53 protein-coding genes and 1 tRNA gene (1 of these 54 only partly in view) are annotated in these 57042 nt (G+C 64.2%); 33 read left to right on the top strand and 21 right to left on the bottom strand.

All coding sequences use genetic code 11. The features are described 5' to 3' along the window. Positions 1 to 1865, bottom strand: partial view of an isoleucine--tRNA ligase gene (gene ileS, locus BEK68_RS15225; RefSeq protein WP_012436255.1) — the 5' portion only. It extends 1015 nt beyond the left edge of the window; only the first 1865 of its 2880 coding nucleotides appear in the window; its start codon is at positions 1863 to 1865; the stop codon falls past the left edge of the window. A 109-nt stretch (positions 1866 to 1974) separates the two neighbouring features. Further along, complete coding sequence (locus BEK68_RS15220) at positions 1975 to 2973, bottom strand: bifunctional riboflavin kinase/FAD synthetase (RefSeq protein ID WP_012436254.1); 999 nt, start codon at positions 2971 to 2973, stop codon at positions 1975 to 1977. 220 nt (positions 2974 to 3193) lie between these two features. On the opposite strand from BEK68_RS15220, the gene BEK68_RS15215 reads away from it, so the two are divergent. Continuing rightward, positions 3194 to 5026 (top strand): ATP-binding response regulator, encoded by a 1833-nt coding sequence (locus BEK68_RS15215; RefSeq protein ID WP_012762697.1) that lies wholly within the window; start codon positions 3194 to 3196, stop codon positions 5024 to 5026. Positions 5027 to 5092: 66 nt separating this feature from the next. Here BEK68_RS15215 and BEK68_RS15210 read toward each other — a convergent pair whose 3' ends face one another. After that, complete coding sequence (locus tag BEK68_RS15210; protein WP_004631976.1) at positions 5093 to 5758, bottom strand: response regulator transcription factor; 666 nt, start codon at positions 5756 to 5758, stop codon at positions 5093 to 5095. A gap of 402 nt (positions 5759 to 6160) precedes the next feature. Here BEK68_RS15210 and purN point away from each other — a divergent pair, with 402 nt between their 5' ends. The 7 genes from purN (at position 6161) to nadC (ending at position 13952) form a co-directional block, all read left to right on the top strand. Next, positions 6161 to 6811, top strand: a complete 651-nt coding sequence (gene purN, locus BEK68_RS15205; RefSeq protein WP_012436252.1) for a phosphoribosylglycinamide formyltransferase — start codon at positions 6161 to 6163, stop codon at positions 6809 to 6811. Then, entirely contained in the window at positions 6808 to 8205 is a 1398-nt protein-coding gene (locus BEK68_RS15200; RefSeq protein ID WP_012436251.1) for an RsmB/NOP family class I SAM-dependent RNA methyltransferase, read from the top strand. Before purN ends, BEK68_RS15200 begins: the two co-directional genes overlap by 4 nt. Next, positions 8202 to 8786, top strand: coding sequence for a phospholipase D family protein (locus tag BEK68_RS15195; RefSeq protein WP_004631983.1), 585 nt, complete (start codon positions 8202 to 8204; stop codon positions 8784 to 8786). Before BEK68_RS15200 ends, BEK68_RS15195 begins: the two co-directional genes overlap by 4 nt. After that, on the top strand, positions 8783 to 10156 hold the full coding sequence (locus tag BEK68_RS15190) for a mechanosensitive ion channel family protein (protein WP_012436250.1): 1374 nt from the start codon (positions 8783 to 8785) through the stop codon (positions 10154 to 10156). Before BEK68_RS15195 ends, BEK68_RS15190 begins: the two co-directional genes overlap by 4 nt. Positions 10157 to 10529: 373 nt before the next feature. Further along, complete coding sequence (locus tag BEK68_RS15185; RefSeq protein WP_004631987.1) at positions 10530 to 11720, top strand: DesA family fatty acid desaturase; 1191 nt, start codon at positions 10530 to 10532, stop codon at positions 11718 to 11720. A gap of 187 nt (positions 11721 to 11907) precedes the next feature. Further along, on the top strand, positions 11908 to 13056 hold the full coding sequence (nadA, locus tag BEK68_RS15180) for a quinolinate synthase NadA (RefSeq protein ID WP_012436249.1): 1149 nt from the start codon (positions 11908 to 11910) through the stop codon (positions 13054 to 13056). Continuing rightward, entirely contained in the window at positions 13053 to 13952 is a 900-nt protein-coding gene (gene nadC, locus BEK68_RS15175) for a carboxylating nicotinate-nucleotide diphosphorylase (RefSeq protein ID WP_004631991.1), read from the top strand. The genes nadA and nadC overlap by 4 nt, the downstream gene beginning before the upstream one ends. A gap of 9 nt (positions 13953 to 13961) precedes the next feature. Here nadC and nadB read toward each other — a convergent pair whose 3' ends face one another. From nadB to radC, 4 genes are all read right to left on the bottom strand, one after another. Then, positions 13962 to 15563: an L-aspartate oxidase gene (gene nadB / locus BEK68_RS15170; protein ID WP_012436248.1), complete on the bottom strand. Its 1602-nt coding sequence runs from the start codon at positions 15561 to 15563 to the stop codon at positions 13962 to 13964. A 178-nt stretch (positions 15564 to 15741) separates the two neighbouring features. Then, complete coding sequence (gene rpmG, locus BEK68_RS15165; protein ID WP_003262397.1) at positions 15742 to 15912, bottom strand: 50S ribosomal protein L33; 171 nt, start codon at positions 15910 to 15912, stop codon at positions 15742 to 15744. Positions 15913 to 15925: 13 nt separating this feature from the next. Continuing rightward, positions 15926 to 16159 carry a 50S ribosomal protein L28 gene (rpmB, locus tag BEK68_RS15160; protein ID WP_004631999.1) on the bottom strand — a complete coding sequence of 78 codons (234 nt, stop codon included), beginning with the start codon at positions 16157 to 16159 and terminating at the stop codon, positions 15926 to 15928. A gap of 180 nt (positions 16160 to 16339) precedes the next feature. Beyond that, positions 16340 to 17014, bottom strand: coding sequence for a RadC family protein (gene radC / locus BEK68_RS15155; RefSeq protein ID WP_004632001.1), 675 nt, complete (start codon positions 17012 to 17014; stop codon positions 16340 to 16342). Positions 17015 to 17133: 119 nt separating this feature from the next. On the opposite strand from radC, the gene BEK68_RS15150 reads away from it, so the two are divergent. The 7 genes from BEK68_RS15150 to BEK68_RS15120 all read left to right on the top strand — a co-directional run bounded on the left by BEK68_RS15150 (position 17134) and on the right by BEK68_RS15120 (position 24076). Continuing rightward, positions 17134 to 17622 (top strand): FKBP-type peptidyl-prolyl cis-trans isomerase, encoded by a 489-nt coding sequence (locus BEK68_RS15150; protein WP_004632003.1) that lies wholly within the window; start codon positions 17134 to 17136, stop codon positions 17620 to 17622. Between the two features lies 1 nt (position 17623). Then, a complete protein-coding gene (gene ispH / locus BEK68_RS15145) occupies positions 17624 to 18607 on the top strand; it encodes a 4-hydroxy-3-methylbut-2-enyl diphosphate reductase (protein WP_012436247.1) in 984 nt (327 codons plus the stop codon). Between the two features lie 453 nt (positions 18608 to 19060). Next, entirely contained in the window at positions 19061 to 20266 is a 1206-nt protein-coding gene (locus BEK68_RS15140; protein ID WP_004632007.1) for a branched-chain amino acid ABC transporter substrate-binding protein, read from the top strand. A gap of 210 nt (positions 20267 to 20476) precedes the next feature. Next, positions 20477 to 21412, top strand: a complete 936-nt coding sequence (locus tag BEK68_RS15135) for a branched-chain amino acid ABC transporter permease (RefSeq protein WP_012436246.1) — start codon at positions 20477 to 20479, stop codon at positions 21410 to 21412. A 13-nt stretch (positions 21413 to 21425) separates the two neighbouring features. Beyond that, positions 21426 to 22553 (top strand): ABC transporter permease subunit, encoded by a 1128-nt coding sequence (locus BEK68_RS15130; RefSeq protein WP_004632011.1) that lies wholly within the window; start codon positions 21426 to 21428, stop codon positions 22551 to 22553. Between the two features lie 13 nt (positions 22554 to 22566). Beyond that, a complete protein-coding gene (locus BEK68_RS15125) occupies positions 22567 to 23343 on the top strand; it encodes an ABC transporter ATP-binding protein (protein ID WP_009241299.1) in 777 nt (258 codons plus the stop codon). 16 nt (positions 23344 to 23359) lie between these two features. Further along, positions 23360 to 24076, top strand: coding sequence for an ABC transporter ATP-binding protein (locus BEK68_RS15120; RefSeq protein ID WP_009241298.1), 717 nt, complete (start codon positions 23360 to 23362; stop codon positions 24074 to 24076). Positions 24077 to 24143: 67 nt separating this feature from the next. Here BEK68_RS15120 and BEK68_RS15115 read toward each other — a convergent pair whose 3' ends face one another. The 3 genes from BEK68_RS15115 to BEK68_RS15105 form a co-directional block, all read right to left on the bottom strand. Continuing rightward, positions 24144 to 24620 (bottom strand): GNAT family N-acetyltransferase, encoded by a 477-nt coding sequence (locus BEK68_RS15115; RefSeq protein WP_012436245.1) that lies wholly within the window; start codon positions 24618 to 24620, stop codon positions 24144 to 24146. A gap of 81 nt (positions 24621 to 24701) precedes the next feature. Further along, positions 24702 to 25889, bottom strand: a complete 1188-nt coding sequence (locus tag BEK68_RS15110) for an acetylornithine transaminase (RefSeq protein ID WP_012436244.1) — start codon at positions 25887 to 25889, stop codon at positions 24702 to 24704. A gap of 271 nt (positions 25890 to 26160) precedes the next feature. Then, positions 26161 to 27210: a CDP-6-deoxy-delta-3,4-glucoseen reductase gene (locus BEK68_RS15105; RefSeq protein ID WP_004632022.1), complete on the bottom strand. Its 1050-nt coding sequence runs from the start codon at positions 27208 to 27210 to the stop codon at positions 26161 to 26163. Between the two features lie 82 nt (positions 27211 to 27292). On the opposite strand from BEK68_RS15105, the gene BEK68_RS15100 reads away from it, so the two are divergent. Both BEK68_RS15100 and BEK68_RS15095 read left to right on the top strand, forming a co-directional pair. Then, positions 27293 to 28294 (top strand): NAD-dependent epimerase/dehydratase family protein, encoded by a 1002-nt coding sequence (locus BEK68_RS15100; protein WP_024542261.1) that lies wholly within the window; start codon positions 27293 to 27295, stop codon positions 28292 to 28294. Between the two features lies 1 nt (position 28295). Beyond that, the gene (locus BEK68_RS15095) at positions 28296 to 29963 is read left to right on the top strand and encodes a GGDEF domain-containing protein (RefSeq protein WP_009241293.1); all 1668 of its coding nucleotides are present in this window, start codon (positions 28296 to 28298) and stop codon (positions 29961 to 29963) included. A gap of 2 nt (positions 29964 to 29965) precedes the next feature. Here the strand turns inward: BEK68_RS15095 and BEK68_RS15090 are convergent, their stop codons facing one another. Both BEK68_RS15090 and BEK68_RS15085 read right to left on the bottom strand, forming a co-directional pair. Next, positions 29966 to 31783, bottom strand: coding sequence for a chloride channel protein (locus BEK68_RS15090; protein WP_009241292.1), 1818 nt, complete (start codon positions 31781 to 31783; stop codon positions 29966 to 29968). A 4-nt stretch (positions 31784 to 31787) separates the two neighbouring features. Next, the gene (locus tag BEK68_RS15085; protein ID WP_004632030.1) at positions 31788 to 32225 is read right to left on the bottom strand and encodes a MarR family winged helix-turn-helix transcriptional regulator; all 438 of its coding nucleotides are present in this window, start codon (positions 32223 to 32225) and stop codon (positions 31788 to 31790) included. 349 nt (positions 32226 to 32574) lie between these two features. Between BEK68_RS15085 and BEK68_RS15080 the strand changes: the two genes are divergently transcribed. Beyond that, the gene (locus BEK68_RS15080) at positions 32575 to 33777 is read left to right on the top strand and encodes an MFS transporter (RefSeq protein ID WP_009241291.1); all 1203 of its coding nucleotides are present in this window, start codon (positions 32575 to 32577) and stop codon (positions 33775 to 33777) included. 23 nt (positions 33778 to 33800) lie between these two features. Beyond that, on the top strand, positions 33801 to 34607 hold the full coding sequence (gene dkgB, locus BEK68_RS15075; protein ID WP_009241290.1) for a 2,5-didehydrogluconate reductase DkgB: 807 nt from the start codon (positions 33801 to 33803) through the stop codon (positions 34605 to 34607). Positions 34608 to 34689: 82 nt separating this feature from the next. Here the strand turns inward: dkgB and ilvD (BEK68_RS15070) are convergent, their stop codons facing one another. The 5 genes from ilvD (BEK68_RS15070) to BEK68_RS15050 all read right to left on the bottom strand — a co-directional run bounded on the left by ilvD (BEK68_RS15070) (position 34690) and on the right by BEK68_RS15050 (position 39981). Next, complete coding sequence (ilvD, locus tag BEK68_RS15070) at positions 34690 to 36549, bottom strand: dihydroxy-acid dehydratase (protein WP_004632036.1); 1860 nt, start codon at positions 36547 to 36549, stop codon at positions 34690 to 34692. A gap of 203 nt (positions 36550 to 36752) precedes the next feature. Further along, positions 36753 to 36837: transfer RNA gene (locus tag BEK68_RS15065), tRNA-Leu, on the bottom strand. A 65-nt stretch (positions 36838 to 36902) separates the two neighbouring features. Continuing rightward, the gene (locus tag BEK68_RS15060; protein ID WP_009241289.1) at positions 36903 to 37787 is read right to left on the bottom strand and encodes an NAD(P)-dependent oxidoreductase; all 885 of its coding nucleotides are present in this window, start codon (positions 37785 to 37787) and stop codon (positions 36903 to 36905) included. 41 nt (positions 37788 to 37828) lie between these two features. Then, positions 37829 to 38998, bottom strand: a complete 1170-nt coding sequence (locus BEK68_RS15055) for an ABC transporter substrate-binding protein (RefSeq protein WP_009241288.1) — start codon at positions 38996 to 38998, stop codon at positions 37829 to 37831. A 41-nt stretch (positions 38999 to 39039) separates the two neighbouring features. After that, positions 39040 to 39981, bottom strand: coding sequence for a CysB family HTH-type transcriptional regulator (locus BEK68_RS15050; protein ID WP_004632041.1), 942 nt, complete (start codon positions 39979 to 39981; stop codon positions 39040 to 39042). Between the two features lie 153 nt (positions 39982 to 40134). Here BEK68_RS15050 and BEK68_RS15045 point away from each other — a divergent pair, with 153 nt between their 5' ends. The 8 genes from BEK68_RS15045 (at position 40135) to BEK68_RS15010 (ending at position 47759) form a co-directional block, all read left to right on the top strand. Next, a complete protein-coding gene (locus BEK68_RS15045) occupies positions 40135 to 40908 on the top strand; it encodes a sulfite exporter TauE/SafE family protein (RefSeq protein WP_004632043.1) in 774 nt (257 codons plus the stop codon). 125 nt (positions 40909 to 41033) lie between these two features. Continuing rightward, positions 41034 to 42695: a nitrite/sulfite reductase gene (locus BEK68_RS15040; protein WP_009241287.1), complete on the top strand. Its 1662-nt coding sequence runs from the start codon at positions 41034 to 41036 to the stop codon at positions 42693 to 42695. 18 nt (positions 42696 to 42713) lie between these two features. Beyond that, positions 42714 to 43262 (top strand): DUF934 domain-containing protein, encoded by a 549-nt coding sequence (locus tag BEK68_RS15035; RefSeq protein ID WP_009241286.1) that lies wholly within the window; start codon positions 42714 to 42716, stop codon positions 43260 to 43262. Continuing rightward, on the top strand, positions 43259 to 44062 hold the full coding sequence (locus BEK68_RS15030) for a phosphoadenylyl-sulfate reductase (RefSeq protein ID WP_004632050.1): 804 nt from the start codon (positions 43259 to 43261) through the stop codon (positions 44060 to 44062). Before BEK68_RS15035 ends, BEK68_RS15030 begins: the two co-directional genes overlap by 4 nt. A gap of 10 nt (positions 44063 to 44072) precedes the next feature. Next, entirely contained in the window at positions 44073 to 45023 is a 951-nt protein-coding gene (gene cysD, locus BEK68_RS15025) for a sulfate adenylyltransferase subunit CysD (protein WP_009241285.1), read from the top strand. Positions 45024 to 45025: 2 nt separating this feature from the next. Next, on the top strand, positions 45026 to 46357 hold the full coding sequence (locus BEK68_RS15020; RefSeq protein ID WP_009241284.1) for a sulfate adenylyltransferase subunit 1: 1332 nt from the start codon (positions 45026 to 45028) through the stop codon (positions 46355 to 46357). 56 nt (positions 46358 to 46413) lie between these two features. Next, the gene (cobA, locus tag BEK68_RS15015) at positions 46414 to 47223 is read left to right on the top strand and encodes a uroporphyrinogen-III C-methyltransferase (RefSeq protein WP_004632057.1); all 810 of its coding nucleotides are present in this window, start codon (positions 46414 to 46416) and stop codon (positions 47221 to 47223) included. Positions 47224 to 47357: 134 nt separating this feature from the next. Further along, on the top strand, positions 47358 to 47759 hold the full coding sequence (locus tag BEK68_RS15010; protein WP_004632059.1) for a 5-carboxymethyl-2-hydroxymuconate Delta-isomerase: 402 nt from the start codon (positions 47358 to 47360) through the stop codon (positions 47757 to 47759). A gap of 10 nt (positions 47760 to 47769) precedes the next feature. On the opposite strand, the gene BEK68_RS15005 is transcribed toward BEK68_RS15010, so the two are convergent. From BEK68_RS15005 to lptF, 3 genes are read right to left on the bottom strand one after another with little or no spacing between them, the layout of a single operon-like run. After that, a complete protein-coding gene (locus BEK68_RS15005; protein WP_004632061.1) occupies positions 47770 to 48141 on the bottom strand; it encodes a sirohydrochlorin chelatase in 372 nt (123 codons plus the stop codon). Continuing rightward, positions 48141 to 49334, bottom strand: a complete 1194-nt coding sequence (lptG, locus tag BEK68_RS15000; protein WP_009241283.1) for an LPS export ABC transporter permease LptG — start codon at positions 49332 to 49334, stop codon at positions 48141 to 48143. Before lptG ends, BEK68_RS15005 begins: the two co-directional genes overlap by 1 nt. Then, positions 49334 to 50452: an LPS export ABC transporter permease LptF gene (gene lptF, locus BEK68_RS14995; RefSeq protein WP_004632066.1), complete on the bottom strand. Its 1119-nt coding sequence runs from the start codon at positions 50450 to 50452 to the stop codon at positions 49334 to 49336. Before lptF ends, lptG begins: the two co-directional genes overlap by 1 nt. Before the next feature lie 138 nt (positions 50453 to 50590). On the opposite strand from lptF, the gene BEK68_RS14990 reads away from it, so the two are divergent. The 3 genes from BEK68_RS14990 to BEK68_RS14980 are packed head-to-tail and all read left to right on the top strand — an operon-like array spanning position 50591 to position 52972. Next, entirely contained in the window at positions 50591 to 52099 is a 1509-nt protein-coding gene (locus BEK68_RS14990) for a leucyl aminopeptidase (RefSeq protein WP_009241282.1), read from the top strand. Positions 52100 to 52121: 22 nt separating this feature from the next. After that, on the top strand, positions 52122 to 52550 hold the full coding sequence (locus BEK68_RS14985) for a DNA polymerase III subunit chi (RefSeq protein ID WP_009241281.1): 429 nt from the start codon (positions 52122 to 52124) through the stop codon (positions 52548 to 52550). After that, positions 52547 to 52972, top strand: a complete 426-nt coding sequence (locus BEK68_RS14980; RefSeq protein ID WP_009241280.1) for a DUF2486 family protein — start codon at positions 52547 to 52549, stop codon at positions 52970 to 52972. The genes BEK68_RS14985 and BEK68_RS14980 overlap by 4 nt, the downstream gene beginning before the upstream one ends. Positions 52973 to 53027: 55 nt before the next feature. Here the strand turns inward: BEK68_RS14980 and ilvD (BEK68_RS14975) are convergent, their stop codons facing one another. Beyond that, the gene (gene ilvD, locus BEK68_RS14975) at positions 53028 to 54701 is read right to left on the bottom strand and encodes a dihydroxy-acid dehydratase (protein WP_009241279.1); all 1674 of its coding nucleotides are present in this window, start codon (positions 54699 to 54701) and stop codon (positions 53028 to 53030) included. 128 nt (positions 54702 to 54829) lie between these two features. On the opposite strand from ilvD (BEK68_RS14975), the gene BEK68_RS14970 reads away from it, so the two are divergent. The 3 genes from BEK68_RS14970 to BEK68_RS14960 all read left to right on the top strand — a co-directional run. Further along, entirely contained in the window at positions 54830 to 55774 is a 945-nt protein-coding gene (locus BEK68_RS14970) for a LysR family transcriptional regulator (RefSeq protein ID WP_009241278.1), read from the top strand. 14 nt (positions 55775 to 55788) lie between these two features. Then, positions 55789 to 56691: a prolipoprotein diacylglyceryl transferase gene (lgt, locus tag BEK68_RS14965; protein ID WP_009241277.1), complete on the top strand. Its 903-nt coding sequence runs from the start codon at positions 55789 to 55791 to the stop codon at positions 56689 to 56691. Between the two features lie 111 nt (positions 56692 to 56802). After that, positions 56803 to 57042, top strand: a 240-nt coding sequence (locus tag BEK68_RS14960) for a helix-turn-helix domain-containing protein (RefSeq protein ID WP_249262926.1), incomplete at its 3' end; no start/stop codon positions are given.

Here is a 57042-nt window from a genome sequence, read left to right as displayed (position 1 = left end):
GTGAGCAGGCCCTTGTATGGCGGCTTGCCGTACAGCATCGAGGCCGTCAGCAGCGACGAATGGAACCAGCCACGGTGCTGGTCGGAACCTTCCAGGTACAGATCGGCCAGGCGACCGTCCGGCAGGTCGGCCGAAGCGTCGTACAGGTCCGCCGCGTGCGAGCCGCGGATGACGTGCCAGTGCGTGGTGCCCGAGTCGAACCACACGTCGAGCGTGTCGCGATTCTTCTCGTACATGTCAGCCTCGTCGCCGAGCAGCTCGCGCGGGTCGAGCGTCTGCCAGGCTTCGATGCCGCTTTTTTCGATGCGCTGGGCGACCTGTTCCAGCAGCTCAGGCGTGCGCGGGTGCAGTGCGCCGGTTTCCTTGTGCACGAAGAAGGCCATCGGCACGCCCCATTGGCGCTGGCGCGACAGCGTCCAGTCCGGGCGGTTGGCGATCATGTTGTGCAGGCGCTGTTTGCCCCACGACGGGTAGAACGCCGTGGCATCGATGCCTGCCAGCGCCGTTTCGCGCAGCGTGGCGTTGCCGTCGTTGGGCTGCACGTCCATCCCTGCAAACCACTGCGACGTGGCGCGATAGATGATCGGCGTCTTGTGGCGCCAGCAGTGCATGTAGCTGTGCGCGTACTTGTGCGCGTCGAACAGGTTGCCGGATTCGCGCAGCACTTCGACGATCTTCGGATTGGCGTCCCAGATCATCTGCCCGCCGAACAGCGGCAGCGTCGATGCGTACACGCCGTTACCCATCACCGGGTTGATGATTTCCGAGTCGGGCATGTTGTGTGCCTTGCACGACTGGAAGTCTTCCACGCCGTAGGCGGGCGCGGAGTGGACGATGCCGGTACCGGTGTCGATGGTCACGTAGTCGCCCAGGTAGACGGGCGAGGTGCGATCGTAGCCCGCGTCCATCTTGGCGAGCGGATGATGGAAACGCACGCCATTGAGCGCTGCGCCTTCGCACGTGGCCAGCACGGTGCCTTCCAGCTTCCAGCTTTGCAGGCAGGCTTCGACGCGCTCCTTGGCAACGATCAGCAGCCCGCGCGACGTGTCGACCAGCGCGTATTCGATTTCCGGGTGCAGGTTCAGCGCCTGGTTGGAGGGGATCGTCCACGGCGTGGTCGTCCAGATCACGATCCAGCCCGGCTTGGCCTTGAGCACATCGGCGCCGACGTGGAAGGCGCTCGCCAGTGCGTCGATATCGGCAAATGGGAAGCCGACGTCGATCGACAGGTCGGTGCGATCCGCGTATTCGACTTCCGCCTCAGCCAGTGCCGAGCCGCAGTCGAAGCACCAGTTGACCGGCTTCAGGCCGCGGAAGACGTAGCCTTTCTCCAGGATCTTGCCCAGCGCACGCACTTCATCCGCTTCGTTGCGGAAGTTCATGGTCAGATAGGGATCGGCCCAGTCACCCAGCACGCCCAGTCGCTCGAAATCGGCCTTCTGGCGCGCGATCTGCCCCGTGGCGTAGGCGCGCGCCTTCTCCTGCACTTCCTTGACGGGCAGACCCTTGCCGAACTGCTTTTCGATCTGGATCTCGATCGGCATGCCGTGGCAGTCCCAGCCCGGCACATAGACGGCGTCCAGCCCGGTCAGGCCGCGCGCCTTGATCACCATGTCCTTGAGGATCTTGTTGACCGCGTGGCCGATGTGCAGATCGCCGTTGGCATACGGCGGGCCGTCGTGAAGGATGAACTTCTTCGCGCCTTTACGAGCAGCACGGATCTTCTTGTAGAGCTGCTTGTCCTGCCATTGCTTGACCCACAGCGGTTCGCGCTTGGGCAGGTCGCCGCGCATGGGGAAGGGCGTGTCCAGCAGGTTGACCGGGTATTTGCTCTTCTCCGGCGTAGGCTTCTTGGAATCGGACATGGTGTGATGTGGGGCAGATTCGGGCAATTCGGGTGGGTGCAGGCGCGGCTGACAGTGCAGGACGCGCGTGCGCAGCGTGTGGCTTCTGGGCGGCGAACGTGTCGGCCGCCTACTGAATTCGGTCGGTGGCGGAGGTGGCGAAGTCGCGCCGAAGCGTTGGAGACTCGCCGGCCGGCGGAACAGGCAGGCCGAAGAACTGCCGCGCATGAACACAGTCCTGCGCGATGGCGTCCTTGAGCGCATCGAGCGAATCGTAGCGAGCCTCGTCGCGCAGCTTCTTCATGAATTCCACGCGGACAAGCTTGCCGTAGACATTGGCCTGGTAATCGAAGATATGCACTTCCAGCAGCACGCGGCCGGAGTCGTCCACCGTCGGGCGTACGCCAATGCTGGCGACGGCCGGCAGCGGTTTTTCGGCCAGCCCGTGCACCTGCACGACAAAGATGCCGGCCACCGCCGGCCTGCGGTGCGAGATGCGCAGATTCAGCGTCGGGAAGCCGAGCGAGCGGCCGAGCTTTTGCCCGTGCACCACGTGCCCGCTGATGGCATAACCGTGACCGAGCAGGCGGCGGGCATGTTCCAGGTCACCGGCGGCCAGCGCCTCGCGCACGGCGGAACTGGAGATGCGCACGCCGGACTCCGACACCGAGCCCATCTGCTCGACTTCGAAGCCGAACTGGGCACCAGCGGCCTGGAGATAAGCGAAATCGCCGGCGCGCTTGGCGCCGAAGCGGAAATCATCGCCCACCAGCAGCCAGCGCGTGTGCAGGCCATCCACCAAAACATTGCGCACGAACTCGTCGGGCGTCTGCCCGGCGAAATGCGCGTTGAAATGCTCCACGACCACGCGGTCGACGCCCTGGCGGCGCAGGCTTTCCAGCTTGTCGCGCAGCAGGGCGATGCGGGTGGGCGCGCGGTCCGGCATGAAGAATTCGCGCGGATGCGGCTCGAACGTCATCACCGTGAGCGGCAATCCGCGTGCATCGGCCGCCGCGCGTGCGCGGGCCAGCAGAGACTGGTGCCCGCGGTGCACGCCGTCGAAGTTGCCGATGGTCAACGCGCAGGGCGCGCGACTTTCGGCGTTGGGCAGGCCGCGAAAGACTTTCACGAGAAGCGTCGGTGGTCGAGGAAGGGAGAAGTGCGTTCTTGTGCCGGATTGACGTGGCAGGCGCCAAAATCCAGCAAAACGCACATTATATAAGGGATTGCCCCATCCCCGGCGCGCACGCGGATTGGTGTCGGGGTGTTGCACAATCGTCCGAACGGTGCGCCCGCGCGGTTCATGCTTGCGGCACAATCCGGTATCCAGTTTCTTCCCTACATCCCCCTTGAACGCCTCGCTGCGCCTTTTTTTCGCCAAGTTCGGGCTTGCCAGCCGCGCGCCGCTTGAACTGGATGCCCGAGCCAAGCTGCTCGCCGCCGTGCATCGCGGGGCGCCCATGGGGATCGCCGCCTCGGTCGTCCTGCCTGCCTTGACGGTCGCCGCGTTCTGGGATGCCTCCAACCGGCCGGGGCTATTGGGCTGGTGCCTGATCATGCTGTGCCTGACGGCGTCGGGCCTGCGCTTCTATTTCGGCTATCGCTACGACCTGACCCGCATGACGCTGGCCGCGCACACCCGCAAGTGGTGGACGGGCATGCACGTCATGTCGGCGGTGGGCGGGGTGGCGTGGGGCTGCTCGGCGGGGCTGTATCTGATGTCGCCGTCGCTGGAGTTCAGCAGCCTGCTGATGATCGTGATCATCGGTGTGGCGGCGGCGGCGGTGTTGTCGCAAGCGCCGGTGCCGTCGAGCCTCCTGATCCTCGGAACGGGCATCCTGGCGCCGCACTTTTTGCTGGCCGAGCAGGCGTTTCCGGGGCACGGGCTGTATTTGCGCGGCGTGCTGCTGTTCTTTGCGGCGCTGCTGACCCGGCATGCCGTGAACATCCACAACACGCTGGTGCGCGAAATCCAGTTGGAGAACGAGAGCCGCCAGCTCGCGCGCCGCTATCAGGATGAAAAGCAGCGCGCATTGTCGGCATCGGAAGAAAAATCGCGCTTCCTGGCCGCGGCCAGCCACGATTTGCGTCAGCCGGTGCATGCAATTGTGCTGCTGGTGGAGGCGTTGCGGGCGCGCAATCAGTCGGAATCCTTGGCGCCATTGGTGGAACAACTCGCCTCGGGCGCCGCGACCATCGACCTGCTGTTCCGCTCGCTGCTGGACCTGTCCAAGCTGGAGAGCCGCAAGACCTCGCCGACACTGGAGCCGGTGGATCTGGGCGAGGTGATCACCGAGGTGGTCCAGCAATTCATGCCGGATGCCCGCGCCAAGGGCCTGACGCTCGCGGCGCGCATTCCGCCGCTGCCGGTGTACGGGATGGCCGAGCCGGTGCTGCTGCGCCGGGCGCTGTTCAACCTGCTGCAGAACGCGCTGCGCTACACCGAGCGCGGTGGCGTGATGGTGGCGCTGCGCGTGCGCCAGAAGCATTTGCGGATCGAGGTGTGGGATACCGGTATCGGCATCGCGCCTGAGCATCAGAAAGACATTTTCTCGACCTACTACCAGGTCGAAAACCCAGAACGCGATCCGAGCCAGGGCTTGGGTTTGGGCCTGTCGATCTACAAGGAATGCGTGCGTCTGCTGCGCGGCACGTTCGGCGTGCGCTCGGTGCCGGGGCGCGGCTCGATGTTTTGGATGGCGCTGCGGCCGGTGCCCGCCGAGATCAAGGCGCCGCTGGCCACGCAGCCGCGCGCCGAGCAAAAGCGCGCCGTGCTCGATCAGCCGCGATTCTCCGGCGTGGTACTGGTCGTGGACGACGACCCGCAGATCCGCAAGGCCTGGCACGCGCTGCTCGAAGCGTGGGGCGTGGAAGTCCACAGTGCCGCCGATGGCCGCTCAGCCGAGCAACTGCTGGCGCGCGGCATCCGTCCGCAGATCATCTTCTGCGACTTGCGCCTGCCCGGGGAGGAAGACGGCCTGCAACTTCTCGAACGCTGGCAGGTTAGTCATCCGGATGCCCACGCCGTGCTGCTGACCGGCGATCGCAATTCCGCCGCCCTGGCGCGTGCCGAAGAAGCCGGCTATCTGCTACTGGCCAAGCCCATGGACCCGAACATGCTGCGCGTGCTGCTCAAGCGCTGGCTGCGCGGCCGCTCAGCCGAGCCGCAGGTGGCCTACTGATACGGATGGGAATGTAAAACGGCGCCGTCGATGGCGGCGCCGGATTGAAGAGGCCAGACGCTCAGTTCAGGCCGCGCCCGTCAGGCGAAAACGCTCCATGCGCGAAATGATCTGGATGCGCGTGCGCACGCCCAGCCGCTGCAAAATCGCCGAGACATGCTCTTTGACGGTGTTTTCCGTCAGGCCCAGCTGACGTGCGATCGACTTGTTCGGCAGACCTTCGAGCAGCAGCGCGAGCACCGAGCCCTGACGCGGCGTCAGTCCCAGTTCGGCCGGCGTGATGGGGATGCCGTGCGAAGCGCCGCCCTTGCCATTGATGCCGCCCATATCGTCTTCCGACGGGAAGGACGCATCGCCGCCAAAGATGCCGGCCACTGCCTTGGAGAACGCATGGGCATCGGCATGCTTGCCGATGAAGCCGATGGCGCCCAGCGCTTGGGCCTTGGCGACGATTTCCGGCGTGTTTTCCGCCGACATGAAGGCAAAGCGCGCTTCCGGCAGTTTGCCGCGCAGTTCACGCATGGCATCGAAGCCGGTGCAATCGGACAGCCATACATCGAGCAGCACGACGTCAGGCCGGACGCCTTCTTCAACCAGCGCAAGCGCCTGGCGCCGGCCAATGGCCGCGTGCACCTGAACTTCAGGCAAGGCGTGTGCAAGAAACGTGGTCGTGCCAGACAAGGCGAGAGGGTGGTCGTCGACCACCAGCAGGCTACGCAGCGAGCTCGTCATTCTTATTCCCCGGTGAGGGCAGAGCCCTCTTGTTGTTGTACGCGTGTCGACCCGGCGCGGGCGATGGCCGACTGGCCGGGTTTATCACCCTGAGCCGATCGACCGTCACGGTATCGCCCGCACGATGTTGCAGCGCAGGATGAACGGACGTTTGATTTGCGTCGAATCATCGCGGGCTGCACACCCGACCCCTCGGGAGCGCGGACATTTATGGTGCTGAGATTATCAGAGCGCGCCAATGCACGCCAACGGTTGCCCCTTCCTTTTGCGGGTGCGACAAGGTTTTTGCCGGCACCCGTCGGCAAAATGCCACGGTGACTGCAAAAGCGCCCGCGGCATGGCCTTGCAGCCGTCACACCCGATTTTCTCGGGGAACGGCGGCGCACTTGATAAAATGCCGCGATGAAAAACATCGTCATTCTCATTTCCGGACGCGGCTCCAATATGGAAGCCATTGTCCGCGCCTGTCAGGCCGAAGGTTGGTCGGGACGCATTGCCGCCGTCATTTCTAATCGGCCCGATGCGGCAGGACTTAAATTTGCCGCTTCGCACGGCATTGCCACCGCGGTGGTCGACCACAAGGCTTTCCCCGATCGCGACAGCTTCGATGCCGCCCTGGCGCAGGTGATCGACGGCTTTTCGCCGGATCTGGTGGTGCTGGCCGGTTTCATGCGCATCCTCACGCCCGGCTTTGTAAAGCGCTACGCCGGCCGCATGCTGAACATTCATCCGTCGCTGCTGCCGTGCTTCCCCGGGTTGCACACGCACGAGGCCGCGCTGGCCATGGGCGTGAAGGTGCATGGCGCGACTGTACATTTCGTCACCGCCGACCTGGATCACGGCCCGATCGTGCTGCAGGCCATCATCGACGTGCGTCAAGGCGACACGCCTGACTCGCTGGCCGGGCGGCTGCTGGCACAGGAGCACACGATTTACCCGCGTGCCGTGCGCTGGTTCGTGGAAGGGCGGTTGTCGGTCGAACACGGTGTGGTGCGCGTCTCGCCGGATGAATCGCAGCTTGTCATTGGCGTCAACGCCCGGGAGGCAGCATGAGCCAGAATCGTCAGCGTTCGGGCGGCAATGGAAGCGGCGGCGGGTCGGGCAACAAGCGCGCGGGTTCGGGTGGTGGCGGCTGGTATCGGGCCCCGCAGGGCAAGCCTGCACCCCGCAGCGCGCCGCGCCCCCGCACGGGCGTGCATGGCAGCCACCTGGAACACCTGGACAAGGTGCTTGCGCGCCTGCTGCACTTTGCGGCTCCCGCCGACATGGTGGTCAGCCAGTATTTCCGTGAGCACCACGAACTTGGCCACCGCGAGCGCGGCATCATCGCCGAAGCGGCGTTTGCCGTGCTGCGCCGCAAGGTGGAATTCGGCCAGTTTGCCGAGAGCGGCACGGGCCCGGCGCGTCGTCGCCTGGTGCTGCTGGGCTTGCTGCAGACCGCCGGGCGTGAGGCCATTGCCCCGTTCCTGAACCCCGTAGAAGCCGAATGGCTGGATCGCTGGGAAAACCGTGACCGCGCCGCGCTGGCGGCCCGCGTGCGCGCCAACCTGCCCGACTGGCTCTTCGATGCGCTAGTTGCCCAGCACGGTGCGGAGTTCACCGAAGCACTGGCGCAAGCATGGCTCACGCCGGCGCCGCTGGACTTGCGCGTGAACACGCTCAAGGGCGAACGCGACGCCGTACTCGCCACGCTTGCCGAAGCCGGTATTGAAGGCAGTGCAGCGCCGCTCTCGCCGGTGGGCATTCGCCTGGCCGGCAAGCCGGCGTTGAACAAGCTCGATATCTTCACCAACGGCACGGTCGAGGTGCAGGACGAGGGCAGCCAACTGCTGTGCCAATTGCTGGCACCCAAGCGCGGCGAGATGGTGGTCGATTTCTGCGCCGGCGCCGGTGGCAAGACCCTGGCGATCGGCGCGGCGATGCGCTCGACCGGGCGCCTGTATGCCTTCGACGTATCGGAAAAGCGCTTGTCGAACCTGGGCCCGCGCCTGGCGCGCAGCGGTTTGTCCAACGTGCATCCCGGTCGCATCGACAGCGAGCACGATGCCAAGGTCAAGCGCCTGGCGGGCAAGATCGATCGTGTGTTGGTCGACGCGCCGTGCAGCGGCTTGGGCACGCTGCGCCGCAATCCGGACCTGAAGTGGCGCCAGTCCGCACAGGCCGTGGAAGAAATGTCGGCCAAGCAGTTGTCGATCCTGACATCGGCGGCGCGGCTGCTGAAGCCGGGCGGTCGCCTCGTCTACGCGACCTGCAGCGTGCTGGCGCGCGAGAACCAGCAGGTGGTTGAGCAGTTCCTGGCCGCGCATGAAGATTTCGTGCTCGTGCCCGCCGGTGAGGTGCTGGCCGCGCAGAAGATCGCGCTGGAAATGGGGCCTTACCTGGAGCTGTATCCACACACACATCAGACCGACGGCTTCTTCGCGGCCGTGCTGGAGCGCCGCGCATGATGGTGCGCCGCTTGGGGTGGCTGCTGGCCGCATGGCTGGCGTTTGCTGCAGGTGGTGTCGCACTGGCCCGCAGCGCGCCGCCGGTGCAGCCGGCCAAGGGCACGGTGCAGGCAGCGTTTACGCCGGATGACGACATCGAAGGGTTGTTGGCCGATGCCATTGACCAGGCGCGCGAGCAGGTGCTGGTGCAGGCGTATCTGCTGTCGAACAAGGCGATTACGCGTGCGCTGCTGGCGGCGCATCAGCGTGGCGTTGATGTGCGCGTGCTGGCCGATCGCGAGCAGATGACGCGCTCCGGCGGCAGCCGCGTGCCCGAGGTCGCCAATGCGGGCATCCCAGTCTGGCTGGAGGTGCGCTATAAAAATGCGCACAACAAGGTCATCGTGATCGACCCGCGCGGCGCGCATCCGGTGCTGGTCACCGGCAGCTTCAATTTCACGCAGACCGCGCAGCGCGGCAATGCCGAGAACGTACTGATCGTGCGCGGCGACGCCGATCTCGCCCAGCGCTATGCCGCCAACTGGCAGAAGCATGCGGGTGACGCGTTGCCCTATCGAGCCCAACAACCGGCCGCCCAATGAACGGATTGCCGCTGAACCTGAACCACATCGCGCTGGGCCACATGATCGACGACATTGTCTTCGATCTGGGTGGCCCTCGCTTTATCTGGCAGCTGGGTGTGCTGCTGCTGGTGCTCGCGGCCGCCTGGCTGATAGCGCGGCCGATTTCGCGGCGCTTGCACACGGCCCATGTGAACGACACGTTCGCCCTGCGTTTTGCCTGGTCGAGCCTGGAGCGGGCGATGTTCCCGCTGATCGGCTGGCTGCTGGTGGTGGGCGCGCGCTACGCCCTGATCGGCACCATGCCGATCAGCGTGTTCCGGCTGGCTGCGGTGCCGCTGTTTGGCCTGGCGATCCTCTATCTCGGCTTCTACGTGCTGCGTCGCGTGCTGTCGGCCAACGGCGAACTGCACGGCATGCTGGTCGTCGCCGAGCGCGTGCTGACCACGCTCATGTGGATGGGCATGGTGCTCTACGTGCTGGGTGTGCTGGGCGATGTGGTGGACTATCTTGACGGCATTCGCTTTGCGCTGGGCGGCAAGCAGAAGGTGAGCCTTGCCGCCATGCTGATGGGCGTGGTCTGGATTCTCGTCACCGTGCTCGTGGCGATGTGGTTCGGCTCGTGGCTGGATAGCCGCATCACGCGTGCTTCCGCGATTGATGCCAACCTGAAGGTGGTGCTATCGCGCGTGACCAAGGCGGTGCTGCTGCTGGTGTCGTTGCTGCTGAGCCTGTCGCTGGTTGGCATCGACCTGACGGTGCTGTCGGTGTTTGGCGGCGCGCTGGGCGTTGGCCTGGGCTTCGGCTTGCAGAAGATCGCCAGCAATTACGTCTCGGGCTTCATCATCCTGCTCGAGCGCTCACTCAAGCTGGGCGATCAGATTACCGTCAGCACGTACACCGGCATCGTCACGCAGATCCGCACCCGCTATACCGTGGTGCGCAATGGCGACGGCGATACGCTGGTTCCGAACGAACTGATGGTCGCGCAGGCCGTGCAAAACCATAACGAGCGCGGCACCGTGCGCGTGGCGGTGCGCGTGCAGGCATCGTATGCCGCCGACCCCGAAGCCGTGCTGGCGCTACTGGTGCAATGCGCCGAGGGCATCCCGCGTGTTCTGCCCGAGCCGGCGCCCGCCGCTTTCATGGCTCTGTTCGCCGACAGCGGTATCGAGTACGAACTTGGCGTGTGGATCGCCGATCCGCACAATGGCAAGCTGGGCGTGCAGTCCGACCTGAACCGCGCCATCTATCGTCGCTTCAAGGAGGCTGGCATCGAGATTCCGTACCCACAACGCGAAGTGCGTGTCCTGGGCTCGCTGGCCTTGCAGGGCGCTTCAGGCACTTCGGGTGATGTGGCGGCCTCTTCCAGCGCACCCCTGCCGACTTAGCACACCTGCGGGCGGAACGGTGCCCACTTGCCTGAGGTCAAACCAGCGGTTTTCCCCCATGGAATCGAGGGGGTATTCGGTTAAAATGTTGGATGATCCCACGTAGGAATTGACGGCCCCGTCGCAAAGGCATCGCACTTGCGACAAGACGCCGCGAATACCTTGTATTGCGCTGGGGCGGAGGTCATATAAACGGCGGTCGGAAAGCTCGCCGATGTGACGCGCAAGCCGGGTGTCAACACCCGAATCCCCGCCAACACGACCCCATTGTCGTAACGCTGCGACAGTGGATGGCCTTAAGAGGCAGCAACGTCCGGATCGATTGATGGACCAAAGGCTGCTTTGATCACCCGAGTTGACCACGGAGAACACTTTGATCGACTCCTTTCTGACTTTCCTTGCCAACGGCACCCTGGATTGGGCCTGGTGGCAGATCCTGATTTTCACGCTGGTGATGACGCACATCACGATCGCCAGCGTCACGATTTTTCTGCACCGCTGCCAGGCGCACCGTGCGCTGGACGTGCATCCCATCGCCGGACACTTCTTCCGTTTCTGGCTGTGGCTAACCACGGGCATGGTCACCAAGGAATGGACCGCCATTCACCGTAAGCACCACGCCAAGTGCGAAACCGAAGAGGATCCGCACAGCCCGCAGACCCGAGGCATCCGCAAGGTGCTGATGGAAGGCGCGGAGCTGTATCGCGCTGAGGCCAAGAACAAGGAAACGATCCAGAAGTTCGGCCACGGTACGCCAGACGATTGGGTCGAGAAGAACGTGTATTCGAAGTTCACGTGGCAGGGCGTCGGTTTGATGCTGATCCTGGACGTGCTGATGTTCGGCGCGCTGGGCCTCACGGTGTGGGCGGTGCAGATGCTGTGGATTCCGATCCACGCTGCCGGCATCATCAATGGTTTGGGCCACTTCTGGGGCTACCGCAACTTCGACTGCGAAGACGCTTCGACCAACGTGTCGCCGTGGGGCATCATCATCGGCGGCGAAGAACTGCACAACAACCACCACACGTACGCTACGTCGGCCAAGTTTTCGGTCAAGTGGTACGAGTTCGATATCGGCTGGGGCTACATCCGCGCGCTGGAAATCGTCGGTTTGGCGAAAGTCAAGAAAGTGGCGCCCAAGGCCCGTTTTGGCGACGTGAAGCCGGTCGACCAGAACACGCTGGAAGCCATCATCGCCAACCGCTACGACGTGATGGCCCGCTACGCGAAGACCGTCAAGGCGGCCTACCGCCAGGAGCTGGCCAAGCTGAAGGACTCGCGCGCTGTCGAGTACCGCGCACTCAAGCCGGCCCGCAAGTGGTTCCACCGCGACGAGACGAAACTGGGCGCGCCGCAGCGCGAGCAGCTCTCCCAAATCGTGTCGGACCATTCGGCGCTGCACACCTTCGTTGAGATGCGCCGTGAGCTTGGCGCCCTGTGGGGCCGATCGAACGCCACGCGTGAGCAACTGCTGTATCAGCTGCAAGAGTGGTGCAAGCGTGCTGAGGAAAGCGGTATCCACGCGCTGCAGGAATTTGCTGTGCGCCTGCGCCGTTACGCCTGAGTTTCTTGTTTCATAGGTGAAGCCCCGCTCCGCAGCGGGGCTTTTCTTTTGGGTAAACTGCCACAACTTACATTTTTAGCAAGCCGCGACAATGTATCGCGGTGCCAGTCCTCCTCACACGCCGTCCGTTTCATTGCCGCGCCAGCTTCTTGGCGCTTTCACAGCGCGAATGGACGCGGAGACCACCATGGAAACCCACATCAAGACGGTTGAATTCGAGCGCCCGGATATGCTTTCCGAGGCGCAATCCGGCGCCAGTTGCGTGGCTCACGCCTGGGCCAAGGTGCCGCCGGTGCTGTCGCGTGAGGAACGCGACGAACTGAAGGCCCGCATCAAGCGCCTGCTCAAGGAACGCGAGGCCGTGCTGGTCGCGCACTACTACGTTGACGCCGACCTTCAGGATCTGGCCGAGGAGACCGGTGGCTGCGTGTCCGATTCGCTGGAGATGGCGCGCTTTGGCCGCGACCATTCGGCTAAGACATTGATCGTGGCGGGCGTGCGCTTCATGGGCGAGACCGCCAAGATTCTGAGTCCTGAAAAGACCGTGCTGATGCCTGATCTGGATGCGACCTGCTCGTTGGATCTGGGTTGCCCGCCGGATGAGTTCGCCGCCTTCTGCGACGCGCATCCGGATCGCACCGTGGTCGTCTATGCCAATACCAGCGCCGCCGTGAAGGCGCGCGCGGACTGGATGGTGACGTCTTCCATCGGCCTGAAGATCGTGCAGCACCTGCACGCGCAGGGAAAGAAGATCCTGTGGGCACCCGATCGCCATCTCGGCAGCTACATTCAGAAGCAGACCGGCGCCGACATGCTGATGTGGCAGGGCTCGTGCTTGGTGCACGACGAATTCAAGGGCGTGGAGCTTGACCTGCTGCGTGCCGAGCACCCGAACGCGAAGATTCTCGTGCATCCGGAATCGCCGGAATCGGTCGTGGCCCAGGCCGATGTCGTGGGTTCGACTTCGCAGCTGATTGCCGCAGCGCAGTCATTGTCGGCGCAGGAATTTATTGTCGCGACCGACAACGGCATCCTGCACAAGATGCGCATGGCCGCCCCGGGCAAGCGCTTCATCGAGGCGCCGACCGCCGGCAACGCTGCCACCTGCAAGAGCTGCGCGCATTGCCCCTGGATGGCGATGAACGCGCTGACCAATCTGGCCGAGGTGCTGGAAACCGGTCGCAACGAGATCCACGTCGATCCGGCCATCGGGCGGCAAGCCGTGGTCTGCATCGATCGCATGCTGGACTTTGCCGCGCGCGAGAAAGCCACGGTTCGCCCGCAAGGCGACCTGGCCGCGAACGCACAACTCTTTCAAGGAATCGGCCCGGCATGACGGCAACACAGATGAACACGACGCGTCTCGCCCCTGCGGCTGAGGCAATTTTCGATGGCTTTGGCCCGGCACTGCGCGAGGCGTTGTCCGCGAATGTGGCCGCAGCCATTGCCGAGGACGTTGGCACGGGCGACCGCACTGGCTTGCTGATCCCCGCCGATCGCCTTGCGCGCGCGCGCGTGATCGTGCGTGAGCACGCCGTGCTCTGCGGCACACCCTGGTTCGATGCGTGCATGCGCGCCGTTGACCCGACGCTGCGGGTCACGTGGCGTCAGCACGAAGGCGATCGCATGGCGCCCGATTCCGTGGTGTGCGAGATCGAGGGCCCGGCGCGTTCGCTGTTGACGGCTGAGCGCCCGTCGCTGAACTTCCTGCAGTTGCTGTCCGGTGTGGCGACGGCGACTTCGCGTTACGCCGCAGCCGTCGAAGGCACGCGCGCCCGCGTGCTCGACACACGTAAGACGCTGCCGGGCCTGCGCCTGGCGCAGAAGTACGCCGTGCGGATCGGTGGCGGCGAGAATCAGCGCTTAGCCTTGTACGACGGCATCCTGATCAAGGAAAACCACATCGCTGCGGCAGGTGGCGTGACAGCGGCCCTGCGTGCGGCGCAGGCGCTGAACGCAGGCGTGACGATTCAGGTTGAGGTGGAAACGCTCGCGCAGCTGGATGAAGCACTGGCGGCAGGTGCCACGTCCGTGCTGCTCGACAACTTCGAACCGCCCGCGATGCGCGAGGCTGTGCGCGTAACGGCGGGCAGGGCGCTGCTCGAGGTGTCCGGCGGCGTAAACATCGAGACGATCCGCACCTTTGCCGAGACCGGCGTGGACCGAATCTCCGTCGGCGCGCTCACGAAGGACGTGCGCGCAACCGACTTCTCTTTGCGGATCGTCGACTAAGGCTAAGCCTCAGCGTTTCCGGGCGATCTGCCGATGGGTCGGCTGCATGACCGTCGGCAGTGCCTTGGGTAGCGTTTCGGGGTAGTCGCGCGAGAAATGCAGGCCGCGGCTCTCATGCCGTGACAGCGCACTGTCGACGATCAGCGAGGCGGCCTCGACGAGGTTGCGCAGCTCGAGCAGATCGTGGCTCACGCGGAAGTTGGCGTAGTACTCCGTAATCTCTTCGCGCAACAGCGCAATGCGGTGCTGCGCCCGCTCCAGCCGCTTGTTCGTGCGCACGATGCCGACGTAGTTCCACATCATGCGACGCAGTTCGTCCCAGTTGTGCGAGACGACGACTTCCTCATCGGGATCGGTCACGCGGCTCTCATCCCACGCGGGAATCTGCACCGAGGTCGGGTTCGAGGGCGGCTGCGCCAGGATGTCTTCCGCCGCGCCACGCCCGATCACCATGCATTCCAGCAGCGAATTGCTCGCCAGCCGGTTGGCGCCGTGCAGGCCGGTGTAAGCAGTCTCGCCAACGGCGTACAGGCCGGCGATATCCGTGCGCCCGAGGTGGTCTGTGACCACACCGCCGCACGTGTAGTGCGCCGCCGGCACGACCGGAATCGGTTGGCGCGTGATGTCGATGCCCAGCTCCAGGCAGCGCGCCATGATGGTCGGGAAATGTTCCTTGAGGAACGCCGGGCTCTGATGGCTGATGTCCAGATAGACGCAGTCCAGCCCACGCTTCTTCATCTCGAAGTCGATCGCGCGGGCGACGATATCGCGCGGAGCCAGTTCTGCGCGATCGTCGTGCGCGGGCATGAAACGCGTGCCGTCGGGCAGGATCAGCTTGCCGCCTTCACCGCGCACGGCCTCGGTAATCAGGAAGGACTTCGCGAACGGGTGGTACAGGCACGTGGGGTGGAACTGGATGAACTCCATGTTCGCCACGCGGCAGCCCGCTCGCCACGCCATGGCAATACCGTCGCCGCTGGCCGTGTCCGGATTCGTCGTGTAGAGATAGACCTTACCCGCACCGCCCGTGGCCATCACGGTTTGGCTCGCGGTAATCGTCTTGACATGGCCCGATGCAATGTCGAGCGCGTAGAGGCCATGGCAACGCATGCCCGGCCGACCCAGCTTCGCATCGGTAATCAGGTCGATCGCGAAGTGGTCTTCCAGCAGCGTGATGTTCGGGTGGTTGCGTACCTTCTCAACCAGCGTCGTGACGACGGCATGGCCGGTGGCATCGGCTGCGTGGATGATGCGTCGATGGCGATGGCCGCCTTCGCGTGTCAGGTGGAAGCCGAGTTCGGCCTGCTCATCGCGCGTGAAAGGCACGCCATGGCTGATCAGCCATTCAATGGCCGAGCGCCCGTTCTCGACGATGTAGCGGGTAGCCGCTTCATCGCACAGTCCTGCGCCAGCGATGAGCGTGTCGTCGACGTGTTCGTCATGGCTGTCGCCCGAATCGAGCACGGCGGCAATGCCGCCCTGCGCCCAATCGCTGGCGCCTTCCGGCAGGCTGCGTTTGCTGATGACGACCACGCGGCGGTGATCGGCTAGGTGCAGGGCGACGGTCAGGCCCGCCAAGCCGCTGCCAACAACGGCAACATCGAAATTCATGGAAGACGCGGAACGCGGTTCAGACGCAACTGGTAAATAACACAGTCGCGTGTCAATCGGAAAGAGGAGCAGTGTACACCGCAGCATGCGCCAAACCGCAGGCAACAAAAAACCCGCTTGAAAGCGGGTTTTTGCTGTCGGTCATGCCGACGGAAACAAGATACGCAATCCGCGAGGATTACTTGATCTTGGTTTCCTTGTAAGCGACGTGCTTGCGGGCGACGGGATCGAACTTCATGATCTCCATCTTTTCCGGCTTGGTGCGCTTGTTCTTGGTGGTCGTGTAGAAATGACCCGTACCTGCGGTCGATTCCAGCTTGATCTTGTCGCGTCCGCCTTTGCTGGCCATGTTTAACTCCTAATTAGACTTCGCCGCGTGCGCGCAGGTCCACGAGCACTTCGTCGATGCCTTTTTTATCGATCAGGCGCAGACCAGCGTTCGAGACGCGCAGGCTGACCCAGCGGTTTTCGGATTCGACCCAAAAGCGGCGATTCTGCAGGTTCGGCAGAAAACGGCGCTTGGTCTTGTTGTTTGCGTGGGAAACGTTATTGCCGACCATCGGCGCTTTCCCGGTCACTTGACAGACGCGTGCCATGGAGCACTCCTAACTAAATTCGTTGGCTACAGTTTGCGACCGGGCGCTGGGACCAAAACCAAGCGCAGCGCCACTGTAGAGGTGGGACTTCAGCGAAACGCGGATTATACACACAAAACCGCTGACAAATCAACGAGATCGATGGATTGCCGTTGGGCCCCGTGCGATGCGGCATCGGCACTACATTTTGCCGTGTTCGAGAAAGCCGTAGACGTGGTTGCGGCCGACGATCATGTGATCCAGGACGATCACGTCGAGCATTGCCAGCGCGCGGCACAGTTCGCGGGTCAGGATGACGTCGGATTCGCTGGGTTCAGTGTTGCCGGTGGGGTGGTTGTGGGCCAGGATCACGGCGGCTGCATTGTGATGTAGCGCGCGCTTCGCGATCTCGCGCGGGTAGACGCGGGCTTCGGTCAGCGTGCCGCGGAAGAGTTCTTCCCAAGCGATCAGCCGGTGCCGTACATCTAGAAAGAAACAGGCGAACACTTCATGCGGGCGGTGGCCGAGTGTCAGGCGCAAGAAATCCTTCACGCTTTGTGCGGATTCAAAGGTCTGACCCTGCGTGAAGTCTTCTTTCAGTGCACGCCGGGCAACTTCCAGCAGCGCGTGCAGTTGTGCGTATTTGGCGGGGCCCATGCCGTTGATCGACGAGAACTCCTGTTGAGAGGCATGACACAGCCGCGCGAGGGACCCGAAGTGCGCGAGCAGTTCGCGGGCGAGGTCGACGGCGCTTTTGCCTGGCACGCCCACGCGCAGGAAGATGGCCAGCAGCTCCGCATCGGAGAGCGCAGCGGGGCCGTGGGCGAGCAGTTTTTCACGCGGCCGCTCGTGGGCGGGCCAGTCGACGATTGCCATAGGGTTGGGATGCGCGGAGGAAAGGCCCTGCCAGCGGGAGTGCGGCGCGCGTCGCGCCTGCGGCAGCGCGGAGGGCTGACGTACAATAACGGGTTACTTTTTGGTCAAGCAGGTTGAGCGTGCAAAATTTGGTGAACGAGGCGTCCGCGGCGACGCCAAGCGGCACAGGCAAGGTGGTTGGCCCGGATTCCTTTCTGACGCTGCACTACCGCATCGCGCTGGAAAACGACACCGACATCGTTACCACCTTCGACGACAAACCGGCCACGCTGCTGCTCGGCCAGGGCCAGATGGCGCCCACGCTGGAGCAGGCGCTGCTTGGTATGCGCGAGGGCGAGCGCACGACGTTCCGGCTGGCACCGGAGCATGCGTTCGGCCCACGCAATCCGGAACTGCTGCAGCGCGTGTCGCTGGCCACGCTGCGGGAGAACTCCTCGTTCGAAGAGGATTACCAGCCGGGCGACCTGGTTGAGTTCAATGCGCCGAGCGGCGGCAAATATGCCGGTGTGCTCAAGGAAGTGGGCGAGACCTCGGCATTGTTTGACTTCAACCACCCGCTGGCCGGTCAGACGATCGTGTTTGAAGTCCAGCTGATCGGCATCCTCTGATATGAGCAACGCTGTGAACGCCCCGCTCGATCCCATTGATCCTGTCACCCAGGCCGACGCCGAGGTCTTGCTGGCGCAGCCGCGCGGCTTCTGCGCCGGCGTGGATCGTGCCATCGAGATCGTCGAGCGCGCGCTGGAGTTGTTTGGCGCGCCGATTTACGTTCGTCACGAGATCGTGCACAACGCTTATGTGGTTGGCGATCTGCGCAACAAGGGCGCGGTGTTCGTGCAGGAACTCGACGATGTGCCAGTGGGTGGCACAGTCATCTTCAGTGCGCACGGCGTGTCACGGGCGGTGCGTGAGGCGGCGGAAGCGCGCGGCCTGCGCGTGTTCGATGCGACCTGCCCGCTGGTGACCAAGGTGCACGTGGAAGTCTCGAAGATGCGTGCGCAGGGTTTCGAGATCATCATGATCGGGCACAAGGGCCATCCCGAGGTGGAAGGCACCATGGGGCAGGCCAACGACGGCATGCTGCTGGTTGAGTCCGTCGATGACGTTGCGCATCTCGAGGTGAAAGACTCGACGCGTCTGGCCTACGTGACGCAGACCACGCTGTCGGTGGATGAGACCCAGGAGATCGTGGCGGCCATCAAAGCGCGCTTTCCGGCCGTGCACGAGCCCAAGAAGCAGGACATCTGCTACGCGACGCAGAATCGCCAGGACGCCGTGAAGTTCATGGCGCCGCAGGTGGAAGTGGTGATCGTGGTCGGCAGCCCGAACAGCTCGAACTCGAACCGCCTGCGTGAACTGGCCGAAAAGCTGGGCGTACCTGCCTATATGGTGGATACACCTGAACAGGTGCGCCCCGAATGGGTGGCTGGCAAGCGCCGCGTGGGCCTGACCGCGGGGGCGTCGGCACCCGAAGAGCTGGCGCAATCGATTGTCGATCGGCTCAAGGCGCTGGGCGCACGCACCGTGCGCCCGCTCGACGGTATTCAGGAAAACATGTCTTTCCCCCTTCCGAGGGGGCTTCAAATCAATTGAATCCCTTTATGTAAATGCCCACTTAAAAGCGCACAAAAACGGTGCGCCCTAATGCGGTGCATAAAGCGCTTTTGAGGAATCGACGGCCACTTCTCCGGGAGTGGCCGTATTGTTTTGTGCGTCGCAAAAACCTCGTCAATACCGGCGAAGCCTTGATTTGCCGTGGCAATTGCCCGCCAAGCCGCATGAATAGGGGGTTTCCCCTACTCTGGCACGCTTCTTGATTAGCCTATGCGCCGTTCGCGAATGCCTGCGCGAAATGACGCCTGTTTGGGCATTGGGGAAAGCCCGTAAAGCGGCGTAGTTACAGTAAAAATCGTTGTTGCGACGCGTATTGCATCCGCAATAAAAGGGGATACAATTCGCGCGTTTCAAATTGAAACAATCGGCGCGGGGGGAGCGGCCGGGAGGCAGGACGCTCTTCTTGCTCTTGCGAGATCTAGGAGATCACTCATGCAAATTAAGTTTGCCAAAGTTCTGCCGCTTGCGGCTGCCGTGGCACTCGTAGCAGCTTGCGGTAAGAACGAGGAAAAGCCCGCAAACCAAGCTGCTGCACCTGCAGCAACGTCGGCTCCGGCGGCGGCTGCCGGCGGCGAGACCGTCGTCAAGATTGGTCACGCGGCTCCGCTCACGGGCGGTATTGCTCACCTTGGCAAAGACAACGAAAACGGTGCACGTCTGGCCGTTGAAGAAGCCAACAAGGAAGGCCTGACCATCGACGGCAAGAAGATCAAGCTGGAACTGGTCGGTGAAGACGATGCAGGCGACCCGAAGACGGGCACCGCCGTGGCGCAGAAGCTGGTTGACGAGCACGTTGTTGCCGTCGTCGGCCACCTGAACTCGGGCGTTTCGATCCCGGCCTCGAAGATCTACAGCGATGCGGGCATCGTGCAGATCTCGCCGTCGTCGACGAACCCCGACTACACCAAGCAAGGCTTCAAGACGACCTACCGCGTGGTGGCCACCGACGCGCAGCAAGGCCCGGCACTGGCGAACTACGCCGCCAAGACCCTGGGCGCCAAGACCGTGGCAATTGTTGACGATGCCACCGCCTACGGTAAGGGCCTGGCTGACGAGTTCGAGAAAACCGCGAAGGCCGACGGCGTGAACGTCGTGGCGCGCGAGGCGACCAACGACAAGGCCACCGACTTCAAGGCCATTCTGACCAAGATCAAGGGCAAGAAGCCGGACGTGATCATGTACGGTGGCATGGACGCCACCGGCGGTCCGTTCGCCAAGCAAGCCAAGGAACTGGGCATCACGGCCAAGATCGTTGGCGGCGACGGCGTGTGTACCGACAAGGTGGCCGAACTGGCTGGCGACGCGATCGACAACATCGTCTGCTCGGAAGCAGGCCTGGCACTGTCGAAGATGGAAAAGGGCGCGGACTTCGAGAAGAAGTACCAAGCGCGCTTCAACACGCCGGTGCAGATCTACGCACCGTTCACGTATGACGCCGTCAACGTGATCATCGACGCGATGAAGCGTGCCAACTCGACCGACGCTGCCAAGATCCTGGCTGCCATGCCGGCAACCAACTACAACGGCGTGATCGGCAACATCGCGTTCGACGACAAGGGTGACCTGAAGCAAGGTTCCATCACCCTGTACAACTACAAGGACAAGAAGAAGAGTGTTCTTGACGTTGTGAAGATGTAATCGAAGGGTTATCCGCCCTAAAAACGGCACCGCGACTACCCCTGCGGTGCCGTTTTTTATAGCCTCGCCAATGAAACAAGGCCCTCACCATGGGCGTGTCGGCAGGCCGCTTACCAGCAACCTCACCTTACCCATCCGATTGATCGCATACCTTGCGGGCACGTCATCCCGTCGCCTACAACAAAGCAAGGCATAGCAGGAGCTGTTCTCATGGATATCTTTATCCAGCAGATCGTGAACGGTCTGGTGCTCGGCAGCATTTACGCGCTGATCGCACTTGGCTACACCATGGTCTACGGTATTCTCGGCATCATCAACTTCGCCCACGGCGATGTTCTGATGGTCGGTGCAATGTCTGCCCTGACCGCCATCAACTTCCTCCAGAAGTACTTCCCCAATCTGCCTGACTGGCTCACGCTGGTGTTCGCGTTGCTGTTTGCCATGCCGGTCTGCGCCATCGTGGCCTACACCATCGAACGTGTCGCTTACCGGCCGCTGCGCAACGCGCCGCGCCTGGCGCCGCTGATCACCGCCATCGGCGTGTCGATCGTGCTGCAGACACTCGCGATGATGATCTGGTCGCGCAACCCGCTCACCTTCCCGCAACTGCTGCCTTCGAGCCCGATTGATATCGGCTCCACGGGCGCAACCATTACGGGCAAGGAAATCGTCATCATCCTGGTGTCGATCCTGGTGATGGTCGGGCTGATCCTGCTGGTCAACCGCACCAAGCTCGGCCGCGCGATGCGCGCGACCGCCGAGAACCAGCGTGTGGCAGGCCTGATGGGCGTCAACCCGAACTTCGTGATCTCTGCCACCTTCATGATTGGTGCTGCCATGGCTGCGGTTGCAGGCGTGATGATGGCGACCAACTACGGCAATGCTCACTTCTACATGGGCTTCATCCCCGGCCTGAAGGCGTTTACCGCCGCGGTGCTGGGCGGCATCGGCAACCTGGCAGGCGCCATGGTTGGCGGCATGCTGCTGGGCCTGATCGAAGCTCTGGGTGCCGGTTATATCGGTGATCTGACAGGCGGTGTGTTCGGTTCGAACTACCAGGATGTGTTCGCATTCATCGTGCTGATTGGCGTGCTGCTGTTCCGCCCGTCCGGCATCATGGGCGAACGCGTTGCGGACCGCGCATAAGAAGGGGAGCGCCATGACAGAAAATTTCAAAGCGCCGATGAAGACGCGCGCCGCGTTGTACGGCTTCCTGATCCTTGCGATCTTCGCGCCGTTCATCGTGGGCGCCGCAGGTGGCAACTACTGGGTGCGCGTGCTGGACTTCGCACTGCTGTACATCATGCTGGCCCTGGGCTTGAACATCGTGGTGGGCTTTGCCGGCCTGCTCGACCTGGGCTACATCGCGTTCTATGCGGTGGGTGCCTACATGATGGCGTTGCTGGGTTCGCCGCACCTGTCCAATCAGTTCGAGTGGATCCACAACCTGTTCCCCAACGGGCTGCACCTGATCGTATGGTGGGTGATTCCGCTCGGTGCCGGGCTGGCGGCGCTGTTCGGCATTCTGCTGGGCACGCCGGTGCTGAAGCTGCGCGGTGACTACCTCGCCATCGTGACGCTGGGCTTTGGTGAAATCATCCGGATCTTCATGAACAACCTCGACCGTCCGGTGAACATCACCAACGGCCCGAAGGGCATCAACCTGATCGAGCCGGTCAAGATCTTCGGGTTCGACTTCTCGAAGCGCCATGATTTCTTCGGCATCCGCTTCGACTCGGTCTACATGTACTACTACCTGTTCGTGATCCTGGCTGCGATCATCATCATCGTGTGCCTGCGGTTGCAGAACTCGCGTATCGGTCGTGCATGGGTGGCGCTGCGTGAAGATGAAATCGCCGCCAAGGCGATGGGCATCAACACGCGCAACATCAAGCTGCTCGCCTTTGCGATGGGTGCGTCGTTCGGTGGCGTGTCGGGTGCGATGTTCGCGTCGTTCCAGGGCTTCGTGTCGCCGGAATCGTTCGTGCTGTGGGAGTCGATCTACATCCTGGCGATCGTGGTGCTGGGCGGCATGGGCCATATCCCGGGCGTGATCCTGGGCGGCATTCTGCTGGTCGGTTTCCAGGAACTGCTGCGTGCGCTGGCCGAGCCGGTGCAGAACAAGCTGTTCGGCCATGTGATCGTGGAAGCGGAAGTGCTTCGTCAGCTGCTGTTCGGCCTGGCGATGGTGGTGGTGATGCTGTATCGCCCGTCGGGCCTGTGGCCCTCGCCGCGCAAGGAAGACCGTCCGCAAAAGCAGCGGGCTGGTGGACTGTCCCGTATCTGATGGAGGCACGCACATGAGCAATAACAACGTCCTCCTCTCGATCCGAGGAGTCCAGAAGCGTTTCGGCGGCCTGCAAGCGCTGTCCGACGTGAGCCTGGAAATTCGCGAAGGCGAAATCTACGGTCTGATCGGCCCGAACGGCGCCGGCAAGACCACGTTCTTCAACGTCATCACCGGCCTGTATACGCCTGACGCGGGCGAGTTCGTGCTGGGCGGCACGCCCTACCAGCCGACCGCCGTGCACGAAGTGGCGAAGGCCGGCATTGCGCGCACGTTCCAGAACATCCGCCTGTTCGGCGACATGACCGCGGCGGAAAACGTCATGGTGGGCCGCCACGTGCGCACCAAGGCGGGGCTGATCGGCGCGGTGTTCCGCACCAAGGCGGCACGCGAGGAAGAGCAGTCCATCGAAGACTGGGCGCATGATCTGCTGGACTACGTCGGCATCGGCAAGTACGCCAACTACACGGCGCGCAACCTGTCGTACGGCCACCAGCGTCGTCTGGAAATCGCCCGTGCCCTGGCCACGCAGCCCAAGCTGCTGGCTCTGGACGAGCCGGCCGCCGGCATGAACGCCACGGAAAAGGTGGAACTCCGTGGCCTGCTCGACAAGATCCGTTCCGACGGCAAGACCATCCTGCTGATCGAGCACGATGTGAAGCTGGTGATGGGCTTGTGCAACCGCCTGACCGTGCTGGATTACGGCAAGGTGATCGCACAAGGCTTGCCACATGAAGTGCAGAGCAACCCGGCCGTGATCGAGGCCTACCTCGGCGCGTCAGCGCACTGACGCAGAGGAACGGAATATGAAACCAGTAATGTTGAAGATCGACAGCCTGAAGGTCGCTTACGGCGGCATCCAGGCGGTCAAGGGCGTGGATCTGGAGATTCGCGAAGGTGAGCTGGTCACGCTGATCGGTGCCAACGGCGCCGGCAAGACGACCACCATGAAGGCCATCACTGGCCTGCAGGGCTGGGCCGGCGGTGACGTGCAGTATCTGGGCAAGTCCATCAAGGGCGTGCCGAGCTACAACCTGCTCAAGCAGGGCTTGGCGATGGTGCCGGAAGGCCGCGGCGTGTTTGCGCGCATGACCATCGTCGAGAACCTGCAGATGGGTGCCTTCACGCGCAACGACGAGGCCAACATCAAGGCCGACATCGACCGCATGTTCGGCATCTTCCCGCGCCTGAAGGAACGTGCAAACCAGCTGGCCGGCACGATGTCGGGCGGCGAGCAGCAGATGCTGGCCATGGCGCGTGCGCTGATGAGCCAACCGAAGCTGCTGCTGCTGGACGAGCCGTCGATGGGTCTTTCCCCGATCATGGTGGAAAAGATCTTCGAGGTCGTGCGCGACATCTCGGCGCAAGGCGTGACCGTGCTGCTCGTCGAGCAGAACGCGCGCTTGGCACTCCAGGCTGCGCACCGCGGCTACGTGATGGACTCCGGTCTCATCACCATGAGCGGCGATGCCAAGCAGATGCTGGACGATCCGAAGGTGCGTGCCGCCTACCTGGGCGAATAAGCACCCTCAAGCACCACGAGAAAGCCCCGCGATTGCGGGGCTTTTTCTTTTGCGCGCGACCCGCGTTTCAGGCAGAAGCCGCCGTGTAGATATTCGGCCGATGCAATTGCATGAACCCGACACCCTCCGGCACATCGGCAAAGCCGTGTTTGCGATAAAGCCAGTCGGCGCCCGTTGTTACGAGCACTGTGCGGCGCAGCGTCTGCAGGTCAGGGTGCTCGCGCAGGAAGTCCATCAAAGCGTGTGAGATGCCTTTCCCGCGCAACGCCGGCAGCACGAACACATCGCACAGGTAGGCGAACGTCGCCCGATCGGTAATGACGCGCGCAAAACCAACAAGCTCCACATGTGAGCCATCGCCGTTCAGTCGATAAGCGGCGAAGCAGAGCGAGTTTGCAACCGATCGGTCGAACACATCGCGCGGCAGGCCGCGGGCCCAGAACGTCTCCTGTGACAGGAAGTTGTAGATGTCGTCCAGCGGAAGCCACGCGGAATCATCGGACAACACGATCCCCGTGGCCGGCACTTCTCGCGTCACGGCCATGGCAAACCTCAGAGTGGGAACAGGGGTATAGGGCGATGCAGGGCGACGCATTGCGCGCCGCCCCAGGGTATGCAGTACGCCTTAGGCGTGCGCCTTCAGCAGCGTGCGCAGCATGCCGATCATCGTGTCGATTTCTTCGGTCGTCACGTTCAGCGCGGGCATGAATCGGAGGATGTTCGGACGCGGGGCGTTCAGCAGCAAGCCCGTCGGGTTCATCTCGCGTGCAGCTTCGACCAGTTGGCCGCCGATGTCCTTGCCGAGCAGCAGCGCGCGCAGCAGGCCGTTACCGCGCTCGCCGGCCAGGCCGAACTCTTCGCTCAGCTTGAGCAGTTGCGTGCGCAGATAGGCGCCGCGTTCTTCCACGCCAGTCAGGAAGCCCGGGGCCAGGAGTTGCTCGATCACCGAGCAGCCGACGGCCGTCATGAGCGGGTTGCCGTTGTAGGTCCCGCCCTGGTCGCCGGCTTCAAAGCTGGCGACTTCATCCGTGCACAGCAGGGCCGACAGCGGTACACCACCGCCGATGCCCTTGCCCAGCGTCATGATGTCCGGCTCGATGTTCGAGAGCTGATAGGCGAAGAGGGTCCCGCAGCGGCCGCAACCGGCCTGCACTTCATCAACGATCAACAGGATCTTGTGCTTCTTGGTCAGCGCACGCAGTTGCTGCATGAATTCCGGCGTGGCCGGCAGCACGCCGCCTTCGCCTTGCACCGGCTCAAGCATCACGCCGACAGTCTCGTCGGTGATGAGCGCTTCCACCGAGGCAATGTCGTTCAGGATGGCTTTCGGGAAGCCCGGCACCTGCGGCGCGAAGATGGTGTCCCAGCCGGCCTTGCCCGACGCGCTCATGGTGGCGAGCGTGCGGCCGTGGAAGCTGTGGTCGAACGTGATGATCTGGAAGGCGCCGTTCTTATGCTTCTTGCCCCACTTGCGGGCGAGCTTGATGGCGCCTTCGTTGGCTTCGGCGCCGCTGTTGGCGAAGAACACCTTGTCGAAACAGCTGTGCGCCGTCAGCAGGCCGGCCAGCTTGGCCATCGGCTCGTTGTAGAACGCCGGGCTCGGGTTGATCAGCTTCCGGGCCTGCGCGTTCAGCGCTTCGATCATGCCGTCGTTGGAGTGGCCGAGGCAGTTGACAGCCCAGCCTTGCACGAAGTCCAGGTAGCGCTTGCCGTTGTGGTCCGTCAGCCACGAGCCCTTGCCTTCGGTGAAGACGATCTCGGGCCGGTTGGTGATGTACATCAGGGACTGGACGGGGTAGTCAGCAAACGCCATGGCAAAGCTCCAGAAAAAGGCGGCAGGAAGATGAAAAAGCGGAAAAACGCGAGTTGGAAAAAGACAAAGGCCACGGGGGTCGCCCCGTGGCCTTGTGATCGTCGAATCCTGTGAACCCGATATGCAATCAGCAGACAGCCGCGTGGCTTCCCGGAGGGAGCAACGTACGGCGGCGTCGGAGGTGCAGGGCTTGGTTCATAAGGCGCAAGAATAAGACGGATGCCAAGTCAAGTCAAAACGAAATTTGGGCCTTCTTTGGATTTGTGCAACGTCAGCCGGCCGGGTGGAGGTCCGCCTCTGAGGTGAAGGAATCGGCGAAGAACGCATCCGGGTGCATCCCGCACTGGGCGGCGAAATCCGCGCGGGCCGAATTGATCACTACCGGCGCGCCGCAGGCGTAGACCTCGTGGCCAGACAGATCGGGGTGGTCTGCCATCACGGCTTGGTGGACGAAGCCGGTGCGGCCCGTCCAGGCGTCTTCGGGCAGGGCGTTGGAGACGACCGGCACGTAGGTGAAGTTCGGCAGCGTGCGCGCCCATTCTTCGGCCTTGGCGTGCATGTACAGGTCTTGCGGGCGGCGCCCGCCCCAGTACAGCGTCATGGGGCGCGTGCTGCCGATGAACTGGGCATGCTCGATGATCGCCTTGATGGGCGCGAAGCCGGTGCCCGAGGCCAGCAGGATGATCGGCTTGTCGGACTCTTCACGTAGGAAGAAGCTGCCCAGCGGGCCTTCGAAGCGCAGGATGTCGCGCTCCTTCATGGCCGGAGCGCCTTCCTTGGCGCCGAACACGTAATCGGTAAATACGCCGCCCGGCATGTGGCGGATGTGCAGCTCGATCGGGCCGTCGTCGTGCGGCGGGTTGGCGATCGAGTAGCTGCGGCGCTTGCCGTCGCGCAGGAGGAATTCCACGTACTGCCCGGCCAGAAATTGCATACGCTCGGTGGCAGGCAGTTGCAGCTTGACGATGGTGACGTCCGGCGCGGCCTTTTCCAGTGACGCGACGCGGCACGGAATCTTCTTGATGGGGACATCGCCGGCGCCATGCACCTCACGCACTTCAATGGTGACGTCAGTGGCGGGTGTGGCGCAGCAGAACAGCGCCCGGCCTTCGGTGGCCTCCTGGGCGGAGAGCGCGTTGGGGGAGTGCGTTCCCTGGACGATGGAACCTTCGCGCACGTTGCCCTTGCACGAGCCGCACGCGCCGTTCTTGCAGCCGTACGGCAGGCCGATACCCTGGCGCAGCGCTGCTGCAAGGATGGTCTCGCCGTCTTCGGCCTGGAACTGGCGGCCGCTGGGCAACACGTTGATCTGGTAAGCCATACTACAATCCGAGAATATGTTGAAAAGAGTGTCTGGTCGCCCGTCTGGGCATGCAATGGTGGTCAATCCGGCAGCACGTCCGATGGTGAATCAGTTAGTCGTTCGGCCATCCAAATCCGCACTACGCTTGGGCCTTCCCCGCGTGCTGATCGTCGGCTGCGGCGACGTCGGGCAACGCTGCCTGGCGATGCTCCGCACGCGTTTTCGCGTCTTTGCCGTCACCTCGCGCCTTGAAGGTCGAGCTTCGCTGCGCGAAGCCGGCGCCGTGCCGATTGTCGCCAATCTGGACGATGCCGCATCGCTGCGCCGCCTGCGAGGGTTAAGCCCCCGCGTGTTGCATCTGGCACCGCCGCCCGCTGTCGGCAACGATGATCCACGTACGGCCGCGCTGCTGCATACGCTGGCGCAGCCGTCCCCGAATTCCGCCGCCACAAAACGTCGCATTTTACCCGAGCGGGCGCGCAGGACGGGTGGCCTCACTGGCCGCTTGAAAACTCACCTCCAAGCGCGCGCGTTCGTGTACGCCAGCACCAGCGGCGTCTACGGCGATGCGGCTGGCGCCTGGGTCGACGAATCCCGCCCGGTGAAGCCAACCACGGCGCGTGCCCAACGCCGGGTCGCGGCCGAGCGGCGCGTGCGCTGGTTTGGCGCGGGCGGCGGCTGGCGCACGTCGATCTTGCGCATCCCCGGCATTTATGCGGCGGATCGGCTACCCATCGCGCGGCTCGAACGCGGTACGCCCGCCTTGCGCGCGGAGGACGATGTCTACACCAACCACATTCACGCCGACGACCTGGCGCGCGCGGTCATTGCCGCCCTGTTCCGGGGGAGACCGCAGCGCATCGTGCATGCCACAGATGCATCGGAGCTGCGCATGGGCGATTACTTTGACGCCGTGGCCGACGCGCGCGGCTTGCAGCGCCCGCCGCGCATTTCCCGCGCGGAGGCCCTCCAGCAGATCGAGCCTGCGCTGCTGTCCTTCATGAGCGAATCGCGCCGGCTGCGCAACACGCGGCTTGCGCGCGAGTTGCGCGTGGCGCTGCGCTACCCGACGGTGGCGGATTTCCTGAGCAGCGAGGTCTGACGTGAAGGCGCCTGAGCCCGCCCCTGCAACGTCGTCGCACGGCGCCTGGCTGCGCGTTGCGCCGCTGGCGCTTTGGCTGTCGGTGGCGGTGGTGGGCGTAGGCGCCTCATGGTTTGCCGCCTGTTTCGTGGCGGATTCGATGGGTGCGCGCGACATGCAGCAGATGGTCGATGCGCGGCGCCAGTTGGCTGCGCAGGTAGCGGAGGGAATGTCGAGCCAGATCACCGCCGACGTGGCCCTGCTGCGCGCGCTGCCGCAGACGCTCGCGCAGATCGACGCCATCCCGCGCGCGGTGGCGCGCGTCGACACCCGGCGCTGGAACCTGATGGACCAGGGCTCATGTGCCGAAGAGGCGATGTCGCACCCGGAAGTGGTCGACATCGATGCTTTCCTCAACGCCACCGCAGGCAATCTCGGGCTGGACTACGTGTGGGTCGTGAACCAACACAATTACGTGGTGCTGGCCAATAACGCCGGTCATGCCGATTCGTTCGTCGGCGTGCAGTTGAGCATGCAGCCGTACATGAAGGAGGCGATGCTGGGTGGCCTGGGCGAGCAGTTCACGATCGGCCCGGTGACGGGCGTGCCGGGCCTGTTCTTCGCCGCGCCGGTATATGACGCCGGAGGTTACCTGGTCGCAACAATGGGCACCAAGGTGAGCCTCGCGAGGCTGCAGCACTGGGTATCGCACCCGACATCGTTGGTGACCGATCCGAACGGCTTGATCATTCTGTCCACCGATGCATCGCTGGTCGGCAAGGTCCTGCCGGATGCTCGCCTGCAGCACATGGGCGCCAGCGACCGGTACAACGCCTACCAACGCGTCGACTTCGAGCCCTGGCCCTATCAGCCTACCGCGAAGGCGCATCGCGATGTGCCCGCCTGGGTGCCGGCCGAGGTGCGCGATACGCTGGCCTGGCGCGAGGGCAGTGCGATGCCATCGCTGACCGTGTCGCGCAATGCCAGTGCGGACCTCACGGTCGTCGTGGCCGAGCCGCTGCCGGCGTGGGGCCAGCAGATCGCCAACCATGCGCGCAACCGCATGATCGGCTTTGTGTTGTTCGTGAGTGTGTTGGTGACGTTCGCGCTGGTGGCGTGGTCTTTGGTGCGCGAGCGGCAGCACCACCGCGTGACGCGCCATCTGAACCAGCGGCTGCAGCGCACCAACAGCGCGCTCGCCAACGAGGCGCATTTCGATCATCTGACCGGTGTGCTGACGCGCCGCCGGTTCCTGGCGCTGTTCGATACGGTGCTCGCGCGTGCGCACAATCGTGCCGAACCGCTTGTGCTCGTGCTGGCCGATCTGGATCACTTCAAGCGCATCAATGACACATGGGGCCACGCTGTGGGGGACATGGCGCTGCAGCGCTTTGCGTCGCTTGCCACGGGCGTGCTGCGCAGCAGTGATCTGGTGGGGCGTTTGGGCGGCGAGGAATTCGCCATGGTGATGGGACGCACCACGCTGGAAACCGCCACCGAGGTGGCCGAGCGCCTGCGTACGGCGGTGGCCGAGACGGACGAAAGCTTCCCGACCGGGCTGTCGATGACCGTCAGCATGGGCATGACGGGCTGCCGGCCGGGCGATACCGCGTCGGAAATGCTCAAGCGCGCCGATCTGGCGCTGTATCGCGCCAAGGAAAGCGGACGTAACCGGCACGTGGCCGGCTGACATTACCGCGCGACGCGGCCTGCGCGCCGACGGCGCAGTTCAAGATGCGTGCGCGTGCCTGACAGCGGCACACGGCGGAAGCGCTCGCGGCGCTGTTCTTCATCAAAGAACGCTAGCGACGGCTTGACCAAATCGCTGCGCGAGACAATGCCCACCAGCGCGCGTGATTGTGAATCGGCCACCACCGGCAGCCGCTCGAGCCCATGCACTGCCAGGCGCGTGGCGACGATGCGGCAGGTCTCACCGGGCAGCGCCATCACGGGGGCATTCGCACCAAACAACTCGGCCACGGTGACGGCACCGCGCTTCTGGCCCGCCAGCAGCGCATCGCGGTCGAGCATGCCGATCAACGTGCCATTCGGCCCACCTTGCACCACGGGAAACGCTCGGTGCGCCTGCGTGGCGCCGAAGCGGTCGGCGAGTGTATCGGCCAGCGTGGCCTGCGCGTCGATGGTCTGCACCGAACGCGTCATCACCTCTTCCACGGCGTGGCGCTCGAGCGGGTCGACAGCGTATTCGCGATAGATGTGGAAGCCGCGGCGCGCGATCTTCTCGGTCATGATCGAGCGCGGCATCGTCAGTACGACAAAGCCGTAGGATACTGCCACCGCCAGCAGAATCGGCAGCAGCGCGTTCACATCGTGTGTGAGGCCGAAGGCGAAGACGATGGCCGTGAGCGGGGCGCCCAGCACACCGGCCAGCATGGCCGCCATGCACACGAGCGGCCACAGGCCCGGGTCGCCGCCGGGCAGCACTGGGCCGATCAACACCCCCAAGCCGGCGCCCATCATCAGCAACGGGGCAAGCACCCCACCCGACGTGCCCGAGCCCAGCGCGATCACCCAGATGATGGCCTTGACCACCAGCAGCGCCAGCGCCACCCGGATGGCGAGATGGTTGTGCAGCAAATCGCCGATGACGTCGTAGCCGACACCCAGCGCACGCGGCTCGAAATAGCCGCCGATGCCGACCACCAGGCCACCGAGGGCCGGCCACCACATCCAGTGGATCGGCAGGCGGCCGAACAGGTCTTCCGTTTTGTACAGCGCCATCGACAGCGAGCGCGCCAGCGCGCCGCACAGCAATCCGGCGACCACGCACGAGCCCAGCGCAGGCAGCGTCGCGGGTGCGGTGTCCAGCGGGAAGAGGGGCCCGGACTCCAGCACCAGCACACGCAGGAAGCCCGCCACCGCGCACGCCACCGCCACCGGCAGCATGCTGCGTGGGCGCCATTCGAACAGCAGCAACTCCACCGCAAGCAGCAGCGCGGCCACGGGCGTGCCGAACACGGCCGTCATGCCGGCCGTGGCGCCAGCCACCAGCAGCGTCTTGCGCTCGGCGGCCGTCAGCTTGAAGAACTGCGCGAACAGCGAGCCGATCGCGCCGCCCGTCATGATGATCGGGCCTTCCGCGCCAAACGGGCCGCCGCTGCCGATCACGATGCCCGACGACAGCGGCTTGAGCACCGCCACCTTCGGCGACATCTTGCTTTTGCCGAACAGGATGGCCTCGATGGCCTCGGGAATGCCGTGGCCGCGGATCTTCTCCGAGCCGAAGCGCGCCATCAGACCGACGATCAGCCCGCCGATAAGCGGTACCGCAATCACCCAGGCGCCGAGCGTGTTGGTGGCCGGCGAGCGGTCCGCCAGCGACAGCGTCTGGAAAAAGAACAGGTTGGTGAAGAAGCGGATCAGGTTGAGCAGCACCACGGCTGCCAGCGTGGCAAACGCCGCGATGACGACCGCCAGCGCAGTGGTGCGGAACAGCGTGGTGTCGGTCGCAAAGTCGCGCCGATGCGGTTGGTGTTCAAGGGCTTGCATGACGTTACTGCTCGGAGGCGGGTTCGGCGGGTTGATCGAGGTGCGGAAGCTTGAAAGCGCGGCGGAATGCCGACAGCTCGCTCTGGTGCAGCCCGGCCAGCAGTGCGACGAGGTTGTCGCCCTTCCTGGAGAGATGGACTTCGACCTGGCGTGCGTCGGTGTCGCTCTGGCGCCTTTCGACCAGACCCGCTTCTTCGCAGCGCGTGATGAGTGCCGCTGTGCCGTGCGGCGCGGCCTGCAGGCGCTCGGCCAGTTCGCCGACGGTGGCCCATTCGCGCCCGGCATAGCCTTTCACGTGCAGCAGCAACTGATACTGCAGGGGCGTGATGCCCTTGGCGTGGATCAGATCTTCGGAGGCGCGCAGGAAGCGACGCAGGTGGTAGCGGAAATCGGAGAGGTTCTCGAAATCCTGCTTGGACAAAGGGCGTGCGGGGGTGGACATGGCGGAATTAAAAGGTTCGTGGCGGAATATATCACGACATGACATATTTTGGAGAGCGAGCCCTGTTGCAGCGTTGCCAACCCGGCGTGCGTCTGAGTGACACCGATTGTTGATTGGCGATCAAGACTGTTTCGTCGACGGACGGGTTTTTCTGCAAAGGTAGAGCACGCACACTGCGGTCCATGCTCATTGCGCCGGTCGCGGACGCTCGCTGCTGCGCCATCGCCTTGGCGCACGCATCGGACGCATCGTATTTCCGCCGGAATCGTCGCCCGCTTGCTGAAACGTTTGCGGAAATCGCGGCAGAGGTTCTGCCCGCTTTCCATTCTTCCGCTTTGGAGTACACCGCATGAACCCCACCCACACTTCCGCCGAGCCCACACGCGGCAGCGCAACGCTGCCGCTGCTCGCGCTTGCCGCCGGCGCCTTTGGCATCGGCACCACCGAGTTTTCTCCGATGGGCCTGCTGCCCGTGATTGCCGACGGCGTGCATGTATCGATTCCGCAGGCAGGCATGCTGATCAGCGCGTACGCCATCGGCGTGATGGTGGGCGCCCCGATCATGACGTTGCTGCTGGCACGCTGGCCGCGACGCAAGGCGCTGATCGCGCTGATGAGCATCTTCACCATCGGCAATTTGCTTTCGGCCCTCGCGCCGGATTACACGACGTTGCTGCTCGCCCGGCTCGTCACCAGTCTCAACCACGGCGCATTCTTCGGGCTTGGCTCGGTGGTGGCCGCCAGCCTTGTGCCGCGCGAGAAGCAGGCCAGCGCCGTGGCCACGATGTTCATGGGCCTGACGATCGCCAACGTTGGCGGCGTGCCGGCCGCGACCTGGCTTGGCCAGATGATCGGCTGGCGCATGTCGTTTGCCGCCACGGCAAGCCTTGGCCTGATCGCCATTGCGGGCTTGTTCACTGCGTTGCCGAAGGGCGATGCCGGCAAGATGCCCAACCTGCGCGCCGAACTCGCGGTCCTGACGCGTCCCGTCGTGCTGGGCGCGCTCGCCACCACGGTGCTCGGCGCGGGCGCGATGTTCACGCTCTACACGTATGTTGCTCCAACGCTTGCGCAACTGACCGGTGCTTCGCCGGCGTTTGTGACGGCCATGCTGGTGCTGATCGGCATCGGCTTTTCGATCGGCAACATTGCCGGCGGCCGCCTGGCCGATCGCTCGCTCGATGGCAGCCTGATCGGCTTCCTGGTGTTGTTGATCGTAACGATGCTCGCGTTTCCCGTGTTGGCCAAGACGCACGTCGGTGCCGCCGCCGCGTTGCTGGTGTGGGGCATTGCCACGTTCGCAGTCGTGCCGCCGCTCCAGATGCGCGTGATGCGTGCCGCGGCTGAAGCGCCGGGCCTTGCATCGTCGGTCAACGTGGGCGCGTTCAACCTCGGCAACGCGCTGGGCGCGGCAGCGGGCGGTGCGGCCATCTCCGCAGGCCTGGGCTATGCGGCGGTGCCGATTGTCGGCGCGGTGATTGCTGTGGCAGGCCTTGCGCTGGTGGGGCTGCACGTCGTGCAGCGTCGGGCGCGCTTCGCCATGAACCCCTGATTCGATTTCCCCTGGAGCACAAGATGAACAAGATTCCCGCTTTCGGCCTCGGCACGTTCCGCCTGAAGGGCCAGGTCGTCATCGACTCGGTTCGCAATGGCCTCGAACTTGGCTACCGCGTCATCGACACCGCGCAAATCTACGGCAATGAAGCGGAGGTAGGCGAGGCCATTGCCGGCTCCGGCGTGCGCCGCGAAGACCTGTTCCTCACGACCAAGATCTGGGTCGACAACTACGCCAGGGACAAGCTCGCGGCGAGTCTCGAAGACAGCCTCGCCAAGCTGCGCACCGATTACGTCGACCTCACGCTGATCCACTGGCCTGCGCCCGACAACGGCGTGTCGATCGAAGAATTCATGACCGCGTTGGCCGAAGCCAAGGCCCGGGGTTTGACGCGCGAGATCGGCGTCTCGAACTTCAATATCGCCCTGACGCAGCAGGCGATTGCGGTGGCTGGCAAAGACGCCATCGCCACCAACCAGATCGAGCTGAGCCCGTATCTGCAGAACCGCAAGCTCGTCGAATTTCTGCAGCGCGAGGGCATTCACGTCACGTCGTACATGACGCTCGCCTACGGCAAGGTGCTGGGCGATCCGGTGATCGGCGCGATCGCACAGCGGCACGAAGCGACGCCGGCGCAGGTCGTGCTGGCGTGGGCGATGCAGCTCGGCTACTCGGTCATCCCGTCGTCAACCAAGCGAGAGCATCTTGCGAGCAACCTGCGCGCGCAAACGCTGCACCTGACGGACGAAGACATGGCTCAGATCGCCGCGCTTGAGCGCAACGGTCGCGAGGTTTCACCGGACGGGCTGGCGCCGCAGTGGGATTGAACATCGCAGCACCGACGCAATAGAAAAAGCCGCTCCGAAGAGCGGCTTTTTTACGTCGATCGAGCGCTTGGCCCGTGTTGCATCAGTCGTCCAGTTGCGACAGGTCGCGCACCGCGCCCTTGTCCGCCGACATGACCAGCTTGGCGTACGCCTTGAGCGCGGCCGACACCTTGCGCGGACGCGGCTGCGCGGGCTTCCAGCCCTTGGCGTTCTGCTCTTCGCGGCGACGCGCGAGTTCTTCATCCGACACCAGCACGTTGATCGTGCGGTTGGGGATGTCGATGCGGATCTTGTCACCGTTGCGCACCAAGCCGATCGCGCCGCCCGCAGCCGCTTCCGGCGAGCAGTGACCAATCGACAGCCCCGAGGTACCGCCGGAGAAGCGGCCGTCCGTCAGCAGCGCACAGGCTTTGCCGAGGCCCTTGGACTTGATGTAGCTCGTCGGGTACAGCATTTCCTGCATGCCGGGGCCGCCCTTCGGGCCTTCATAGCGCACGACCACCACGTCGCCGGCCTTGACCTTGTCGGCGAGGATGTTCGCGACCGCTTCGTCCTGCGATTCCGTCACGTGCGCCGTGCCTTCGAACACGAGGATGCTTTCGTCCACCCCGGCGGTCTTGACCACGCAGCCGTCCAGCGCGATATTGCCCCTCAGCACGGCCAGGCCGCCTTCCTTCGAGAACGCATGCTCGTTCGAGCGGATGCAGCCTTCGGCGCGGTCCAGATCCAGGCTCGGCCAGCGCGTGTTCTGGCTGAAGGCGACCTGCGTCGGGATACCCGCCGGGCCGGCACGGTAGAACGTCTGCACAGCTTCATCCGACGTGCGGACGATGTCCCACTGGTCCAGCGCGTCCTTCAACGTGGGCGCGTGCACGGTGGGCGCGTCGGTGTGCAGCTTGCCGGCACGATCCAGCTCACCCAGGATGGCCATGATGCCGCCGGCGCGGTGCACGTCTTCGATGTGGTACTTGTTTGTGTTCGGCGCGACCTTGCACAGCTGCGGCACGACGCGCGAAAGGCGGTCGATGTCCGCCATCGTGAAGTCGATCTCCGCTTCCTGCGCGATGGCCAGCAGGTGCAGGATCGTGTTGGTCGAGCCGCCCATCGCGATGTCGAGCGTCATCGCATTTTCGAACGCCTTGAAACCGACCGAGCGCGGCAGCACGCGCTCGTCTTCCTGCTCGTAGTATTGGCGGGCGAGTTCAACGATGCGGCGGCCGGCGCGCTTGAAGAGCTGCTCGCGGTCTGCGTGCGTGGCGACCACGGTGCCGTTGCCCGGCAGCGACAGGCCGAGCGCTTCGGTCAGGCAGTTCATCGAGTTGGCCGTGAACATGCCCGAGCACGAACCGCAGGTCGGGCACGCGGAGCGCTCGACTTCCGCCACTTCCTCGTCGGAATACTTGCTGTCGGCCGCGATCACCATCGCGTCGATCAGATCCAGCTTCTTGATCTCGATGGCTTTGGTGACGGGGTTGGCCAGGCGCGTCTTGCCCGCTTCCATCGGGCCCCCCGAGACGAAGATCACCGGAATGTTCAGGCGCATGGCGGCCATCAGCATGCCCGGGGTGATCTTGTCGCAGTTGGAGATGCACACCATGGCATCGGCGCAGTGCGCGTTGACCATGTATTCCACCGAGTCGGCAATGATGTCGCGGCTGGGCAGCGAATACAGCATGCCGTCGTGGCCCATGGCGATGCCGTCATCCACGGCAATCGTGTTGAATTCCTTGGCCACACCACCCGCGGCTTCGATCTCGCGCGCGACGAGCTGCCCCAGGTCTTTCAGGTGCACGTGGCCAGGAACGAACTGGGTGAACGAGTTGACCACCGCAATGATCGGCTTCTGGAAATCTTCGTCTTTCATGCCGGTGGCGCGCCAGAGCGAGCGTGCCCCCGCCATGTTGCGGCCGGCGGTGGAGGTTTTGGAACGGTATGCGGGCATTGTGCGTACTGAAGAAGTTTCGAAATGGGGGAGCGGGCCACGCGGATACTGGCCCTCATGCCCGTGCGATCAACCTCTTGAGCCGCGCCCGGGGCAAAGCCGCCATTATCCCACGCCGCGCGGGGCGTGTTGCCGGCTGCCGTTGCGTTGCCGAGCGTCCAATGAAAAAGCCGCTTCTGCGTGAACAGAAGCGGCTTGAATTCTGGTGCCCGAGGCCGGAATCGAACCGGCACGCCTTGCGGCGGGGGATTTTGAGTCCCCTGCGTCTACCAATTTCACCACTCGGGCAGGTGCTGATGAGCCGGCAATTATGCCAGAAGTCCGGCCAAGCGAACAAGGCGGCCGGAAGACGCTCAATCTGTGTGGTGGTTGTTCTGCTGCTCGAGCACGCGCAGCAGCGACGCCGTATCGTCATACCCCCAGCCATTGGCGACCAGCGTATTGAGCTGCGAGGCCACCAGCTCCATCGCCGGCATCTGCAGGCCGAGTTCCTGGGCGATCTCGCGCACCAGGCCGAAATCCTTGTCGTGCAGGCGCGCTTCGATGCCGGCGGCAAAGTTGCGCTCGGCCATCTTGGGCCCTTCCAGGTCGAGCATGCGGCTGCCCGCGAAGCCCGGGCCGATGGCCGCCAGCACGCGCGACGGGTCGGTGCCCTGGGCGCGCGCAAACAGCATGGCTTCGGCAATGCCCTGGATATTGATGACCTGCACGATCTGGTTGCACGCCTTGGCGACCTGGCCGGCACCGTAGTCGCCGACGTGCGTGATCGTAGTGCCCAGCAGCTGCAGCAGCGGGCGCACGCGCGCCAGCACCTCGGCCTTGCCGCCGACCATGATCGACAGCGTGGCCTTCTGCGCGCCTGCGGTGCCGCCTGAGACCGGCGCATCCAGGAACTCCAGACCCGCCGCTTCCAAATCGGCCGCGATCCGGCGCGTGGCCACGGCGGAGATCGTGCTGTGATCGATGCACACCGCACCACGCGGCGCGCCATGGATGACACCGTCCGGCCCGAGCAGCACGCCTTCCACATCGGCTGTGGACGTGACGTTGGTGAAGATGACCTCCGCGTCGCGCGCCGCTTCGGCAGGGGCGTTGCACGGCTCGGCGCCGAGGGCGCGGGCGTTGTCGACAGCTTCCGGACGGCGCACATAGGCGCGCACCGGATGCCCGGCGGCAATCAGGTGTTGGACCATCGGCGTGCCCATGTTGCCGAGGCCGATGAAGGCAATGCGTGTCATGGCGAATCTCTGCGTATTACGTCTTGCGTATCGATATTGATTTAGCGCGGGCCGGCGTAAGCGAAGCGGCCGTTCTTGATGATGCCCATCACGCGCGAGCGTTGATCGAAGCCCTGATGATCCTGGGTATTCAGATTCAGCACGCCGTTGGGCACAGTCAGATCGCGCGTGGTTTCCAGCGCATCGCGCAGGGCGGCGCGGAAGGCAGGTGTACCAGGCTTGGCGCTGGTCTTGAGCGCACGGGCCGTGGCATTGTCGAGCAACTGCCAAGCGCCCCATGCGTCGCCCGCGAACTGCGTGACGGTGTTGGGGCCATACTTGGCTTCATAGCGATCAGCAAATTCCACAGCCACCTTGCGCACCGGATGGCCGGCCGGGAGTTCGCGCGCGACCACCACGGGGCCGGTCGGGAAGAGCGTGCTTTCCACATCCTTGCCGCCCACCTTCAGGAACTCCGTACTGGCGATGCCATGCGTCTGGTAGATGCGGCCCTTGTAGCCGCGCTCGACCAGCGTGCGCTGGGGCAGGGCGGCCGGGGTGCCGGCCCCGGCAATCAGGATGGCGTCGGGCTTGGCGGCCATCAGCTTGAGAATCTGACCGGTCACGCTGGTATCCGTGCGCGCAAAGCGCTCGTTGGCCACCACGCGCAACTTGCGCACGTCGGCCAGCTTCGAGAATTCACGCCACCAGCTCTCGCCATACGCATCGGTAAAGCCGATGAAGCCGACGGTGTGCACGCCGTTGTCTGCCATGTGCTGGGTGACGAGCGTGGCCATCTGCGAATCGTTCTGCGGCATCTTGAAGGCCCAGCGGCGCTTGGCGTCCTGCGGCTCGACGATGGAGGCAGATGCTGCCAGCGTGATCATTGGCGTTTGCCCTTCGGCCACTGCATCGAGCGAAGCCAGCGCCGTCGGCACGATCGTCGGCCCGACGATCACGTCTACCTTGTCTTCGGCGATCAGTTTGCGCACGTCCCGCACCGCCATCGACGGGTCGGAGGCGTCGTCGAGCACGATGACCTGCGCGCGCTGGCCGCCGATGGTCGCCGGCCACATCTGCACGGTGTTCTTGCTGGGAATGCCGATGGCCGCGGCGGGGCCGGTGGTGGACAGCACCACGCCCACGCGGATGTCGGCTTGGGCAGGCAGGGCAAGTGCAGCAGCGCTGGCAAAGAGCGCCATGCCGCACAGCAGGCGACGTCGGGTCGTCATGAAATCTCCGGGAGGTTCGAGTGTTGCAGATTGCCGGCGGATCAAAGCTCGTACGCTTCGTGATCGCCGGACATGAGTTGTTCGACCAGCTTGCGCGTGAGCGTCGGCGCAAACAGTTCGATGAAGGTGTAGACGAAGCCGCGCAGGTACGCCCCTTGTTTGACGCCCAGGTGCGTGACGTTGGTGCCGAAGAGGTGTCCGGCCGGAATGGCGCGCAGGTTGCGGTCGCGCTCGGCATCAAACGCGACGCCGGCCACGATGCCCACGCCCAGGCCCACTTCCACGTACGTCTTGATGACGTCGGCGTCGATGGCTTCGAGCACGATGTCGGGCTTGATCTGGCGCAGCTCGAACGCGTGGTCGATCTTGGGCCGGCCGGCAAAGTGGTGGTCGTACGTGATGATCGGGTAACCCTTCAGGTCGTCCAGCGTCAGGTGCTGGCGCGACAGAAGCGGGTGGTCAGGCGGCGTCACCACCACATGCTGCCACTGGTAGCCCGGGATCGAGATCAGATCCTTCACATGCGACATGCCTTCGGTGGCGATGGCAAGGTCGGCCTGGTCGTGCAGCACCATCTCCGCAATCTGCGCGGGCGTGCCCTGCTGAATGGAAAGGCGCACCTTGGGGTACCTGCGCGTGAATTCGGCAATCGCCTTGGGCAACGCATAGCGCGCCTGCGTGTGCGTGGTGGCGATGGTGAAGTTGCCCTGGTCCTGCGCGGCGTAGTCCTTGCCCACGCGCTTGAGGGTTTCCACCTCTTCCAGCACGCGCTCGACTGAAGCCAGGATGCGCCGGCCCGGTTCCGTGAGGCCCCGGATGCGCTTGCCGTGACGGGTGAAGATATCGACACCCAGTTCCTCTTCCAGCTCGATGATGGCCTTGGAGACACCTGGCTGTGATGTATAGAGCGCTTTTGCGGCCTCTGTCAGGTTGAATTTCTGCCGCACGGCTTCGCGCACGAAGCGGAATTGGTGGAGGTTCATGGCTGCGCGGTCAATAAGAAGAACGGGTGCGAACTGAACGCTACTTATAACCGACGCCATATAAACAAACAATTTTTTATTGGTTTGGGATATGAGGCCAGTTCATTACGATGCTCGAACTTCGTGATAACACGCCCTCACTGTCCCTGCGCCATGACGCTTGCCTATACGATTTCCGGTCTGCTGGTCGGCCTGTTGGTCGGCCTGACGGGCGTTGGCGGCGGCTCGCTGATGACGCCGCTGTTGACGTTGATGTTCGGCTTTTCGCCGGCGACCGCTGTGGGCACCGACCTGGCCTTCGCCTCGCTGACCAAGGGTGTCGGCACGATCGCACACCGCAGCCACGGTCATATCCGCTGGGACATCGTTAAGCTGCTCTGCCTGGGCAGCCTGCCCGCCGCGCTGGTGACGGTGCTGGTACTCAAGCGCATGGGCAATCTCGATGCCGAGTGGATGCACCTTATCCGCGTGACGATTGGCGTGTCCGTCATCCTGACGGTGATTTCGCTGCTGTTCCGCCAGCGCGTGCTGGGCTGGCTGGCCCGCAACCCGCGCTATCGCTTGCAAGGCATCACGCTGGCCGTGGCCACGGTGATCGTCGGCGTGGTGCTGGGCGTGCTGGTGACGGTGTCGTCCATCGGCGCGGGTGCTGTGGGCGCGACGCTCATCCTCATCCTGTATCCCGAATTGAAGAGCGCCGAAGTGGCCGGCACCGACATCGCCTATGCCGTGCCGCTGACCGCCGTGGCGGGCCTGGGCCACATGTACCTGGGCACGATCGACTGGAACCTGCTGGTGTCGCTGCTGGTGGGCTCCATCCCGGGTATCTGGCTGGGCGCGCGCCTGTCCAAGAATCTGCCGGAACGTCTGGTGCGCGGCGCGCTTGCCGCCACGCTGACGATCACGGCCATCAAGCTGGTGTCGTGATGCATGACTTCATGCCGGCCCTGCTTGACTGTGGCTGCTGTCGTTGAATCGGCGGCAGCGCCATAACGAAACGCATTCCCCCAATTGAATCGCACGCCGGCCCAGCCGGATTGGACCGAACAGTCATGTACCAATACGACGCTTACGATCACCGCCTCGTCGCCGACCGCGTCGCGCAGTTCCGCGACCAGGTGCGCCGCCGCATTTCGGGCGAACTGACGGAAGAAGAGTTTCTGCCGCTGCGCCTGCAGAATGGTCTGTACTACCAGCGCCACGCCTACATGCTGCGCGTGGCGATTCCGTATGGCCACCTGCGCGCCAAGCAACTGCGCATGCTCAGCCACATCGCCGCCGAGCACGACCGCGGCTACGGCCACTTCAGCACGCGCCAGAACATCCAGTACAACTGGATCGAGCTGGAGCAGGTGCCCGACATCCTGGCCAAGCTGGCCTCGGTGGAAATGCACGCCATCCAGACCTCGGGCAACTGCATCCGCAACATCACGACCGACCAGTTTGCCGGCGTGGCACCGGACGAGGTGATCGACGCGCGCCCGCTGGCGGAAATCCTGCGCCAATGGTCGACGTTCATCCCCGAGTTCGCGTTCCTGCCGCGCAAGTTCAAGATTGCCGTGTCGGCCTCGCGAGACGACCGCGCCGTGACGCAACTGCATGACATCGGCGTCTACGCCTATGAGAAGGACGGGCAGACGCTGCTGCGCATCCTGGCCGGCGGCGGCATGGGCCGCACGCCGATCCTGGGCGCAATCATCAAGGAAGACCTGCCGTGGCAGCACATGCTGTCGTACATCGAGGCCGCCGTGCGCGTGTACAACCGCTACGGCCGCCGCGACAACAAGTACAAGGCGCGTATCAAGATTCTCGTGAAGGCCATCGGCGCTGAGGAATTTGCGCGCCAGGTGGAAGAAGAGTGGCAGCACATCAAGGACGGCCCGTCGACCATCACGCAGGCCGAGTTCGACCGCGTGGCGCAGTTCTTCGCGCCGCCCGCGTATGAAAAGCTGGCCGACACCGACGCTGCCTATGAAAAGGCGCTACTGGAGAACAAGGCGTTCGCCCGCTGGGTGAGCCGCAACGTGCATCCGCACCGTGTGCCGGGCTATGCCGCTGTCACGCTCTCGCTCAAGCCGGGCGCGGCGCTGCCCCCGGGCGACGCCACGGCCGAGCAGATGGCGCTGGTGGCGGATTGGTCCGAGCGGTTCGGTTTTGGCGAGGTGCGTGTCGCGCACGAGCAAAACCTGATCCTGCCGGACGTGAAGAAGCACGACTTGCTGGAGCTGTGGCAGCTGGCAAAGGAGCACGGCATGGCCACCGCCAACATCGGCCTGCTGACCGACATCATTGCGTGCCCGGGCGGTGACTTCTGCTCGCTGGCCAACGCCAAGTCGATCCCCATCGCGCAGGCGATTCAGGCGCGCTTCGACGATCTCGATTACGTGCACGACCTGGGCGAGCTGTCGCTCAACATCTCGGGTTGCATCAACTCGTGCGGTCACCACCACGTCGGCAACATCGGCATCCTGGGTGTCGATAAGCACGAAGAAGAGTGGTACCAGGTGTCGCTGGGCGGCGCACAGGGCAACGACTCGGCGATCGGCAAGATCATCGGCCCGTCGTTCAAGGCCGAAGAAATGCCCGACGTGATCGAGCGCATCATCGATACCTTCGTCGCCAACCGCACGGAAGACGAACGCTTCATCGACACCTATCACCGCATCGGCATGGCCCCGTTCAAGGAACGCGTCTACGCCCGTGCAGAAGCCTGAAAGCCGAGGGAAACGAACATGAGCAAGATCATCAAGCTGCAAAACGGTGCCCCGCAAATCGTGGCTGACGAATGGACCGTGCTGCGCACCCCGGAAGGTGGTGAGCTGACGCAAGCCGATGTGGACGCCGCCGCGCACGCCATCGTGCCGCTGCCCTATTGGGAAGCCCACCGCGACGCACTGCTCGCCCGCGCCCGCGCCGGCACACTGGCCGTCTGGCTCGCTCCGGACGACGAGCCGTTCGCGCTGGAGGCAGACCTGCCCAGCTTGTCGCTGGTGGCGGTGGATTTCCCGGTCTTCCGTGATGGCCGTGGCTACAGCACCGCGTTCCTGCTGCGCCAGCGCCTGGGCTTCACGCGTGAGTTGCGTGCCATCGGCGACGTGCTGCGCGATCAACTGGACTTCATGCGCCGTTGCGGTTTCGACGCTTACGCCGTGCGCGCAGACAAGAACATCGACGATGCACTGAACGGCTTCGGCGAGATCAGCGTGCGCTACCAAGGCGCCGTCGACGAGCCGCGTCCGTTGTTCCGCCGCGAGCGTGCTACCGAGGCGAGCGCAGTATGAGCGAGTTCCAAGAGGCTGCCCTGTCCGAGGTGCCGGTGTCCGCTATCGGGCGCCCGGTGCTGTGGACGCGTCCGGTCTACACCGGCACGGCTGAAGCCCTCGCTGCGAAGGAAGCCGCGCTGTTCGAGCGCCTGGCCGAGATTGCCGCCAGGCACGGCGTGGCAAAGTTCGCCACCAGCCTGGCAGCCGAAGACATGGTCGTGACCGATGCGATCCTGCGCAGCCCCCAGGCCGTGCGGGCGCACCTGCCGATCTTCACGCTGCAGACCGGCCGTCTGCACGCCGAAACGCTGGCGATGCTCGAGCGCATCCGCGAGCACTACGGTTATGTGATCGAGCAATACGCACCGGATGCCCGCGCAGTGGAAGCCTACGTCCGTGACCACGGCCTGAACGCCTTCTACGACAGCATCGAACTGCGCAAGGCCTGCTGCAACATCCGCAAGGTGGTGCCGCTGAATCGCGCGCTCAAAGATGCCGACGCATGGCTGACGGGCCAGCGACGCGAGCAGGCCGTCACCCGTGCCGACCTGCCGTTTGCTGAAGACGACGACGCCCGCGGCATCGCCAAGTACAACCCGCTGTTCGACTGGTCCGAGCCTGAAGTCTGGGCCTACCTCGAGCAGCACAACGTGCCCACCAACGCGCTGCACGACAAGGGCTATCCCAGCATTGGCTGCGAGCCTTGCACGCGTGCGGTGCGCGCTGGTGAGGATGTGCGCGCCGGCCGCTGGTGGTGGGAATCGCGCGACAGCAAGGAATGCGGTCTGCATGCGACGAATCTGTCGCAAAAGAGCTAAGGAAAGGAACATGGGAGTCATGAGCGAAATCCCCGGCACGGCATTGACGCCTGTGCAGAACGAGCACCTCGACTGGCTGGAAGCCGAGTCGATCTACATCATCCGCGAGGTGGTGGCCGAGTGCCGCAACCCGGCGCTGCTGTTCTCGGGCGGCAAGGATTCGATCGTCATGCTGCATCTGGCGCTCAAGGCCTTCCGCCTGGGCGAGCGCAAGATCGAGCTGCCGTTCCCGCTGGTGCACATCGACACGGGTCACAACTACCCCGAGGTGATCACCTTCCGCGACGAGCAGGTCGCCAAGCTGGGTGCTCGCCTGGTGGTGGGCCATGTGGAGGATTCCATCAAGCGCGGCACCGTGCGCCTGCGTAAAGAGACCGATTCGCGCAACGCCGCACAGGCCGTCACGCTGCTGGAGACGATCGAATCGCACGGCTTCGACGCCCTGATGGGCGGTGCCCGCCGCGACGAAGAAAAGGCCCGTGCGAAGGAGCGCATCTTCTCGTTCCGCGACGAGTTCGGCCAGTGGGATCCGAAGGCCCAGCGCCCGGAACTCTGGAGCTTGTACAACGCACGCATGGCGCAGGGCGAGCAGATGCGCGTGTTCCCGATCTCCAACTGGACGGAACTCGACGTGTGGCAGTACATCGCCCGCGAGAACCTCGCCCTGCCGCCGATCTACTACGCGCACGAGCGTGAAGTGGTGCGCAAGAACGGCCTGCTGGTGCCCGTCACGTCGATCACGCCCAAGGCCGACGGCGACGTGAGCGAAGTCCTGTCGGTGCGCTTCCGCACCGTGGGCGACATCAGCTGCACATGCCCGGTGGCGAGCACCGCCGCCACGCCGGCCGAGATCATCGCCGAGACGGCCGTGACCGAAATCACCGAACGCGGCGCCACGCGCATGGACGACCAGACGAGCGAAGCCTCGATGGAAAAGCGCAAGAAGGAAGGGTATTTCTGATCATGACGACGAATTCGACGCACCCAGCGACGCATCCTGCATCGCACCAAGGCCTGCTGCGCTTCATCACCGCCGGTTCCGTTGACGACGGCAAGAGCACGCTGATTGGCCGCTTGCTGTACGACAGCAAGGCCGTGCTGACCGACCAGTTGCAAGCGCTGGCCAACGCCAAGAACAAACGCACTGCCGGCGAGCAGATCGACTTCTCGCTGCTGACCGACGGCCTGGAAGCCGAGCGCGAGCAGGGCATCACGATTGACGTGGCGTACCGCTATTTCTCGACCGCGCGCCGCAAGTTCATCATTGCGGATACGCCGGGCCACGAGCAGTACACGCGCAACATGGTGACCGGCGCCTCGACCGCGCACGCCGCCATCATCCTGATCGATGCCACGCGTGTGACGACCGTTGACGGCAAGACGGAGTTGCTGGCTCAGACCAAGCGCCATTCTGCCATCGTGAAACTGCTGGAACTGCAGCACGTGATCGTGGCCATCAACAAGATGGACCTGGTCGACTACAGCGAAGCGCGCTTCAACGAAATCCGTACCGCCTACGATGCACTGGCCGCACAACTCGGCTTGCGCGACGTGCGCTACGTGCCGGTGTCTGCGCTGCGCGGCGACAATATCGTTCATGCGTCCGAAGCCATGCCGTGGTACCAGGGCGAGCCGCTGCTGGCGCTGCTGGAAGACTTGAAGGTGGAAGAGACCGCCCCGGCGGGCGACGATGCGCTGCGCTTCCCGGTGCAGCTGGTGGCGCGCCAGGACGGCTCGCAGGCCGATGATTTCCGCGGCTACATGGGCCGTGTGGAAGCCGGCACCGTGCGCGTCGGCCAAGCCGTGCGCGTGCTGCCCGCCAACCGCGAAACCACGGTGGCCGAAGTGCTGACGCCCAATGGCGCAGCTGATTCCGCCGGCCCCGGCGAGACCATTACCGTGCGCCTGGCCGACGACGTGGACATCTCCCGCGGCGACACGATCGTCGCTGCCCCGACCACGGCAGCCAATGCCGCCAAGAAGCTGCATGCCGACCTGTGCTGGTTCGACGAGCATGAGCTGAATCCGGCCCGCAAGTACGTGCTCAAGCACACGACCGCCACCGTGTTCGCACGCGTGTCGGATGTGGAGCGCGTGCTGGACGTGCATACGCTGTCGCACGAGACCGGCCGCAAGCAGATCGCGCTCAACGATATCGGTACGGTCAACATCAGCCTGCAGAAGCCGATCGTCTGCGACGCATATGGCGACAACCCGGCCACCGGCGCATTCATCCTGGTGGACGAAGCCACGCACCATACGGTGGCGGCTGGCATGATCCGTGCATTTTCCTAATGTGGATGGCGCGTGCTAAGTTGCGCGCCGCAGGAAAAAGCAAAGGAATCCAGGCAATGGAAGCGAAGACCCCCAAAACACTTGGCCACGTGAGCCTGATTGGTGCGGGCCCCGGCGCCGCGGACCTCATCACGGTGCGCGGTGCACGATTGTTGGGCGAAGCCGAGGTCGTGCTGCATGACGCACTGGTCTCGCCGGAGGTCTTCCAGTACTGCCCGCAGGCCGTGTTGATTGCGGTCGGCAAGCGCTGCGGCAAGCGTTCGACCGCGCAGCGCTTCATCAATCGCCAACTCGTCGATCTGGCCACCAAATATCAGCGCGTCGTGCGCCTGAAGGGGGGCGATCCGATGCTGTTCGGCCGTGCCGACGAGGAACTGCAGGCGCTCGAGCAGGCCGGCATCGACTACGAAGTCGTCCCGGGCATTACGGCGGCGCTGGCAGCCGCGTCCGCCATTCGTCAACCCTTGACCAAGCGCGGCGTTGCCCGCAGCGTCGCGTTTGTTACGCAAGCCAAGGCGACCGACCCGGACACGCCGCAACCCGAAGGCGCCGTGCCGGAACCCGTAGCGCAGGCCGATTCGCTCGTCTACTACATGGGCCGTGATCAGGCCGCCTCCATCGCAGCAGACCTGATCGCACGTGGCCGCGCGCCGTCCACCCCCGCTTGGGTGGTCGAGGCTGCCACCACGCCCGAGCAGCGCTCGGCGTGCTTCACGCTGCAGCAGATGGCCAATGGCGCCGCCGCGGAGTGGATCAACGCCGAGCATCCGAGCCTGCTGATGATCGGCGACGCGTTGGCCGTGCGGGCATCGGCGGCCGCATCTGAACCCGCGCTCGACGCGCATCCCCATAGCTTGGCCGCCTGAGCTGCGCTCGGCGCGCCAGCGCTTTCTCTCACTCCCCCTTCTTCACGCAGTAAAAACCCGCCCGGGTACAGCGACAACGCTGCCGGGCATGAGATGCTTTGACCTATTTCATTCTCCGGGGGGAGATCAGTGCCATGCCGCACGTCATCATCGAATACACCGCCAATGTCGAGGCCGATGCGCGCATTCCTGAGCTGATGCGCGTGCTTAACGATGTGCTGATCGGCTATGCGGATGTGTTTCCCATTGGTGGCATCCGCACGCGCGCGCTGCGCCTCGACCAATACCGCATGGCCGATGGCGCGGAAGACGATGCCTTCATCCACGTGACGTTCCGCATCAAGGCGGGGCGGCGCAAAGCCGTGACGGGGCCGATCTGTGCAGCGATGTTCGCCGCCATGCGTGCGCATCTGGCCGACGTGTTTGCGCGCCGTTATCTCGGGTTGACACTGGAACTGGTGGAGTTCGGCGCGCATGGCTTTCACGTCGAGAACAACGTGCATGCGCGCTTCGCGCGCGCGGCAGAACCGCAGTAGGGCGTCTGGTTTAGCCCAGTTGCCGGACGCAGTAACCCGCGATGGCGTCGAGTACGGCGTCGTCTTCGCCAACGGCGTCGGCGCAGCGGATGGAGAGGGCGGGATGCGCCTGCGTGCATTGCGCGACCAGCGCAGGCAGATCGCGCCGCAGGTGGCCGCCCTGGCCGAAGAACACGGGCACGATGGTGATGCTCTGCGTGCCGTTTGCGGCCAGGTCAGCGATGGTGCCCGGCAGATCGGGCGCCATCAGTTCGAGAAAGGCGAGGCGCGTGTCAACGTCGGGCTGCTGCGCAGCCAAACGCTCGCGCAGGCGGTCGAACGGTTCACGCCAGCGCGCGTCGCGCGCGCCGTGCGCAAACAGGACAAGTGCACGGCCAGCCATCAGTGGCGCTCCACCCAGCGCAGGCTGACCAGCGCCAGTGCCAGATACAGCGCGCCCGGCACGATGGCCGTGAAGATGGCCGGCCACGTGTTCAGCAGGCCGACGTGCGAGAAGAGGTTGTTCACCAGCTGGAACGACAACCCGAGCATGATGCCGCCGAACACCTTCAGGCCGACCGCACCTGCACGTGCGTGCAGATACGCAAAAGGCAGGGCCAGCGCCATCATCACCAGCACGGTGAACGGATAGACCACCTTCTTCCACAGCGCGATCTCGTAGCGCTGCGTGTCCTGCTTGTTGTCGCGCAGGTGGCGGATGTACTGGAAGAGGTCCAGCGTGGCCATGCGGTCGGGCGTGACCATCAGCACCGACAGGATCTGCGGCGTGAGTTCCGAGCGCATCTCCTGGTGCGGCAGCTTGGTCTGCTCGCCGCGGAAGTCGGGCGCCAGCGCGTCCGGCGCGCCGGGCACGGCCTGCACCGTGTCTTGCGGGGCAACCGTGCCGGGCTTGCGCGGGAATTCAACGAAGCGTGTCTCCGTCACGTCGTTCAGTTGCCAGTTCTGGTGGCCCTGGTAGCGCGCCTGATCCGCCACGCGAATCGAACTCAGGCGGTAATCCGAATCGAACTCATAGATGCGCAGGCCCTTGATGGACTGGTCCGGCTGCAGCGCGCCCACGTTGACGAAGCGGGTGACTTCGCCGCCCGTGCCGTCCGGCTTTGCGGGGCCGCGGTCCTTCACCCACACGCCCGAACGGAAGCCGGCCGACACCGTCGCGCCCAGCGCTTCCAGTCGCACTTTCTGTGCGTACTCTTCCGCTTTCGGCCCGATGAATTCACCAAAGAGGTACGTGACGAGCGCCAGCGGCAGCGCAATCTTGAACAATGACAGTAGCGCACGCCGCGTATCGAGCCCGGCCACGCGAAAGATCGTGAACTCCGACTGGCTGGCCATCTGCGAGAACACGTAGATGGCGCTGATGAGCGCGGCCACCGGAATCACTTCGTACACACGTGTCGGCGCCTGCAGCATCACGTGGAAGAACGCGACCAGCGTGGTGTAGCGTCCGACCACCGAGCCCAGCTCGCCCAGCATGTCGAAGAAGATGAACAGCGCCAGCACCGCAAACAGGATGAAGACGAACACGCCGTAGATCTGACGCGCGAAGTACTTCTCATAGACCGGCATCTTCATCACGCACCCGCCTTCTTGGGTGCGAAGCCCAGCAGGGCAGAAATGCCCTTCAGGCCGGCCGCGCTGTAGTGGCGGAAGCGGAACAGCAGCACCGCACAGATGAAGGCGGCCAGGTGGATCGGCCACCAAGCCATGAACACGTTCATCTTGCCCTGCGAAACCCACGCTTGCGACAGGTTCAACAGGTTCGAATACGTCAGGTAGATCAGCACCGCGAAGATCATCGGTGTGTAGCGGCCCAGGCGCGGATTGACGTAGGCCAGCGGAATGGCGATCAGCACAAAGTTTAGCGCCAGCAGAGGCAGGCCGATCCGCCATACCAGTTCGCCCAGGTTTTCGGGCGTCGGGTCGGCGAGCAAATCCTTTGTGGAGCGGCTCTTGGTCGGCAGGTTGGCGTCTGCCTGCGGTGGCTTGTTGGCGACCTTCACGCCGTATTTGTCGAATTCGACGATGCGGTAGTCGAGCTTGCCGGGGGTGCCTTCATAGCGGCGGCCCTTGTCGAGCACGACAAAGCGGTCGCCATTGGGCATGGTCTTGAATTCGCCGGTCTTGGCCACCGCCACGCCGATCTTGTCCTGCTCGGCATTGGCGACGAACAGGTTGCGGGCGTGCTTCATGCCGCTATCGACGCCCTCGATGAAGAGCACATAGTTGCCGTGCGCGGGCTCGATGAAGCGGCCGGCGGAGATCATCGACAGCACATCGCGTTGCTCGAAGCGGTCTCGAAACAGCGCGCTCTGCTGGTTGGCCCACGGCCAGCCGAACAGCGCCAGCAGCGCCACCAGCACGATGAACGGCAGCGAGAAGCGCAGAACCGGTCGGATGAAATCCGTCAGGCTGATGCCCGAGGTGAACCACACCACCATCTCGGAATCCTTGTACCAGCGCGTCAGCACCAGCAACACCGAGATGAACAGCGTGGCGCACAGCAGAATCGCCAGGTAGCCCAGCGTTGCCAGGCCGATAAGGAGCAGGACGTCATTCGGGTTGGCCTCGCCGTTGGCGGCCATGCCGAGAATGCGGATCACCAGGGTGGTCAGCATGAACGTCAGCAGCACGAGGAAGACGGCGCCGGCGGTAAAGGACAGCTCGCGTCGCAGGGCTTGTTCGAAAATCATGCGGATGCGGGAAGGGGGAGGGCGAGGTCTGGGCCAAGGTTGGGACGATGCGTGCCCCATCCAGGTTCCATCGGAGCCCCCGCGCAAAATGGCGGATAATGTGGGCTTTCGTTGACTCGCCTCATAGAGAGAAGCGCGATGGAATTTAGCACAAAAGCCCTGGACTGGGCCAAAGCGGGCGCCCTGGCTGCCAAGAGCGATTGCCTCGTGATCGGTCTGTTCGAGTCGCAGACCTTGGCTGGCGCCGCAAAGGCGCTGGACGTGGCCACCAAGGGCCTGGTCGCCCGCCTCGTCAAGCTGGGCGACTTCGAAGGCAAGCGCGGCACGTCGCTGCTGCTGCACGAAGTGGCCGGCGTGGGCGCTGCCCGCGTGCTGCTGGTCGGCCTGGGCAAGGAAGCCGACTTTACCGACCGCGCTTACGCTGAAGCCGTGCGCACCGCACTGCGCGCGCTGGCCAGCACCAAGGCCGCCAGCGTGACATGGACGCTCACCGAGCACACCGCGCGCGACAAGGACACCGCCTGGGCCGTGTTGACCGCCGTCACGCTTATCCGCGAAGCCAGCTACCGCTTTATCGAGCGCCATCCGGAACTCAAGAGCAAGCGCGACAAGAACGGTACCGGTTTGCGCAAGCTCGTGCTGGCCGTGCCGGCTGCCGACGCCAAGACAGCCAGCGTGGCTGCCGCCCGCGGCACCGCCATCGCCAACGGCATGGACCTCACGCGTGATCTGGGCAACCTGCCGTCCAACATCTGCACGCCGACGTACCTGGCCAACACCGCACGCCAGATCGCCAAGGATTTCAAGCTCAAGGTTGAAGTGCTTGGCCGCAAGCAGATCGAAGCCCTAAAGATGGGCGCCTTCCTGGCCGTGACCAAGGGCAGCGTCGAGCCGCCGGCGTTCATCGTGCTGCGCTACGAGGGAGGTCCGGCCAAGCAGGCCCCGGTGGTGCTGGTCGGCAAGGGCATCACGTTTGATACGGGTGGCATCTCGCTCAAGCCGGGCGAGGGCATGGACGAGATGAAGTACGACATGTGCGGCGCCGCTTCGGTGCTGGGCACGTTGCGTGCCGTGGCCGAAATGGGCCTCAAGCAGAACGTCATTGCCGTGGTGCCGACCTGCGAGAACATGCCCAGCGGCATCGCCACCAAGCCGGGTGACGTGGTGACCAGCATGTCGGGCCAGACCATCGAGATCTTGAACACCGACGCCGAAGGCCGCCTGATCCTCTGCGATGCGCTCACCTATGTGGAGCGCTTCAAGCCGGCCGTGGTGATCGACGTGGCCACGCTCACGGGCGCCTGCATCATTGCCCTGGGCCACATCAACACCGGCATGTACGCCCGCAGCGATGCACTGGCCGATGCGTTGGTAGCGGCGGGCAAGCAGTCGCTCGATACCGCGTGGCGCATGCCGCTGGACGAGGAGTACCAGGAACAGCTCAAATCCAACTTTGCGGACATGGGCAACATCGGCGGCCGCCCGGCCGGCAGCGTGACGGCAGCCTGCTTCCTGGCGCGCTTTACTGAAAAGTACGACTGGGCCCACCTCGACATCGCCGGTACGGCCTGGAAGAGCGGTGCAGCCAAGGGCGCCACGGGCCGCCCGGTGCCGTTGCTGACGCGCTTCCTGATGGACCGCGGTTGATCAGCCGGAGGCACTGCACCGTATGACCCGCGTCGATTTCCACAGCAACGTGCCTGGCAAACTGGCGTATGCCTGCCGGCTCGTGCGCAAGGCCTACGGCGCGGGCCAGAAAGTGATCGTGGTCGGAGATCAAGCTGCGCTGCAAGCGTTCGACACGCAGTTGTGGACGTTCAGCCAGCTCGATTTCCTGCCGCATTGTGGCCTGCGGCATCCCCTGGCTGCCCAGACGCCCATCCTGCTGGCCGATGCAACTGAACCGCTGGACGACGCGCCGCATCACGACATCCTGGTCAACCTGTCGCCCGAGCCGCCGGCGCTGTTCGCGCGCTTCAGCCGGTTGATCGAAATCGTGGGCGATGACGATGCCGATCGTGCCGCTGCGCGCGATCGCTTCCGTTTCTACCGCGATCGCGGTTATCCGATCCAACACCACGACGTGGGGCGCGCATGACCGACGGACGTTATCCCAGGTCCCACGCGGACAACAACATCCCTGTTCTGACGGAGATCGTCGAATTGGAGGACGCGGCACCCGCGGCAGCGCCCGCTGCGCCGCCGCGCGCGCCTGCTGAAGTGCCCAACGTGGACGTCCCGCCCGCCCTGCGCGAGCAGGGGCTTGCGCCCACGTCGGCCATGCCGCCCGCAGGCACTGATGCCGCCCGCGTGATGGGCGACGTGATGTGGCGTTTTCAATCCGAATGGCCGGCGTTGATCGAAGCGCAGTGCCGTGCCGCCATGGAGTCGCGCCTATCGCTGCTGAGCGAACAGTTGGCGGCGGAGCTGACCCGTACGCTGGAGGCCCGCCTGATGGATTGGCTGGGCGCCGCGCTGGACGATGCGCTGGCTGCGCAGCAGAAGCCGCCGCAGCGCTGATCGGATCAAGAAAAACCCGCCGTGTGGCGGGTTTTTTGTGGGTGTCGCCAACAACTCAGTCCGTTACCGCACCCTTGCTGGCCGTTGCTGCCAGTTTTGCAAACTTCGCCAGCACGCCACGCGTATAGCGCGGCGCAGGTTGCTTCCACGCGGCGCGGCGGCGGGCAAGCTCGTCGTCCGGCACGTTCAATTGCAGCAGCCGCTGGTGCGCGTCGATGGTGATCGAATCCCCTTCGTGCACCAATCCAATCGTGCCTCCCACGTAGGCTTCCGGTGCGACGTGGCCGACCACCATGCCCCACGTACCGCCCGAGAAGCGTCCGTCGGTAATGAAGCCGACTGACTCGCCCAGGCCCTTGCCGATGATGGCCGAGGTCGGGGCCAGCATCTCCGGCATGCCGGGGCCGCCCTTCGGCCCCAGATAGCGCAGCACCAGAATATCGCCGGCCTTGATCTGGTCGCCCAGGATCGCGCTCATCGCACTTTGCTCGTCCTCGAACACGCGGGCCGGGCCGGTGATGACGGGATTCTTCAGCCCGGTGATCTTCGCCACGGCGCCTTCTTCGGCCAGATTGCCCTTCAGGATGGCGAGGTGGCCTTCCTTGTAGAGCGCCTTGTCAATCGGCAGGATCACGTTCTGATCAGCGCGCGGCTGGTCGGGCACGTGGGCGAGTTCTTCCGCCAGCGTCTTGCCGGTGATGGTGATGCAATCGCCATGCAGCAGGCCGGCGTTGAGCAGCAGCTTCATCACCTGCGGGATGCCGCCGGCCTCGTGCAGGTCGGTGGCCACGTACTGGCCCGACGGCTTGAGGTTGCAGATGACGGGCACGCGCTGGCGCACCCGCTCGAAGTCGTCGATCGTCCATTCCACTTCCGCAGCGTGAGCGATGGCCAGGTAGTGCAGCACGGCGTTGGTCGAGCCACCGGTTGCCATGATGACGGCGACAGCGTTCTCGATGGACTTGCGCGTGATGATGTCGCGCGGCTTCAGGTCGCGGCGCACGGCATCAACCAACACGCGAGCGGATTCGGCGGCGCTGTCGACCTTCTCCTGATCGGGATTGGCCATCGTCGATGAATACAGCAACGACATGCCTAGCGCTTCAAACGACGAACTCATCGTGTTGGCCGTGTACATGCCGCCGCACGAACCGCTCGACGGGCAGGCGTTTTTTTCGATGCCCTCGAAGTCTTCCTCGCTCATGCGGCCGGCGGTGAATTCGCCCACGGCCTCGAACGACGAGACGATGGTCAGGTCCTTGCCCTTCCAGTGCCCCGGCTTGATGGTGCCGCCGTACACGTAGATGCCCGGCACATTCGTGCGCGCCAGGGCGATCATGCCGCCCGGCATGTTCTTGTCGCAGCCGCCGATGACGACCACACCGTCCATCCATTGGCCGTTGACGCAGGTCTCGATGCAGTCGGCAATCACTTCGCGCGAGATCAGCGAGAACTTCATGCCTTCCGTGCCCATCGACATGCCATCGGAAATGGTGGGCGTGCCGAAGATCTGCGGATTCGCGCGGGCGTCCTTTATTGCAGCCACGGCGGCATCGGCCAGCTTCTGCAGGCCCGAGTTGCATGGCGTGATGGTCGAATGGCCGTTGGCCACACCGATCATCGGATTGTTGAAGTCGTCTTTTGTGTAGCCCAGCGCGTAGTACATCGAGCGGTTGGGCGAGCGCGCCACGCCCTGAGTGATGTGCTGGGAACGCTTGTTGTCTGGCATGGGGGTCTCCGTGGGGTCGACTCTATCGTTGTAGTCAACGGCTTGGCGCCCAGCATGCGCTTGGAGAAACGACGCGTCAAATATATTATTAAGCGATTATTGAGTCGAATAATGTATCAATCGCTGATATGGATTTGCGCCAGCTTCGCTATTTCGTGACCGTTGCCGAGGAATTACATTTCGGGCGCGCCGCCGAGCGGCTTTCGATGACGCAGCCGCCGCTGTCGCAGCAGATTCGCGCGCTCGAAGACGAATTGGGCGTCACGCTGTTCCATCGCACGCAGCGCTCCGTGGCGCTGACGGCTGTCGGTGCGCGCTGGCTGGTTGAGGTGCGGCGTGTGCTGGCGGAGGCGAATGCACTGCCCGGGCTCGCGCAGCGGCTGGCGCGCGGCGAGGTCGGCTCGCTGTCGCTGTCCTTCGTCAGCACCGCCGATTACGGCATCCTGCCCGCCTTGCTGCGGCACTTTCGCGACGCGCGGCCCGATGTGCAGCTTCTGCTGCGCGAGGCCACCAGCGATGTGCAAATCGAAGCGCTCCTGGCCGGCGATGTGGATGCCGGCGTCGTGATTGCGCATCACGCCGGCTCCGTGCCGGGCGAGCTGGAATACCGCCCGATGGTGCGCGAGCGTCTCGTGCTGGCGGTGCCCGCGTCGCGCGCGGCGCAATGGGGCGTGGCGCCGGGCCAGGCGATTGCGCTGGCAGATGCAGCGGCCGAACCGCTCATCATCTTCCCGCGCCGGTCCGCGCCCGCGCTGTATGACATCATTACCGGCTATCATGCCGCGCACGGCGGCCGGCCCGGAGAATCTGGGGCTGCCACGCGCATCGGCCAGGAAGCCATCCAGATGCAGACCATCGTCAGCCTGGTCTCCGCCGAGATGGGCGTCGCGCTGGTGCCGGCATCGCTATGCAACCTCCAGCGTACCGGCGTGGTCTATCTCGAACTCGCCGCGCCAAGCCCGATCATCGAGACCGGGCTGGTGTGGCGACGCGATGCCGCTTCGCCGGTGCTGCCGTGGTTCGTGTCCAGTGCCGAAGCCGTCGCCAAGCTGCAAGAAGACAACCAAACCTGAAACCCACAGGATTCATGCTCATCCATCCGCAATTCGACCCCGTCGCCCTGCATCTGGGGCCGCTCGCCATCCGCTGGTACGGCCTGATGTATCTGGCGGCGTTCATCATGTTCCTGTGGTTCGGCCGACTGCGCACGCGCCAGCCGCACATCGCGGCCGAAGGCTGGACCGGCCGCGACCTTGACGACATGCTCTTCTACGGCGTGCTCGGTGTGATTCTCGGCGGGCGCCTGGGATACGTGCTGTTCTACAAGCCCGACTGGTATTTCGCCCACCCGCTCGACATCTTCAAGGTCTGGGAAGGCGGCATGGCCTTCCATGGCGGCTTCCTCGGTGTGGTCGTGGCGATGATGCTGTATGCGCGCATGCGCGGTCGATCGTGGATGCAGGTGACTGATTTCATCGCGCCGATGGTCCCGTGCGGTCTCGCAGCGGGGCGCCTTGGCAACTTCATCAACGGCGAGCTGTGGGGCCGTGTGTCGTCGCCCAACCTGCCGTGGTCGATGATGTTCCCGCAGGCACAGGGCGAAGACCGTGAATGGTTGCTTTCGCATGCGCAAGAGGCCGTCACCAGCGGCCTGCAGGCCGTTTTTGACCAGTACCACATGCTGCCGCGCCACCCCTCGCAGATCTACCAGTTCCTCGGCGAGGGCGTGCTGTTCTTCATCCTGCTGTGGCTGTATGCGCGCAAGCCGCGGCCGATGGGCGCGGTGTCCGGCGCATTCCTGCTTGGCTACGGCGTGTTCCGCTTCGCCGCGGAATTCGCGCGTGAGCCGGACAACTTCCTGGGCCTGCTCGCGGCGAACCTGTCGATGGGCCAGTGGCTGTCGCTGCCAATGATCCTGATCGGCATCGCCATGCTGGTCTGGTCCTATCGTCGTGCAGGCAACGGTGAAAAAAACCAGGCGCACGCCTGACGCAGCAACCGCGCAAAGAAAAAGCCACCGAACTTCGGTGGCTTTTTTCATGGAGCTGACCCGTCCTGAATAAGGTTGACACTTTTTCCCCGCCAGGGAGTGAGGGTCAAGATGGACGGGCAGAAGAAGCGAACGCAGAGGGACTACACGCTGGCTTTTAAGTTGGCAGTGGTTGAGCAGGTGGAAAAAGGCGAGCTGACCTACAAAGAGGCGCAGCGACGCTATGGCATTCAGGGTCGCTCGACGGTGCTGGTATGGTTGCGCAAGCACGGACGACAGGACTGGAGCGCCTCGGCGGCGGCCAAAACCACGATGGGAAATCAAACCAGCCAGCGCAAGCCGCTCACGCCT

It is taken from the genome of Ralstonia pickettii, from assembly GCF_001699815.1.
In the GTDB taxonomy this organism is placed as follows: Bacteria; Pseudomonadota; Gammaproteobacteria; order Burkholderiales; family Burkholderiaceae; genus Ralstonia; species Ralstonia thomasii.
This window is presented reverse-complemented; position numbering and strand designations above follow the sequence as displayed.

Coding starts and splice junctions, on each gene's coding strand:
- BEK68_RS15210 (WP_004631976.1), bottom strand. CDS start 5,758: ATGACGAGCTCGCTGCGTAGCCTGCTGGTGGTCGACGACCACCCTCTC.
- purN (WP_012436252.1), top strand. CDS start 6,161: ATGAAAAACATCGTCATTCTCATTTCCGGACGCGGCTCCAATATGGAA.
- BEK68_RS15200 (WP_012436251.1), top strand. CDS start 6,808: ATGAGCCAGAATCGTCAGCGTTCGGGCGGCAATGGAAGCGGCGGCGGG.
- BEK68_RS15195 (WP_004631983.1), top strand. CDS start 8,202: ATGATGGTGCGCCGCTTGGGGTGGCTGCTGGCCGCATGGCTGGCGTTT.
- BEK68_RS15190 (WP_012436250.1), top strand. CDS start 8,783: ATGAACGGATTGCCGCTGAACCTGAACCACATCGCGCTGGGCCACATG.
- nadA (WP_012436249.1), top strand. CDS start 11,908: ATGGAAACCCACATCAAGACGGTTGAATTCGAGCGCCCGGATATGCTT.
- nadC (WP_004631991.1), top strand. CDS start 13,053: ATGACGGCAACACAGATGAACACGACGCGTCTCGCCCCTGCGGCTGAG.
- nadB (WP_012436248.1), bottom strand. CDS start 15,563: ATGAATTTCGATGTTGCCGTTGTTGGCAGCGGCTTGGCGGGCCTGACC.
- rpmG (WP_003262397.1), bottom strand. CDS start 15,912: ATGGCCAGCAAAGGCGGACGCGACAAGATCAAGCTGGAATCGACCGCA.
- rpmB (WP_004631999.1), bottom strand. CDS start 16,159: ATGGCACGCGTCTGTCAAGTGACCGGGAAAGCGCCGATGGTCGGCAAT.
- radC (WP_004632001.1), bottom strand. CDS start 17,014: ATGGCAATCGTCGACTGGCCCGCCCACGAGCGGCCGCGTGAAAAACTG.
- ispH (WP_012436247.1), top strand. CDS start 17,624: ATGAGCAACGCTGTGAACGCCCCGCTCGATCCCATTGATCCTGTCACC.
- BEK68_RS15140 (WP_004632007.1), top strand. CDS start 19,061: ATGCAAATTAAGTTTGCCAAAGTTCTGCCGCTTGCGGCTGCCGTGGCA.
- BEK68_RS15135 (WP_012436246.1), top strand. CDS start 20,477: ATGGATATCTTTATCCAGCAGATCGTGAACGGTCTGGTGCTCGGCAGC.
- BEK68_RS15130 (WP_004632011.1), top strand. CDS start 21,426: ATGACAGAAAATTTCAAAGCGCCGATGAAGACGCGCGCCGCGTTGTAC.
- BEK68_RS15125 (WP_009241299.1), top strand. CDS start 22,567: ATGAGCAATAACAACGTCCTCCTCTCGATCCGAGGAGTCCAGAAGCGT.
- BEK68_RS15120 (WP_009241298.1), top strand. CDS start 23,360: ATGAAACCAGTAATGTTGAAGATCGACAGCCTGAAGGTCGCTTACGGC.
- BEK68_RS15115 (WP_012436245.1), bottom strand. CDS start 24,620: ATGGCCGTGACGCGAGAAGTGCCGGCCACGGGGATCGTGTTGTCCGAT.
- BEK68_RS15110 (WP_012436244.1), bottom strand. CDS start 25,889: ATGGCGTTTGCTGACTACCCCGTCCAGTCCCTGATGTACATCACCAAC.
- BEK68_RS15105 (WP_004632022.1), bottom strand. CDS start 27,210: ATGGCTTACCAGATCAACGTGTTGCCCAGCGGCCGCCAGTTCCAGGCC.
- BEK68_RS15100 (WP_024542261.1), top strand. CDS start 27,293: ATGGTGAATCAGTTAGTCGTTCGGCCATCCAAATCCGCACTACGCTTG.
- BEK68_RS15090 (WP_009241292.1), bottom strand. CDS start 31,783: ATGCAAGCCCTTGAACACCAACCGCATCGGCGCGACTTTGCGACCGAC.
- BEK68_RS15085 (WP_004632030.1), bottom strand. CDS start 32,225: ATGTCCACCCCCGCACGCCCTTTGTCCAAGCAGGATTTCGAGAACCTC.
- BEK68_RS15080 (WP_009241291.1), top strand. CDS start 32,575: ATGAACCCCACCCACACTTCCGCCGAGCCCACACGCGGCAGCGCAACG.
- dkgB (WP_009241290.1), top strand. CDS start 33,801: ATGAACAAGATTCCCGCTTTCGGCCTCGGCACGTTCCGCCTGAAGGGC.
- ilvD (WP_004632036.1), bottom strand. CDS start 36,549: ATGCCCGCATACCGTTCCAAAACCTCCACCGCCGGCCGCAACATGGCG.
- BEK68_RS15060 (WP_009241289.1), bottom strand. CDS start 37,787: ATGACACGCATTGCCTTCATCGGCCTCGGCAACATGGGCACGCCGATG.
- BEK68_RS15055 (WP_009241288.1), bottom strand. CDS start 38,998: ATGACGACCCGACGTCGCCTGCTGTGCGGCATGGCGCTCTTTGCCAGC.
- BEK68_RS15050 (WP_004632041.1), bottom strand. CDS start 39,981: ATGAACCTCCACCAATTCCGCTTCGTGCGCGAAGCCGTGCGGCAGAAA.
- BEK68_RS15045 (WP_004632043.1), top strand. CDS start 40,135: ATGACGCTTGCCTATACGATTTCCGGTCTGCTGGTCGGCCTGTTGGTC.
- BEK68_RS15040 (WP_009241287.1), top strand. CDS start 41,034: ATGTACCAATACGACGCTTACGATCACCGCCTCGTCGCCGACCGCGTC.
- BEK68_RS15035 (WP_009241286.1), top strand. CDS start 42,714: ATGAGCAAGATCATCAAGCTGCAAAACGGTGCCCCGCAAATCGTGGCT.
- BEK68_RS15030 (WP_004632050.1), top strand. CDS start 43,259: ATGAGCGAGTTCCAAGAGGCTGCCCTGTCCGAGGTGCCGGTGTCCGCT.
- cysD (WP_009241285.1), top strand. CDS start 44,073: ATGGGAGTCATGAGCGAAATCCCCGGCACGGCATTGACGCCTGTGCAG.
- BEK68_RS15020 (WP_009241284.1), top strand. CDS start 45,026: ATGACGACGAATTCGACGCACCCAGCGACGCATCCTGCATCGCACCAA.
- cobA (WP_004632057.1), top strand. CDS start 46,414: ATGGAAGCGAAGACCCCCAAAACACTTGGCCACGTGAGCCTGATTGGT.
- BEK68_RS15010 (WP_004632059.1), top strand. CDS start 47,358: ATGCCGCACGTCATCATCGAATACACCGCCAATGTCGAGGCCGATGCG.
- BEK68_RS15005 (WP_004632061.1), bottom strand. CDS start 48,141: ATGGCTGGCCGTGCACTTGTCCTGTTTGCGCACGGCGCGCGCGACGCG.
- lptG (WP_009241283.1), bottom strand. CDS start 49,334: ATGAAGATGCCGGTCTATGAGAAGTACTTCGCGCGTCAGATCTACGGC.
- lptF (WP_004632066.1), bottom strand. CDS start 50,452: ATGATTTTCGAACAAGCCCTGCGACGCGAGCTGTCCTTTACCGCCGGC.
- BEK68_RS14990 (WP_009241282.1), top strand. CDS start 50,591: ATGGAATTTAGCACAAAAGCCCTGGACTGGGCCAAAGCGGGCGCCCTG.
- BEK68_RS14985 (WP_009241281.1), top strand. CDS start 52,122: ATGACCCGCGTCGATTTCCACAGCAACGTGCCTGGCAAACTGGCGTAT.
- BEK68_RS14980 (WP_009241280.1), top strand. CDS start 52,547: ATGACCGACGGACGTTATCCCAGGTCCCACGCGGACAACAACATCCCT.
- ilvD (WP_009241279.1), bottom strand. CDS start 54,701: ATGCCAGACAACAAGCGTTCCCAGCACATCACTCAGGGCGTGGCGCGC.
- BEK68_RS14970 (WP_009241278.1), top strand. CDS start 54,830: ATGGATTTGCGCCAGCTTCGCTATTTCGTGACCGTTGCCGAGGAATTA.
- lgt (WP_009241277.1), top strand. CDS start 55,789: ATGCTCATCCATCCGCAATTCGACCCCGTCGCCCTGCATCTGGGGCCG.